The organism is Bradyrhizobium sp. AZCC 1721 (genome assembly GCF_036924715.1).
In the GTDB taxonomy this organism is placed as follows: Bacteria; Pseudomonadota; Alphaproteobacteria; order Rhizobiales; family Xanthobacteraceae; genus Bradyrhizobium.
Window position 1 is genome coordinate 3315761 of the sequence record NZ_JAZHSB010000001.1, and the last position, 55677, is coordinate 3371437.

A 55677-nucleotide genomic window follows, 5' to 3' on the forward strand; every position below is an offset into this window, starting at 1 on the left:
ATGGAAGTTACCGACGAATTCGCAAAATCCGCTGTACGTCATTCACGTCTGCGCCGACAAATCCAGATAGGGCGGAAGACCGCAGCGCTATTTCGGGCGCTGCAATCCAGGCGACGTCAGCCAGCGTTCGATGACCGCTGCCGACTCGGTCGCGACCGCCGCCCGTATCAAACGATCACGCTCCTGTCCTGGCGGTGAGCTCTCGGCCTTTTCTCGGGCGCGAACTGCAATTTGTTTGAGGCGCTCCTGGAGCGAGAGTGCCGGGCGGCTGCGATTGCGCTTTTTTTTCATGGACGGATCTCCTCATTGGCTTCGACCCTTCCACGTTTCGGCAACCGCATCCTTAACCTTTGTTTGGAACCGGCATCGGGCAGGTTTCGTTTCACCCAGAGGCAGAAGATCATTCAATCGAACAGGACAGGCGCGTGAATCGGGATTCGGTGTTGGCAAGCTTGTTGCGGCGGCTCGATACCGTCTCGAAACTCGATCCGGCTGATACTGCCGCGATCCGTTCGCTTCCGATCGCGGTTCGCCACTGGGAAGGCGCAAGAGCCATCGTATCTGACGGCGAACGTCCGTCGGAATGCTGTCTGATTATCGAGGGCTTCTGTATCCGTTCCAAAACGACAGAGGCCGGCCAGCGGCAAATTCTCTCGATTCACATCCCTGGCGAGATTCCCGACCTTCAGAGTTTGCACCTGCGCAGGATGGATCATGATCTCGCCACGCTGGTCCCCTCGACGCTAGGGTTCATCAGTCATGCCTCGCTGCTAGACCTGACGCATGCGAGACCGAATGTTGCGGACGTGCTCTGGCGCGACACCTTGATCGATGCCGCGATATTTCGGGAGTGGATCGTCAATGTTGGACAGCGGCCGGCGCCGGCCCGGCTTGTCCATATCGCGCTCGAACTTCGCAGGCGTCTTCTTGCAGTCAGGGGAGGCACGGAGCCTGCCACGTTCGAATTCCCGCTTACCCAGGAGCAGATCGGCGAGGCGCTGGGCATCACGCCGGTGCATGCGAACCGCATCATCAGGCAACTGCGCGAGGACGGGATCGTCGACGTCAGCAGAGGGCAAGTGCGCGTGCTCGACGAAACAAGGCTCGCGGAACTGGCGCAGTTTGACGACCGTTACCTGCATCAGGATCCGGCCGTCTGAAGCGTCCGATCGTGCGGTGGCGGCGATCCAGCCGCTGGTCCAGCCGCACTTGGGTCGATCGGACGCAGCGATTCTGTTTGCGTTACTGGAACGATTCAAGCTCGGGAAAATTATGCAATCTGTGTCAGGGATAGACACATGAACTCGAGCGGCTGCCGATGCAGTGCCGTTTACATGGCGCATCGGCGACCGCTTTCTTTTAGCCGCCGGCCATGAAGGATTTTGCAAACGCGTCGTTCCCGCCCGAGGTCATCTCGGTGATGGAGCAGGCGCTTGACGCCGCCGTCGCGACGCTCCCGGAGCCCGTCCATTACCACCACGTTCAAGTGATCGCGGAAGCGATCCTGCGCGCCGCTCACAGCGGAGAGCGTGACCCGGTTGTCCTGCAACGGCTCGCATTGCTGGAGCTGCAGCTTCATCCTCGGTGATGGCTATAGCGTTTTCCAGCGAAGTGGACACCGATTCGCGTCAGAACAATAATCTAGAGCCCGGTTCTGATTCAATCAGAACCAAAGGCTCTAGCCTTCGTTTGCTCAAGCGCTCTTTGATTTCTTCCGAGCGCTGGCGGGTCGTGCGGCCGCTCGCTTCGACGTGTTCAGTGCCACAGCCTCGCGAATGAGCGCCTTCAATGCCTTTTCGTCGATCTTGTCGCCATCATGGAAATCGATGGCGCGCCGGGTGTTGCCCTCCAAGCTGGAGTTGAAGAGGCCTGACGGGTCTTCCAGCGAGGCGCCCCTGGCGAAGGTCATCTTCACGACCGCCTTGTAGGTCTCTCCGGTGCAGATGATGCCGTCGTGCTCCCACACCGGAACGCCGCGCCACTTCCACTCCTCGACCACTTCGGGATCGGCCTGCTTGATGATGCTTCGAATCCGCGCGAGCATCTCGCCGCGCCAATCGCCCAGCTCCTTGATTCGCGCATCGATGTGCCGAGAGGGAGAGCTTCCGCCTTTTCCTTCGCTCGCGCCGCTCTTCTTCATTGTTGCTTTCTTCATGGCTGTTGTCATTCGCTCACAATCGTTCGCCGGGCAATTGGCTCGCTTGCTTCACCCAAGCAACAAGCTGCGCTTCGTCAAGGCCGTCCTCATGGATGTCGAGATAGCGCACTTCCTTGTGCTTGGACTCGCCGGGCGGGAGAGGGTGGAGCGATGTGCCGCGGAAGAAGGTCACTTTGACGTACTTCGTGAAGCAGTGAAAGGCGAGGAACCAGCCGCCCTGGTCCTCGACGCCATAAAAGGGCGTATTCCATTTGACCCCCTTGTGCACGCCGGGGACAGTGCGGACGATCAGCGCGTCGAGGTGGCGCCCGACGTCGCGTTTCCAGCCCGGCATGGCCGCGATGTAGGCCTGCACGGGGGCATCGCCGTATCCCTTTGCGATCTGAGGATTGCCGCCTGAGAGCAGGACGGGCTTTGCGGTAGCCTGCTTGGCGGTGGTCTTCTTTGCGATCTTCGCCGGCCTTCTCGACGTCGTTTGCGCCATTGTGTTCGCTCCTGTCGCCGGTACGTCAGCCACTGCGCCATTTGGCGGCGTAGGGCAGCACGAACATGTACAGGCCGGTGAACATCAGTAAAAAGAGCGGCGGCAATGGGGAGTATACCACCCACGGGGAAGGCTCCCCCAGTCCCATGGCAATGAAATTGGCGACGACGGTCACCATGAAGGCAATCGACAGCCAGCGGTGGATCTGCCGAATCCACGTGTTCCAGTTCAATGAGCCCTCCTTTTGCAGACTTTTGCAGACGAGCCGGAGCGTGACGCGGCGGTTCAATCCGTCCGCGCCACGAGCTCTTCCAGCTTGGCGAAGAATTGCTGCCATCCAGCGAGGGCGCCGCCGTAGGCCTGCTTCTGATCCGGCCGGAAACCGGTCTGCTCCATGCGCAGGAGGGTGCCTGTGGGCGTTGGCGTCAGCGTGAAAGTCACGACACTTTCTAGATTGAAAGCCGCATCGTCGTGCTTGAAATTCCAGGTGTACGACAGCGCCTTGTTCGGCTCGATGGCAAGGACCTCGCAGTCCAGCACGCCACCCCAATCGCCGCGAAGATTGAAATGGTGACCCACGACGGGCTTGAAGTCGTTCTTCATCAGCCACTCCTCCATCAAGTGGGGTTGCGTGAGCGCGCGCCAGAGCTTTTCCGGCGGATGCGACATTTCGCGTTCGACGACGACGGTGCGCGTTTCGGGGGCGGTATTTGTCATTGGTCCATCCGTTTGAGCAGGTCTTCCAGGTTATCGAACCGGTTCTGCCAGAAGCCGTGCATCTGGCTCGCCCAGTCGATCAGCGGGGCCAGCGCACCGAGTTGCGCGCTGTAGTGCGTCTGGCGGCCTTCGTGGCGGTCGCGCACCAACCCCGCCTGTTTCAAAACGCCAAGATGCTTCGAGACGGCCGGCTGCGAGATCCCGGCCCGGGCCGTCAGCGCCCCGACCGTTTGCTCTCCTTCGCGGCACAGCCGCTCGAAGATCGCCCGACGGCTTGGGTCGGCGAGTGTTCTGAACAGCACGTCATGAGCGTTGGGCATTCGAAATCAATAACTCTCTGGTTATTGATTGATACATACCCGCCGAGATATGGATTAGTCAAGCGGGAACACCGAAAGGCCAAATTTTTTGTCCAATTTGCGACCAACATGCAGGTTGACGTCAGTCGGCCACCCGCTCAACGTATGCCGTGTTGGTTATGTATTGGTCCTGCGCTCTCCGTTGCGAAGCAAGAGCTGCGGACGCGAGCGCCGACGGCATGGTCGCCCCTCGTTGTCGAGGACGAGAGGGATGACCACATATTCAGCGTCGCATACAGCGAGGGGGAGGTCCTATGGGAGATGCCGGCCGTCAGGCCCATTGGGAGAACGTCTACACGACAAAGGGCGAGAACGAGGTTAGCTGGTTTCAGCAAATCCCGGCTCCCTCGCTCGACCTGATCGTGCAGGCGGGGGTGACGCACAAGTCGGCCATCATAGACATCGGCGGCGGCGCCTCGCGGCTGGTCGACAGTCTCGTCGAGCAGGGATTTGAGGATGTCACCGTGCTCGATCTTTCCGCCGCGGCGTTGGCCGCTGCCAAGCGCCGCCTGGAGAGCCACCTTGGCGCCAGCGCCGAGCGGGTTGGCTGGATCGTCGCAGATGCGACGACCTGGGAGCCGGCCAAGCCCTACGACATCTGGCACGATCGGGCAGCGTTCCACTTTCTCATCGACGCAGGCGATCGCGCCGCCTACATTGCGCGCCTCAAGCGGGGCTTGAAGATCGGCGGGCACGCCATCATCGCGACTTTTGCGCTCGACGGCCCTGAAAAGTGCAGCGGCCTGCCGGTCGCGCGCTACGACAGCGAGAGTCTCGGACGGACGCTCGGCACAGCGTTCAAGCTGGTCCACACGCAGCGGCACGATCACGCTACGCCGTGGGGGTCCCGGCAGGCTTTTCAGTTCAGCGTGTTCCGGCACGAGGGCTGATCGCCGCGCGCTAATGCGCCATGCTGCGCGAGACCTCCTGGCAAGCTTCCATGCAGCGGCGGCAGCTTTCCGCGCAGATGCGGCAATGTTCGTGCGTGGCTGCGTGCCGCTGGCATTCCTCCGCGCAAAGCCGGCAGGCGGCGGCGCAGACGCTGAGCATGCGGCGCATCACCTCGTCGTCGAAACCCGTTCGGCGGGTCATGATGCGGCCGGTGATATTGCAGATATCGGCGCAATCCAGGTCAAGCCGGATGCACTGGGTCAGCTCCTGAACCATGCGCTCTGACAGGCAGGCGTCGGCGCAGGAGGTGCAGGTCTGGGCGCTGGAGTAGCATTCCTCGATGCAACGGATCAGGGCGTCACTGATCTGGCCTTGGACGGCCGGGTGGGTGCCAATCATTTCGCGGGCGTGCATGGCTGGGCTCCTTGCTGAGGACAGACCACCGCCGGGGGGGGCGGCCGCTAGCTCAAGTCGCGGCCTTGAAAAACGTTCTGGGCAGCCGGCCAATCTGAATTGGGGTCAGGGGTGGGCTTTGATTCATCGCAAATGCGGTCTTCGTCCGCTGGCTTACGTTAACGAAACCCGCGGTTTCGTGATGGAACTCTGCTTCCCATCATGGGCCGAGATGTGCGAAACTGAACGCGTGAAATACTCGATTCACCTTTGCCGGCTGCTGGCGATTTTTGTGATCGTCGGCCTCGTCATCGCCCCGCTCACGGCGCGGGCGAATACGGGCGCCATGGCACCAATGGCCATGACGGCGATGTCCGATGACGCGGCCATGTCCGACGACATGCCGTGCTGCCCGGAGAAATCGGCGCCGGTCGATTGCGACCAGTGCCCGTTGATGGCGCTTTGCGTATCGACGACGTTGCAGGCGCCGCTGCCGGCCGGCATTGCCGAAATCCAGCCCGTGACCCTTCGCACGCTGCTGCCCGGCAGCGATCCGGAAGTGGAAAGCCTCGGGTACTCACCTCCGCCAAAACCTCCCCGGTCCCTGGTCCTTTCGGCGTAACGCCGGAATCTCGCGGCGCTTCGTGGCGTCCGCGCCCATGCCGCCAATGGCGGCTGACCAGTAGATCGAGGATACCATGATGAAGGCAATTCAGTTTTCGCGCGGCCTGCGGGTCGCGCTGAGCGCCGCTGTCCTGACATGCGCCGCAACCGTCGCACTCGCTGATATCAAGAATTACGAGTTCAAGCTCGTCGAACCGACTGTGAAGACCGGTCGCGACAAGATCATTGCGGTCAAGCTCATCGATAAGACGACGGGCAAGGCCGTTCCGGACGCGGTGATCTTTGCAACGCGTCTCGATATGGCACCGGATGCGATGCAAGAGATGGTGACCGAGCTTACGCCCCTGCCGGGATCCGAACCCGGTACCTACCGCTTCAAGGCCGATTTCAGCATGGCCGGCCGGTGGCAATTGTCGCTCGGCGCAAAAGTGCAGGGCGAAACCGGCACAGTCGACAACAAGCTCGTTATTCAGGCCGACAAATGAACCGGTCCGTTCAGGTTGCGATCGCTGCCGCCGTTACAGTTGCCGTGGTCGCCGGCGTCCTCGCGCGTCCCTATCTCTGGCCGCGCGGAGAGACCACGCATGCCCACGTCATGGCCCAGGCGAGCGAACCGGCGGGCGCCGCGATCTACTATCAGGATCCGAACGGCAAGCCGTTCTACTCGCTGACGCCAAAGAAGACGCCGGATGGCCGCGACTACCGGGCCGTCCTCCGGGGCGCCGACATCAGTTTTGACGATCCGCCGCAGGAAAGCGCGGCGGCTCCGCCCACCGACCGCAAGGTCAAGTATTACCGCAACCCGATGGGGCTGCCGGATGTTTCGCCGACGCCCAAGAAGGACTCGATGGGGATGGACTACATCCCCGTCTATGAGGGCGAGGACAGCGACGACGGATCGGTCAAGGTCTCGCCGGGAAAGATTCAGCGCACCGGTGTCAAATCGGAGCCGGCGGCCACTCGCCCGATCCGGACGGTCGTGCGGGCGCCAGGCACGATCCAACTCGACGAGCGTCGAGTCTCAGTCATCGCGATGCGTGCGGAAACCTACCTGCAAACAGTTGCCGACGTCACGACTGGTACCTTTGTCAAGAAGGGGCAGCCGCTGATGCAGGTCTACAGTCCGGCGGTTTCCAGTGCTGCCGCCGAGTATGTGACGACATTGACGTCCAAGACTACGGCGGGCGAACCGTCCTACGGACGCGGTTCACGGCAGCGGTTGATAAACCTTGACGTGCCCGACGCGGTAATCACCGAGGTCGAAAGAACGCGGGTCGTCCCGGTGACCGTCGCCTGGACGGCCCCACGGGACGGCATCGTGTTGGAACGCAACGCCGTCGAGGGTATGCGAGCTCAACCGGGCGACGTGCTCTTCCGCGTTGCGGATACGTCGGTGGTCTGGGCGATAATTGACATCGCCGAGCGCGATCTCGGCTCGCTTGCGGTCGGACAAGGCGTAACCGTGCGCGCGCGCAGCTTCCGGGAGCGGGACTTCTCCGGAAAGATCTCTGTCATTTATCCCCAGGTCAACCGCGAGACACGGACAGCCCGCGTTCGGATCGAACTTGCAAATCCCGACCTCGCATTGCTGCCGGACATGTATGTGGACGCCGATGTCGAGATTGGCGGCGCGGAGCCTGTTTTGGCCGTTCCCGACAGCTCGGTGCTCGATACGGGGGCGCGCCAGGTCGTTCTGGTTGACAAGGGTGAGGGACGATTCGAGCCCCGCGACGTCAAGATCGGCCGTCGGGGAGACGGACTGGTCGAAATCCGCAGCGGGCTGAAAGACGGCGAGCCCGTCGTCATCTCGGCCAATTTTCTAATCGATGCGGAAAGCAACCTGAAGGCGGCACTCAAGGGCTTCGCCGAGGGAGCTCAGCCATGATTGCCCGCTTGATCGCTTGGTCGGCTCGCAACCTCCTGCTGGTGCTATTCGGCAGCGGCTTTGCCGCTGCGGCTGGCATCTACGCGCTGGTCCATCTGCCGCTAGACGCTATCCCCGACCTCTCCGACACGCAGGTCATCGTTTACACGGAGTACCCCGGTCAGGCGCCGCAGGTCATCGAGGACCAGGTCACCTATCCGCTCACCACCGCGATGTTGACGGTGCCGAAATCGAAGGTGGTGCGCGGCTTTTCCTTCTTCGGCGTCTCCTTCGTCTACGTCATCTTCGAGGATGGCACGGACATTTATTGGGCGCGCTCGCGGGTGCTCGAATTCCTAAACGCCGCGACCTCGCGCATTCCCGCCGGCGTGACGCCGACCATCGGCCCGGATGCGACCGGCGTCGGCTGGGTTTACCAATATGCTATCGTGTCGAAGGAGCTGAACCTTTCCGACACGCGCACGATCCAGGACTGGAATCTGAAGTTCGCGCTCGCCAAGGCCGAAGGTGTCGCCGAAGTGGCGAGCGTCGGCGGCTTCGTCAAGCAGTACAATGTGATCCTCGATCCGCAGCGCATGCGCGATCGCGGCATCACCATGCAGAAGATGCGCGAGGCGATTCGTGCCAGCAACGCCGACGTCGGCGGCCGCACCGTCGAACTGTCCGAGTTCGAATATGTCATCCGCGGCAAGGGCTACCTGAAGAGCATCAACGACCTCGGCAACGTCGTGCTGAAGGTGAGCAATGGCACGCCGGTGCTCCTTCGCGACGTGGCCCGGGTGGAGCTCGGCCCCGACGAGCGGCGCGGCATCACCGAACTGAACGGGGAGGGCGAGGTCGCAAGCGGCATCGTGCTGCAGCGCTTCGGCGTCAACGCGCTCAATGTGATCCAGAACGTCAAGAAGCGCTTCCAGGAAATCGCCAGCAGCCTGCCGAAATCGGTCGAGATCGTGCCGGTTTACGACCGCTCGAACCTGATCTACGCGGCCATCGACACGCTCAAGCACACGCTGTTCGAGGAAAGTGTCGTCGTTGCGCTGGTCTGCATCGTGTTCCTGCTGCACGTCCGCAGTGCGCTGGTTGCGATTCTGATGCTGCCGGTCGGCATATTAATGGCGTTCGGCGCCATGAAGCTGCTGGGGCTCGGCTCCAACATCATGAGCCTTGGCGGCATCGCGATCGCGATCGGCGCCATGGTGGATGCAGCAATCGTCATGATCGAGAATGCCCACAAGCACCTCGAACGAGCGGAGCCCGGAAAGTCCCGGGTGGCCATCCTGATCGAGGCGGCCGCGCAGGTCGGTCCGGCGCTGTTCTTCAGCCTCTTGATCATCACCGTGTCGTTCATGCCGATCTTCACGCTGGAGCAGCAGGAGGGGCGGCTGTTCAGCCCGCTGGCGTTCACCAAGACATTCGCCATGGCCGCTGCTGCGCTGCTTTCGGTGACGCTGGTGCCGGCGCTGATGGTGATCTTCATCCGCGGCAGAATCATTCCCGAGCACAGGAATCCGATCAACCGTTTCCTGATCTGGATCTACCGTCCTGTTATCAACGGTGTGTTGCGCGCCAAAACGTTGGTCGTCCTGCTCGCACTCGCGATTCTGGCCGTGAGCGTCTGGCCGGCCCGTCAGCTCGGCACCGAGTTCATGCCGAACCTGAACGAGGGCACGCTGCTCTACATGCCGACGACATTGCCGGGCATCTCGATCACCAAATCCGCTGAACTGATGCAGACTCAGGATCGGATCATCCGGTCGTTTCCGGAAGTCGAATCCGTCTACGGCAAGGCAGGCCGCGCCGCGACCGCAACCGATCCGGCGCCATCGGAAATGTACGAGACCGTCGTCAATCTCAAGCCGAAGCAGGAGTGGCGGGCAGGCGTGACGATCGACAGCCTGATCGCGGAAATGGACAAGGCCCTGCAATTTCCCGGCGTCTCCAACGCCTGGACCATGCCGATCAAGGCCCGTATCGACATGCTGTCGACCGGCATCCGCACCCCGATCGGCGTCAAGGTGATCGGCACCGATCTGGTCGAGATCGACAAGCTCGCGAAACAGATCGAGCAGGTCCTGAAAGCGGTGCCCGGCACCTCGTCCGCCTACGCCGAGCGTGGCATCGGCGGCTACTATCTGGAGATCACGCCGGACCGCGAAGCGATGCCGCGGTACGGCATCATGATTCAGGATGTCCAGGACACCATCGCTACTGCGCTTGGCGGACAGACGGTCACGACGACAGTCGAGGGCCGCCAGCGCTTTTCCGTCAACATGCGCTACCCGCGGGATTTGCGCGACAATCCGAAGGCGATTGCAAGTGACGTGCTGGTGCCCATGCCGGCCGGCGGCGCCGTCCCGCTCGGCGAAGTCGCAAAGGTCGTGCCGGCGCGTGGGCCGTCCTCGATTCGCACCGAGAACGGCCAGTTGGCGACTTACATCTACGTCGACATCCGCGACCGCGATCTCGGCGGCTACGTCGCCGAGGCGCAGCGCGCCGTGCAAGCCAGCATTCAGTTTCCTCCGGGCTACTATGTGATGTGGAGCGGCCAGTACGAGTACCTCGAGCGCGCCACCGCAAGGCTCAAAATTGTCGTTCCCGCGACGCTGCTCATCATCTTCCTGCTGCTGTATCTCAACTTCCGCTCCGTCACCGAGACGATGATCGTGATGCTGTCGCTGCCGTTTGCGCTGGTCGGCGGGCTCTGGCTGATGTGGTGGCTCGGCTTCAACCTGTCCGTCGCGGTCGCGGTCGGCTTTATCGCGCTCGCCGGCGTTGCTGCCGAGACCGGCGTGGTGATGCTGATCTATCTGAACCAGGCGCTGGCCGAATTCAGCGCCCGTCGTGCCGCCGAGAACCGGCCGCTGACGAAGCGTGATCTCTACGACGCCATCATGGAGGGTGCGGTGGAGCGGGTGCGTCCGAAGATGATGACCGTGGTCGCCATCATGGCCGGGCTGCTCCCGATCATGTGGAGCAGCGGCACAGGCTCGGAGATCATGCAGCGTATTGCGGTGCCGATGATCGGCGGCATGATCTCCTCGACATTGCTGACGCTGATCGTGATCCCGGCGATCTTCGGCCTGGTGAAGGGATTTGGGCTGAAGGATATGGACGATTCCGCCGAGCCTCCGCGGTCGATTGCGTCTCCTGTCGCACCGCGAAAAGTTCCCGAGCCTGTCGAGTGATCAAACCTGCTGTAACCAAATCCGGCGGACCATCGAACTAACGAGATAGCAGGCATGACGACCCTCGAAATCGAACTCAAGGCCCTCATGCTTGCGAGCCTCGAGGGTGACGCGGCGGCACACCGCTCGCTCCTCGATCGGTTGAGCCGTCGCCTACGTGCCTATTACAAGGCCAAGCTCGTCGCCGTTGGAAGAGGGATGGCGCAGGCCGAAGATTTGGTCCAGGAGGCCATATTGGCAATCCACCTCAAGCGGCATACCTATGACCCGCGGGAGCCACTCACGCCTTGGGTGCACGCCATCGCGCGCTACAAACTGATCGATTTTCTGCGTCGGAATCGTGCATCGCTCGCCGAGGTGCCGATCGACGAGGCCGATGAGGTCATGGCACGTGATGACAATTCCGAGATCGAAAGCACGCATGATGTCCGGCGGCTCATGCAGCGGCTGCCAAAGGGCATGCAATGCGCGATCGAGGCCGTAAAACTTGACGGGCTGAGCGTGGCTGAAGCTGCGAATCGATGCGGGCTCTCAGAGCCGGGCGTAAAGGTAAATATTCATCGCGGGCTCAAAATGCTTGCTCGGTTGATTGCCCAGGAAACACGAACATGAAGACGGACGATCTGGTTGCGCTTCTGAGCACGAACCTTGAGCCTGTCGATCGCAAGGCGGTTGTCCGATCGCTTTATGTCGCAATTGCCACGGCGGCGATCGCGGCCCTCGGCATTGCTTTTGCCGGCCTGGGCCTCCGCCCCGACCTGACGACAACCCGCGCGCTGATCTATCTCACCATCAAGCTGGCGTTCGCGGTTGGGGTTGTCGGTCTCGCGATGACCTACTTGGTGCGCCTGGCGCGCCCTGGCAGTGAACGGAGGATGTCGCTTTTCCTTATCGTTATGCCGTTTCTCATCGTTTTGATTCTTGCCGCAGTCAGCCTTGGGTCCGCGCCCCCTGCACATTGGGGAAGGATGATCGTGGGCGATGAATGGCTGGAATGCCTTCTCTCCATTCCGGTCATTGCGATTGTTCCCTTCGCTGTTTCAATTTGGGCCGTGCGAAAAGGCGCTCCCACCAATCTTTCGCGAGCCGGCGCGTTCGCAGGCCTCATCGCAGGAGGCGTCAGCGCAACGGCTTATGCGCTCCATTGTACAGACGATTCGCTACCGTTTATTGCTGTCTGGTACGGCGGGACGATTGTGCTGTGCACCCTGGCTGGCGCGTTGTTGGGGCCGCGCCTTCTACGCTGGTGACCGTCGCAGTTCAGATCGCGTTCGTGATTGACCTCGTGCCCATTAGCCAGGCCGTGGCACCGAGATAGAGCCCGACGCCGAACCACGTATGTACGGAAATATTGAGGATACGAACGGCTGTGGGCTTTGGCATACGCGCCGCCATGAAGCCGAGACCGAGCGCCGGCTGCATGACAAACCAGGGCGCAATGAGAACGACCAATCCGAACGCCACAGCCGAAAGGAGACTTGGTTCCGAGCCGAGGCCCGATCTCAAGATCACAAGATAGAGTGCCGCATAGGCGATCCCGACCGCATAGTGGAATGTCCAGCCGATCGCAAGCTCGCCGCGGACCGCCGGTGTTGCTGTGATCGGGCGATGAACGAATACCCCGCGCGGGAATGCAGCCACCCAGCGTCCAACCAATCCCCAATTTGCCCGTGGGATGCCGACAACGGTCTGCAGCAGGCGAGACCAGAGATCCGCCACCAATGTCGCAATGCTGCCCACCACAATGCTCTCAATTGCCAACTGAGCATAAGAATTCGTTAGACCAATCATTGTCGCCTCCGAGACTACCGTGCATGGTCAACTCTCGTGGTATCTGCCGGACAGTGCGCCGGAGCGCCTCGGGCGAGCCAGTACCCCACGATGAGCAGTTCTGATCACTTTAAGTAGCTTGGCGGCGCTCTCGTGTGATCGCAAACCACAAGAAGGCGAGTCCGAGCAGGACGAACAGGGGTTCAAGGACGAGGTCCATTTGTGTATTCGTAAGGTGATGGAGGCCAAAGATCCAATGGACCCAGACGATATCGAAGCTCAAAACGAAGCCGGTGCCCGCAAGCACGCCCAAAAAGAATGAAGCCGAGGTCGCTCGCTTGGTCCAAAGCAGAAACCCAATAAGCGCGGCGACCGCGACAGTGAGCACTGCCATTTGTCCGGCCGACGTAGTGACCGGATACAACGTGAACGCAAGGACCAGATCGGATTGGGTGTCGTTGAGTTGGCGGAGCCCAGCGGAGGACAAGCAGAGGCTCAAGGACGAGGTCCACCATTTGTGTATTTGTACGGTCAGTCCCGCACCGGCCAGCAGACCAAGGAGGAATGAGCCCGACGAAATTCGCTCGCTCCACAGCGTCCGGATTGCGGTTACCACGACAGCAGCAGTGCGTCGTGCAGCACCGTCAATTGCAAACATGTCGTTCATCCTGCGGCGCACGCGAGCGATTTCTGCGATCCCGAACGTCAGGTAGCCTGACAAATCAGGAGCGCAGATATTTGATCGACGCCGCGATTCCAAGCACAGCGAAGGTGAAAATGGCGAGGTGATAAACCCCCATTGCCAGCAACGCGCCCGAGCCCATCGTGGTCATGTCCATGGTCATGAATTGCCTCCAACATCCTACTGTTCGAAGGGGACGACAATCGAAGGATAGCCAGGATAAAGCGGTCCTTCGTCGATCGCATCGAATCTATCGGGTGGCGGCAAGACCCAGCTTGAAAAGGCGATGAAATTGTTATGAGAATTGAATGAGAGCCATGGGAGATCGATACCGGCGGTGCAGGTCATTCGATTCATTCGGGACGCAAACGGAGCCCGGATCGCCTATGCCACGGTCGGCGAAGGGCCGCTCATCCTCTGCCCCGCGTGGTGGGTCAGTCACGTCGAGCGCGATTGGGAGCATCCGGGATTTCGGCGTTTCTTCAGTCGCCTGGCGGAGGGCTTTCGCGTCGTCCGCTACGACCGACCGGGCACCGGTCTGAGCGATCGCGACGTTCCACCGCGAACGCAAGCGGACGAAGTGCAACTGCTCGCAACACTCGCCGATGAACTCGGCGATAGCCAGTTCTCATTGTTCGCGGTGTCTTGCGCGGGACCGGTTGCGCTCACGTATGCGGCTGCGCACCAGGAACGCGTCCGCCGCTTGTGTTTTTATGGTTCGTATGCGAGGGGGGCCGATATAGCGACGCCCGATCTGCGCGATGCGCTCACTGACCTCGTGAAGGCGCACTGGGGCCTTGGATCGGTCGCGCTTACGGCGCTATTCCTGCCCGGTGCAGCGCCGCAGGATTCGGAAGATTTTTCCCGAAACCAGTGTGACTGGGCGAATGCACCGCAGGCGGCGCAATTACTGCGCCTGAGCTGTGAGATGAATGCCGCAGATGTCCTTTCACGCGTCCGTGCAGAGGCGCTGGTCATACATCGGCGCAAGGACCGCGCGATCCCCCTTGAAGCTGGCCAAAAGCTCGCTGCCGAATTACCTCGCGCGCGGCTCATAACACTGGACGGCGACATACACCTGCCATGGATCGATGGCGACGCGATTGCCGACGCGGTCCATTCGTTCCTTGCCGGCGATGAGGTACGCGCGGCTGCCTCAGCACCGTTATCCGGATGCCGACTCGACGAGGCCAATCGTGAGATCGTCCTGGACGGTCAACGTCGCCCAACGACGCGGCTGGAGTACGCTGTGATACTCGCCCTGATCCAGGCAAGTGGACGCGTCATCACCCGAGACGAGATGCTCGCCGAAATCTGGAACACCCCCTTCGCGGGCTCGAACAAGGTGGACGCCGTTGTCGGATCACTGCGGAAGAAGCTCGGCCCCTTCGCAGCTTCCATCGAAACCGTGACGGGCCATGGTTACCGCTTCCGAGGATGGAAGAAGGCGATCAACGACGTGCATTGATCGTGCCTGTTCGGTTGACCTCGGGAGTGGCCAGAGTGCGCAATTATGCTTCGCACCTTCGCGGGCGCAGCATTGAGCCCAAGACTTGTTGCGGCGCTGGCGGTTTTCACGTCGGCGTGAGCCTGTAACCGGCTGGCATTTAGCTCCGAACTCATGGTTAGAGGCGCATATGACGGCGCTTCCACAATCATGGAGCCGGAACATGTCAACCAAACACCTTCTCACGATGTCCCTCTTGTTGCCGCTCGTGGCGATCTCCGCGACTGCGCAGGCAGGATCGACCATTACCGATAGAAGCTATTGGCCGAATGAAGCCAGGAAGAGCACCCCGATCAGGTCTGCCTCGCAAACCGATCCGTATTCTGCATTCGCCTACGATCGGGCAACGTTCCGTCAGGAGCCCACGACCGCCGGCGGCGCATCGGGATTCCGCTACCAGGGTGGTCCGAAGGGTCGTTGATACTCACGGGCGCTATACCGCCGCATGAAGGGCGCCGGCCGAGATGCATTGGCGCGATCTGAGGCAAGAGGGTTGCGGTAAATCGTCTACTCCCGCAACCCGTCACATTCCCTTTCATCGCAGCAAGAGGCGTTCCAATGACCTTAAGTCGGGACAACGGCACACCTATGGGCGGGACCTCACTAATCACCACTTTGGGCAGTTATTTCACTCGCTATTGGATAGCGCTGTATCTTGTCTTTGCAACGGCGGTTTCCTTGAGCGTCGCCTGGAACTGGAATTGGCTGACAGGCGCCGAGATATTTCGCATCATGGCGTCTCTGCCGTGCACCTTCATGATGCTCATGTGCATGAAGCGAGCGGCTTGCAGATAACCCTCCAACAGTTGGACTCGGCGAGATGTTTGAGGTGAGCCAATGATGGACAATATGATGCCTGGAATGATGTGGGGCATGGGGTTCGTCTGGTTGTTGGTCGTGATCGTCTTGATCCTGGCGGCCGCGGCACTGATCAAGTACCTTCGCACGGGGAGCAAGGACGGTCGGCAATGAACAAACTCATTGTCATCGGGCTCTCGACGATTGCACTTTCGTCTCCCTCGTTGGCCCAGCACGGCGACGCCGCGCGGGGTCAGCAGAATTTCCGCATGTGCGCACCATGCCATTCGCTTGAGCCGGATCAAAACATGACAGGACCGAGTCTTGCCGGTTTGTGGGGACGGAAGGCCGGAGCGTTACCGAGCTTCGAACGCTACTCCGACGCGCTCAAATCGTCAGGCATCATCTGGGATGACCGTTCGCTGGACGCCTGGTTGGCCGATCCCAATGGTATGGTGCCGGACAACGAAATGCCATTCAACGGCATCAAGGACCCGCAGCACCGTGCAGACCTGCTCGCCTTTCTGAGGGAAGCAACCAAACCGGGAGCCGCGCCGGAGCGGTACGCTCAAGGGCAAATGGGAGGCATGGGCGGAATGATGGGTGGGATGATGGGCGGCGGCCGCGTTCCCAATTTGAAAAGTTTGGCGTCGAACATGCAGGTGAAGGCAATCACCTATTGTCGCGACACCTATCGGGTGACCACGGCTGATGGCAAGACCCGCGCCTTTTGGGAGCGCAATCTGCGCCTGAAAACTGATTCCGGCAAAGATGGTCCGCAAGGTGGCGCACCAGCCCTTGTGCCTGCGGGAATGATGGGTGACCGGGCAGACGTGATTTTTGCCGCACCCGAAGAGATCAGCGGGATGATCGAGGCTCGATGCTGAGAGGTCTGGTATTGGCGGCTGGCGGCCTCCACATCTCACCAATGGCGTAAATCGATTTATGCCGGCACGGCCTTCAATTCACCGGCCGATTGGCGCACCACCACGAATGCGCCTTGAAGCGCAAGTCCGGCCATGCAGGAAGCGACAATCACATCCGGCCAACCGGTACCGGTGCCAAACACGCCGAGTGCAGCCAGCAGTACCGCGAGATTGCCCAGAACGTCGTTACGCGTACAAATCCAGGCCGAGCGCATGTTGGCGTCGCCGTTGCGATAGGCCCATAAGAGTCCGAATGACGCAACATTGGCGGCAAGGGCCATGACGCCGACCGCACCCATGGTGAATGCACTCGGCAGCGTCCCCTGTGCGGCGTGCCAGATGGCGATGGCAATTACCCAGAGGCCGAAGGCTCCCATGGTGGCGCCCTTGGCAAGCGCCGCTGACGCGCGATAGCGCAGTGCCATCCCAACCACAAAGAGGCTGATCGCATAGTTTCCCGCGTCGCCGAGAAAATCGAGCGCGTCGGCTTGGAGCGAAGCCGATCCCGCCGCCAAGCCTGCGCCGATCTCGGTGAGGAACATGGCGGCATTGATGCCAAGGACCACCCAAAGAACCCGGCGATAAGCCGGATTACCGCGGTTCCGGTCCAAGTTCAGGGGCGGAGGTGTACAACAAGCATCGGCCATCCACGGAAGGTAGTACGCAAGTTCGTGTTACACAATTGCGCCACCAGGAGAGCGACAGTCGGCCCTGGAGCAGTGCGAGAGTTGCGTTGCATATTCATTGGCCAATCACGATCCTGACAAGCTCCGTGAAATCCATCATCGGGGTTACGCGCCGGCCTGATGGGACTCGCGAGCAGAACTGATGGAGACGAGTTATGGGCTTCTACAACGACGTCATCCTGCCGCGGGTTTGCGACCTTGCGATGCGCAACAAGCAGCTTCGGCCGTATCGCGAGCGGGTGATCGGCGCGGCCGAAGGTCGCGTGCTCGAGATCGGGATCGGTTCGGGCCGCAACTTGCCGTTCTATCGGCCGCCGGTGAGCGAGCTCTTGGCGCTGGAGCCGGCCCCGAAGCTCATCGCAATGGCCCGCGATGCTCTGTATCCGGGTACGCCGGTCAACTTCATCGAGGCTTCGGCGGAAGCCATTCCGCTCGATGACCGCAGCGTCGATACGGTGGTGACGACCTGGACCTTGTGCAGCATTCCGGATGCCGCCATGGCGCTCACCGAAATGCGACGCGTGCTTCGCCCTGGCGGCAAGCTCTTGTTCGTGGAACACGGCATGGCGCCGGACAAGAATGTGAGGCGATGGCAGGACTGGCTGACGCCGGCCTGGAAATGTATCAGCGGCGGCTGTCACCTCAATCGACCGATCAGCACGATGATCGAAGCGGCAGGCTTCAGGATTGATCGGGTGGAGACCGGCTATATGCCAGGACCGAAGGCGATGACGTTCATGTATGAAGGCAGCGCCCGGCCGAACTAGCCAGGCTATGCCGCGCGCACCTGACCAAGAAACGCGTCGACCTGCTCGCGCAATTGCTGCGACTGCCGCGACAGATTGCCGGCGGCGGTCTCGACCTGGCTTGCCGCTGCGCCAGTGGCTGCCGCGCCCTCGGTGACGCCGCCGACATTGGCGGACACTTCCTGGGTGCCGGCCGCAGCCTGTTGCACATTGCGAGCGATCTCCTGGGTCGCCGCGCCCTGTTGCTCGATCGCAGAGGCGATGGTTGTTGCGATCTCGCTGATCTCGCCGATGGTCTTGCCGATCGCCTCGATCGAGACGACGGATTTCTGCGTGGCTCCCTGGATCGCCGATATCTGGGAGGCGATCTCCTCGGTGGCTTTTGACGTCTGCTCGGCGAGGCTCTTGACCTCGGCCGCGACGACGGCAAAGCCCCTGCCGCTGTCGCCGGCACGCGCCGCTTCGATGGTGGCATTGAGCGCCAGCAGATTGGTCTGCGAGGCGATGTTGTTGATCAGCTTGACGATGTCGCCGATCCGCTGCGCCATCGCCGCGAGGCCCTGAATTTCGGCGTTGGTTCCCTGCGCTTCCTGCACGGCCTTTGCCGCGATCGCCGCCGACTGGCTGACCTGCCGGCTGATCTCGGTGACGGACGCGGACAGCTCTTCCGTGGCGGTGGCCACCGTCTGGACGTTGCTCGACGTTTCCTGCGCACCCGATGCCACGGCCGAGGCCTTGTTGGTATTTTCGGTTGCGACCGCTGCCATCCTTTCGGCGGTGGCGCGCATTTCGACGATCGATGTCGCGACGGCATCGAGCACGCGGCTGGCGCTCTGGTCGAAGCCTGAAGTCAGCGTCTCCATCACCTGTTGACGTTGCTCTTTCTTCTGTTGTTCCGCTCGCTGCTCGGCAGCCAGTGCGTTCGCCCTGACGGCATTGTCGCGGAAGACCGCGACCGATCGCGCCATCTCGCCAACCTCATCAGCCCGCGCCAGGGCAGGAATGTCGATCGACAGATCGCCGCTGGCAAGGCGCTGCATGGCGGCCGTCATGGCGGTCAAGGGACGGATCACGCGCCGGGACAGCACCCAGATCGACCCCATGCCGACAACGATACCGAGCAGCGTGACGAGGGCGACGAGAATGAGTTGGGTTCTTGCCGCCGCAGCTTTGGCGGCTGCGTGGACATTGGTGACTTCGACCGCGGCATCCTTGATCCGGACGATGGATTCCAGCGCAGGGTTCGACGCGTCGTACCATTGCTGGACCGTCATCGGATAGCCGGCGCCCGCGATGCCTGCCTTGTAGATCGTATCGGTTTGAGCCTTGAAATTGCCGAGGAAGTTTTGCTCGGCGGCGGCAACGGCAGAGACTAGCGGCGAAGCCGCACCGGCGGTTAGATCGCGTATCGTCTGCCAATTCGACTGCACCTGCCCGCGCCAATTGGCGATGTCACGCTGCTGCTCGGTCGATAGCGCGCGGCCGGCCGAGATGTTGCCGGCGTGAACGGCGCGTTCGCGGCCGGCATACTCGCGCATCAGGAAAGCGCTCTGCTTGACCATCGTGAGCTCGCCGACAATGGCGTCTTCCCTGCTGATTTCGCGCGAGGCAATGGTCCAGAGCGATTGAATCCGGGTCAGGAGGTCGGAGACGGCCGGGTACCAGGATTTGAGCAGTTCGGCATCGCGCTGCTCCTTCGGAGACTGAAGGGCGGAATCGGCGCTGCGGCGGAGCTGCTTGACGCGTTCATAGGCCTGCTCGACATCGGCAATCAGCTTCTTGCCTTCCGGCGTCGCGGTGGCGGCAATTTGCCGGAGCGCCGGGGCCAACACGGCATCGCCCTGCGAACGGCGCTTCTGGATCACTTCGCCGGTCTGGGCATTCGCCGGAGCAGGCGCCTGCAGGGCCGTATTGGTCTGACCGCGTTCAAGCTGAATGTTCTCCAATCCCTTGAGCAGGTGATCGGCGTTTGCATTCACCTCGGCAACGCGGACGGCGGCCGTGTAGCTGCGCCAGGCATCTGCGCCGGTAATGGCGCAGGAGATCAGGACCAGTACCGCGAGCACCCCGACGATCACAGCGAGGGTGGTCTTGACGGTGAGCGTGCCCGAAAGCGCCTCGCGCTTCGAATGCATGGGGATACCTTCCGACTGGCGGCCCCTTGATGACGGCCTCTTTCGTTACTACCAGCCCGCCGTTACCAAGCCGCTAATCGTCGAGCGCTGGGTTGTAGTGCCAAAGTACAGTCTTGAAAGTCTTTTCGACATTTTCTGATATTCGTTCGGACGAGCCGCGTCCCTCAAGTTGCAGGCGCGGCCAGGGTCGGCGGCATGCTGCGAGGACGAAGCTACGACGATCGATCCGGCGCGTCCGACGAGATCAGATTCGACGCGCGGAAGGCGACTGGGCTCCCACCCCAAACCTGTGACGCCTTTCACTATTGCCCCAAAAAAGATCAGATAAGCTTGGTCGGTCCGAGCAACTGCGTCGGGCGTACGTGACCTTTTGAATTTTTTCCGATCATATTTGACATACTCCCTTCTACAGGAGGAGCACGTGCCAGATTTTGCAAGAAGTCATGCCGTGGTCATTGGCGCGGGCATGGCCGGCCTTACGGCCGCTCAGGCGATCTCAAGGCATTTCAGGAAAGTCACGGTCATCGAGCGGGACGTACTTCCGGCGGAGGCGGCGCCGCGAAGAGGGACGCCGCAATGCCAGCATGCCCACATGCTGCTCGCGGGCGGGCTGAAGGCTCTGGAAACGCTGTTTCCGGGATTTGAGAACGATCTGGCGGAAGCGGGCGCCGTTAAGGTCCGTACGGGGAAGGACATCCGGTTCGAGCGCCCCGGGTTCGACCCATTCCCCATTCGCGATCTCGGCTTCGATATTTTCAGCATGTCGCGCCCACTGCTCGAAGCCGTCACGAGAGAACGCGTTCTCCAAACCCCGAATATCGGCATTTGCATGCGCTCCCGCGTGATCAAGCTTGTCGCATCGCGCGATACGATGCGGGTCGAGGCGGTCCTTTATGAAAGCGATGATGGTCAGGCAGTCGCGGTGGAAGCCGATCTGGTTGTAGAAGCCTCTGGCCGCGGCGGCCTGACGTTGCAACTGCTCGAAGAGCTTTCTTTGCAGAAGCCCGAAGAAACCGAGATCGGCATTGATCAGGCCTATGCGAGCACCATTGTCGAGCGGCTCGATCACAATGCCGACTGGCTGGGCAATATCATGCTGCCGTCTGCACCCGCCAGCAGCCGCGGTGCGTTCCTGTTTCCGATCGAAAAGCAGCGCTGGCTGCTTTCCATCGGAGGCAATCATGGCGATACGCCTCCGGGCGACCGCGCGGGATTTATGGATTTCGTCAGGAGCCTGCGTACCCCGACGATCTATGACGCGGTCAGGGACGCGCGCCCGCTAACTGATATCGTCCGCCACCAGTTGCCTTGCAGCACGCGGCGACATTTCGAGCGCCTTGAGTCGTTTCCGGCGGGGCTGCTTGCGACGGGCGATGCCCTCTGCCGCTTCAATCCAGTGTTCGGCCAGGGTATGAGCGTGGCAGCGCAGGAAGCCGTGATCCTGGACCGGTTGTTGACGGAAGATGCCGCCATGGAGCGCCTGGCGCGTGACTTCTTCGCTGCCATCCAGGACACCATCGCGACGCCATGGGGCGTTGCCGTCAACGATTTTGTCTATCCCGCCACGCGAGGCGTGCGGCCCGCCGATCTCGCGCAGCGCCTGCAATATGGTATGGCTTTGACTAAGCTCGCCGCGCAGGATCCCGAGGTGCACCGGTTGACCGTAGAAGTCTCGCAGCTCCTCAAGCCGCAGGCCGCGCTGCGTGAGCCAGCGCTCGCGGCGCGCGTGATGTCGCTAGTATGACGGTTAATGTGGGGGACCGTGATAGACTTTGTCACCGTGACGAACGGAGCGATCAAGCTCAACGTGGCCGTCAGCGGCTCGGGCCCGCTGATTGTCTGCGTCCATGGATTCCCGGAGCTCGGGTACTCCTGGCGGCACCAGATCGCGCACAGACACTCGACTTTGCCGAGCTGGCCGAATTGAGCGGACGCAGTATTGCGCAGCCATCGGCCTTCATCGCCGGCGAGCGCGATCCCGTGCGCGCCTTCGTCCCGGGCGTCGATCTTTACGCCGACCCCGGAGTTGCTTGCTCCGATTTCCGCAGCTCCACCATCATCCCCGGTATCGGACATTGGGTGCAGCAGGAGGCGCCAGAGGAGACTAACGCAGCGCTCGAGGCGTTCGTGCGGGGGCTGTAGCGCGATCGTGCGGTGCAACAAGCACCGGTAAATCCATCGGCACGATTCCGCGCAAGAGTACAGCTACGGTGCAGCAGTCTGCCGGCCCTTGCTGCGGTCAGAAAGCAAGATGACAACTTGGCGCGATGGTGGCAGGATGGTGGCAGACGTGGTTTCAAGCTTGGCGACTGAGAAGAAACGAAGAAAAGCGATCGCCAAGGTCACGTTGTCCAAGGGAGGAGAGGACTCATGAAACGCTTGTTTCTGGGATTAATCGCCGTTGCCTTGTTCGCATCGGCGTTTGTCGGATCCACCACTACAGTCGTGGCGCAGACGAAGGTGCTGAAGATGCAGGCCACATGGCCGGCGTCGCTTACGCTCTATGACAACTTCACCTACTTCGCCGAGCGGGTGAACAAACTATCGGCCGGCGCACTGAAGATCGAAGCGATGCCCGCCGGCCAGGTCGTGCCGGCGTTCGAGGTGCTGGATGCGACCCACAAGAAGGTGCTCGACGGAGCGCATGCGTGGGCCGGCTACTGGACCGGCAAGAACAAGACCGCGATCCTGTTCACCGGCGGTCCCGGCGGCACGTTCGGCATGGACTACATGGACGTGATGGGCTGGCTCTATCACGGCGGCGGCCTCGAGCTGTACAACGACTTCTATCAGAAGGAGCTCAAGCTCAATCTGGTCGTGTTCCCCATCCTGCCCGCAGGGCCGCAGGCGTTCGGCTGGTTCAAGAAGCCGATCCAGACGGTCGAGGATATGAAGGGCATGAAATGCCGCCAGACCGGCATGGCCGGCGAAGTGTGGCAGGCACTAGGCTTCACGGTGGTCAACATGCCGGGCGGCGAAATCATTCCCTCCGCGCAGCGCGGCGTGATCGATTGCGCTGAATGGGTCGGCGGCATCGAGGACATGCAGCTCGGCTTCCACAACGTCTGGAAGTATCACTATTCGCCCGGCTTGCATGAGAACGTGACTGTCGGCGAAATCGTGATCAACGGCGATGTGTGGAAGGAGCTCAGCGCGCAGCATCAGGAGATCATCAAGTCGGCGGCCAACGAGACATTCCTCGTCTGGTGGACCAAGTGGCAGCGCCAGAACGCCGATGCGCTGATTGAAATGCAGCAGAAGCACGGCGTACAGATCCTGCGCACGCCAACCGAGATCCTGCTGACCTTCATCAAGAAATGGGACGAGATCGCGGCGGCCGAGAGCGCCAAGAACCCGTTCTTCAAGAAGGTGCACGACTCGCAGAAGGCCTATGCCAGCGCCGTGGTGCCGTACAAGCGGTCCTATTTCCCGCCATACTCCTTCATGGCGAACTACTACTTCCCCGTCGAGAAATAGGACTTCGTCCGAGGGCGGCCGGTTTCGGCCGCCCCATTCACGCGCAGCCGGCCTGCGTCGCGCCGCAAGGCGCGCCGCGCCGACGTCGACGGTAGGGGGAGGAATGGCTGAGGTAACTGACAGACAATCGCCGGCGCTGCTGGCAGCAATCCGGGTCATCGACGGCTTCACTGACCGGACCGGCACGATCATCTCGTGGCTGTCGGTGCCGCTTGTTCTGGCCGTCGCCTACGAGGTTACAGCGCGCTATTTGTTCAACGCGCCGACCATTTGGGCCTACGACGCAACCTACATGCTCTACGGCTCGCTGTTCATGCTGGGCGCTGCTTACGCGCTGCACAAGGGCGCTCATATACGCACCGACTTCTTCTGGGAGAAGTTCTCCGTCCGCAGGAAGGGCTGGATTGATACGATCTCCTATATCGTCTTCTTCTTCCCGAGCCTGATCATGCTGTTGCTGATTAGCTGGAACGAATTTCACTACGCCTTTCAGATCAACGAGACCTCGGACCAGACACCATGGCGACCCGTGCTGTGGCCGTTCAAGTTCGTCGTGCCGCTCGCCTGCTTCCTGCTGCTCATCCAGGGCGTGTCCGAGTTGATCAAGAGCATCTACATGATGCGCACCGGTGTCGAGCTCGAGCACAAGGAGAAGGTCGAGATATGACCGCAGAAGCGCTCATCGGCCTCATCATGCTTCTGGTCCTGCTTGGAGCGATCTTCATCGGCGTGCCGATCTCGTTCACACTGCTGTTTCTCGCCTTTTCGTTCGGCTACTGGGGCATGGGCTCAACGGTCTTCGAACTAGGCTACTTCCAGACCATCGGCATGATGAAGGAGGAACTGCTGGCCGCCGTGCCGCTGTTCATCTTCATGGGCTTCATCACCGAGCAGGCGGGCCTCATGGAGCGCCTTTTTACGGCGTTCCGCATGCTGCTTGCGCCGGTGCGCGGCGCGCTCTTCCTCGTCGTCATCCTGACCTCGACCGTGTTCGCGATGGCGACTGGTATCGTCGGAGCAGCCGTCACCGTTCTTGGCATCATGGCCTCGCCGATCATGACGAAGGCGGGTTACGACGCCAAGCTTTCAGCGGGCACTATCACAGCGGGCGGCACGCTCGGCATTCTCATTCCACCGTCGGTGATGCTGATCGTGATGGGCCCGGTGCTCGGGGTGTCGGTCGCCGATCTCTATGCCGCAGCCTTCGGGCCGGGCTTCCTGCTGGCCGGCCTCTACATCAGCTATCTGATGGTGCGCGCCTTCATGAATCCCAAGCTCGGGCCGCCGGTGCCGATGGACGAGCGGATCTACTCGGCGGCGTACATTGCGCGCGAGGTGATCATCGGCACGCTGCCCCTGCTCGGGCTCATCACGGCGACGCTTGGCTCGATCATCGGGGGGCTTGCGACACCGACGGAGGCCGCCGGCATCGGCAGCGTCGGTGCGCTGATCCTGTCCATCGCATATGGCAGGTTCTCACTCAGCGGACTGCAGCGCGCGCTGATCTCGACGATGGCGACGTCGAGCATGGTGCTGCTGCTCGCGGTCACGTCGAATATTTTCGGTGCGGTGTTCGCTCGTCTCGGCTCGGCGAACTGGATCACCGAGACGATGCTCGGCCTCCAGTTGCCGCCAAGCCTCATGCTGATTGTCGTGCTCTTTCTCATTTTCCTGCTGGGTTGGCCGTTCGAATGGCCAGCCATCATCCTGGTGTTCCTGCCGATCTTCTATCCCGTTGTGAAGGGCATGGGCATCGACCTGATATGGTTCGGAGCGTTGGTTGCGGTGGTGCTGCAGACCGCCTTTCTGTCGCCGCCGGTCGCCATGTCGGCGTACTATCTCAAGCAGGTGGTCAAGGGCTGGAGTCTCGCGACGATTTACGCCGGCATGTTCCAGTTCATGATCCTGCAGGTGATCTGCGTTGGGCTGATGGTTGCCTTCCCCGGCATTGCGACCTGGTTCCCGCACACGCTGCACGAGGCGTCACGCAGTCAGGTGATTCCCGAGGAGTACAAGAAAATCCTGGAGCAGCAGAAGCGGGCCCCGTCCCTGGAAGATGAAGACTGGCTGACACCAAAAAAGAAGTAGCCGGGTGTTGTGCGTGCCGGCTCCAAAAAGCAGGCTGTGGCGGAAAGGACGACAAACGGAAGGCGCGTTGTGAACGCCGCCTTTCCGTCTTACTTCCGCACGATCGAGCCGGCGCGCCCGACGAGCCGCGCCAGTTGCTTGAAGCGGCTGCCAACGCGGTCGGCGACGAGATCGACCATGCGATGCTCAAACACCAGCATCAGCTTGCGGCCGTTGGTGCGGAAATGCGTCGCGGGCAACACGCCGGTGCGCGCGGCCGTTATCAGGTGTGCGACGCGGAACGCCGCGCCGAGGAGGCGCGCACGCTCATCCATCGCCGGCGGCACCAGCCCGCGGACGCGCTCCGGCGGCTCGTTCTCTTCGCTCAAGCCCGCATAGCGGTAGAACACCGACAGCGCGACAAAGGCGCGGCCTTGATGGCTGATCGAGCCGAAATTGCCGTTGGTGATCAGGCTCAGCGTTTCCTCGCCGCGGTGGTCGGGGTGCACGCGCCATCCGATATCGGAAAGCAGGCAGGCGGCGTGGCGCAGGCGGCGGTCCTCCTCGGTCTCGCGCAGCTTCACGACCCGCACCAGCCGATCGGTCCATGCGACCAGTTCCTCGGCGTGGCGTGCGGAGCGCGACAACAGCCCGTTCAAGGTTTGGGCTGCGCAGATGAAGCCGTCCTTGGCGCGCTCCTGCGGCGGCAGCATCTCGTAGAGCAGGCCCTCGCGGACCCCGAAGGTCGAGAACACGATCGTCTTCGGCTGGCCGACGCGGATGATGTATTCGAGCACCAGCGCCGCATAGGTGAGCAGCGGACGCCGTGCATCCGCGACGACTTCGATGTCCGCGAGCATGTTGGCGGCCGCCAGCCGGCGCAGGCGCCGGGCGAAATCGAGCGCGTCGGCGGCAGGTAACGAATAGCCGTGCATCACGCGTAACGGATAGCCGCTTTGGACGATGTGAATACGTGCGAGCGCGCGCCAGGTGCCGCCGACCGCATAGAATGCGCGGCCATGGCCGGCCTTGAGCTGGGCGACGCCGGACAGATCGTCGCGAACGATGCGCTCGGCGCGTTTCAAGGATTTCTCCGAGAGATCCTGTAGCGCCAGGCTTCCCAGCGGCAGCGTGACGCCGCTGTGGACCCGGTTTTTCTCCACATCGATCAGTTCGAGCGAACCGCCGCCGAGATCGCCGACGATGCCGTCGGGATTGTGGATGCCGGAGATGACGCCGAGCGCGGACAGTTTTGCCTCGCGCGGACCGGACAGGATCTGAATCGGTGCGCCGCAGATGCGCTCGGCTTTGGCGATGAAGTCGGAACCGTTCTTGGCGTCGCGGCAGGCGGCCGTGGCGATGGCGAAGACGCGCTCCACCTGCTGGATGCGGCACAGCGCGCGAAATCGCCGTAGCGCCGTCAGCGCCTTGGTAACCGCATCCTCAGCCAACAGGCCGGTGCTCTGCACTTCGCGGCCGAGCCCGCACAGCGCCTTTTCGTTGAAGATGGTGACGAGGCTGCGCGCCATCGTCTCATAGACGACGAGACGAACCGAGTTCGAACCGATGTCGATGACGGCGACGCTGGAAGCGCGCTTGCGCGGCCGCTTCACAGCGGCTCTCCTTTATGACGATTGCTGACGTTCGGTACGGCGCGTGAGGCGGCGCGGCGAAGATTCCTTGAGAGACTTTCCACGTCCAGACAGGCTCGGATTCGTCATGAAATAGTTATGCAGGTTGAACGGCTCTTCGCCTTTCGCGGCCTTCATACGCGTTGAAGACCCATCCGGCAACAATTGCCAGCTCTGCTCGGTATCCTTCAGATTCGCGACCATGATTTGTTCGAGAACTTGCTGATGTACCGTGGGATTTTGCAATGGACAGAGGACTTCGACGCGGCGGTCGAGGTTCCGCGGCATCATGTCGGCGGACGAGATATACACAGCCGCCTTCGGCCCGGGCAGCCCTTGCCCCATACCAAAGCAGTAGATTCGGCCGTGCTCCAGGAAACGGCCGATCACCGATTTGACGCGGATATTGTCCGATAGCCCGGGCAGGCCGGGCCGCAGACAGCAGATGCCGCGCACCACCAGTTCGATCGACACGCCGGCCTGTGAGGCCTCGTAGAGCGCGTCGATGATGTCGGGGTCGACCAGCGAATTCATCTTCATCCAGATCGCGCCCGGCTTGCCGTGCCTTGCGTGATTGGTCTCGCCCTTGATGTGTTCGATGATGCGCTTGCGTAGCGTCAAAGGCGACACCGCCATCCGCTCGATGTCGCTCGGCTCCGCATAGCCGGTGATGTAGTTGAATACCCGCGCCGCGTCGCGGCCGATGATCGGGTCCGACGTGAAATAGGAAAGGTCGGTATAGATGCGCGCGGTGACCGGATGATAATTGCCGGTGCCGGTATGGACGTAGGTCGTCAGGTTACCGCCCTCGCGCCGCACCACCATCGACAGCTTGGCGTGCGTCTTCAGTTCGAGAAAGCCGTACACGACCTGCACGCCGGCGCGTTCGAGGTCGCGCGCCCAGCGGATATTGGCCTCCTCATCGAACCGCGCTTTCAGCTCGATCAGCGCGGTCACCGACTTGCCGGCTTCCGCGGCCTCGGCGAGCGCCCGCACAATCGGAGAATTGCTCGAGGTGCGGTAGAGCGTCTGCTTGATGGCAACGACGTCGGGGTCGCGGAGGGCTTGCTGCAGGAATTGCACGACGACGTCGAAGGATTCGTAAGGATGATGGACGATGAGGTCCTTTTGCCGGATCGCCGCGAAGATGTCCCCGGCGTGGTCGCGCACTCGCTCGGGATGGCGCGGCACATAAGGCACGAATTCGAGATCGGGACGGTCGAGCCGGGTGAGCTGCGACAGCTCGTTCATCGCCAGCACGCCGTCGACCAGAAACACCTCGTCGTCGGCGGCGGAAAGCGCCTGCTGCACGAAGGTGCGCAGCGCTTCCGGCATCTTGGCTTCTATCTCCAGCCGGATCACCGAACCGCGCCGCCGCCGCTTCAGCGCAGTCTCGAACACGCGGACCAGATCCTCGGCCTCTTCCTCAATTTCGAGTTCGGAGTCGCGGATGATGCGAAACGCGCCCTGGCCCTTGACGGTGTAACCGGGGAACAGGCGGCCGATGAACAGGCCGGTGGCCTGCTCCAGCGGGATCAGGTGCACTGCGCCGTCCTTGGGCATGCGGATGAAGCGGTCGATCTTGCCGGGCATGCGGATCAGCGCGTTCATCGCCTTGCCGTCGGAAGTCCGCAACAATTGCAGCGCGATGGTGAAGCCGAGGCTCGGGATGAACGGGAACGGGTGAGCGGGATCGATCGCCAGCGGCGTCAGCAGCGGGAAGATGCTGCGGAGGAAGTGATCCTCGAGCCAGCCGCGCTCCGCCTTGGTGAAGTCGTGGCCGTCGACCAGCATGATGCCGGCGTCCGACAGGGTGGTGCGCAGATCGCGCCAGATCGCCTGCTGATCGGAAGCCAGTTCCGAAACCGTCTTGTTGATGAGAGTGAGCTGCTCGGACGGCGTCAAGCCATCGGGGCTGCGCTCGGCGATGCCTTCACGGACCTGCGCCTTGATGCCGGCGACGCGAACCATGAAGAATTCATCAAGGTTATTGGCCGAAATCGACAGGAATCGCACCCGTTCCAGCAACGGATGGCCGGGATTGACCGATTCCTCGAGCACCCGGCGGTTGAAATGCAGCCAAGATAGCTCCCGATTGATGAATCGCTCCGGGCTCGTGACGATCGCGGACGGAGCTTCGGCAATCGGCTCTTTTTCTTTTATTTCAACGGCTTGTACCAATTCCATAAGGCTTTGATCCATCGCGAGCAAGGCAGGGCCGACTTTAGTGGCAGGGCCGACTTTAAGGGAAAGCGGCCCACAGCATGTGATACGCCGATGACGTTTCAATGACATTGATGTTCCGCGTACGGCCGGCGTCAAGGTGGCAGGACGCAGCAGGAGCTACCCGATCAGGCGTTGCGCAAGAGTTCGGCGGCCAGCGCCCGGGTGACCGGCCGGCCGAGCCGCAGCGCCTCGGTATCCAGGAGCTCGATCGCCTGGCGAGCAGCGGCATAGGACCGTTCGATTCGGGTGGCGAGGTAGCTCACCACCGTCTCGTCGATGCTCAATTGGCGGTCCGCGCAGAATTTGACGATCAGGCCACGAAACAACAGGTCATCCGGCGGCAATAGCGACACGAGGGGGGCGGCGCGCAGCCGCGACCGGAGATCGCGCAGCTCGATCTCGAACGCCGCCGGTGGAACGCGTCCCGTGATCAGGACGAACGCCCCGTCCTCGCGTGCCAGGTTCAGCAGATGAAACAAGGCGCGTTCGTCGAAGTCGGCAGGCCTCAGATCCTCGACCACCAGTGCCCCGGTGGCGAGTGCGCCGGGGACGGCAGCGGCGTTGAGCGCGTGGGCTGAGATCGAGCGCGCGCCCGCCTGTTCGGCCCAGATCGCGGCGAGATGGCTCTTGCCGGATCCCTCCGGCCCCGCCAGCAGCATGATGCGGTTCGGCCAGTCCGGCCAGCTTTCGATCAGCGAGAGTGCGGCTTCATTGGCCGGACCCTCGAGGAAATTGTCGCGCGTCAGGCTCTCCGCATGCGGCAGCGCAAAGGCAAGCTGACGAGGTTGAACGCGAACTACCACGCAAATCTCCAGGCCGGGATCTTCAGGCCTTCATAGCGCTTTCGAGCGAAAGCCTGTCCCGGACTTGATCCGGGCGGGCACGGCTTGCGAGAAAAAACGCGCAAAAACAAAAGAACAACCTAGCGCGCTTCGATCGTGCTCATGTGCCGCACCCATTCGACGAGATAGAGCGAGACGGAAACCAAAGTAAAGACCGTAACAAAACCCATCAGGATCACGTCATAGGGCGCCGGCTTGAAGTTGAAACCGAGCGACGCCAGCACCAGCGCCGCGAACGCCACCTGCGCCACCGTGTTGAGCTTCGACACCATCAGGGGCTTCATCGGGATCGGCTTGTCGAACAGCCATGACACGATCACGGCCGTCACGATCATGATGTCGCGCGACACCACGAGGATGACGAGCCAGCGCGGCACCGCACCCCAGATGCCGAGCGCCACGAAGATGGAAACCAGAAGTGCCTTGTCGGCAAGCGGGTCGAGCAGGGCGCCCAGTTCACTCGACATGTTGAAGCGCTTGGCGAGAAAGCCATCGACGGCGTCGCTGACCCCTGCAATGACGAAAATCGCAAACGCGATTTCCATCTGGCTGGAAACGATCGCCCAGACGATGACCGGCACCAGAATGATGCGCCCCAGCGTAATGATATTTGGAATGCTCAACTCGGTCGCTTCCCGGCTCCCGGCCTAAATCCGGCCCCTGGCGGGTACAGCCGGCTCTTATCTACATAGTATATGCGCCAAGCGCTTGCGAGCCATTGCAGGATCGCGGAATTCCTCGTAACCAGCCGTCATCATACTGGAATTTGGGCATGAACGACCGCAAAAACGGGCTGACTTACGCGGATTCGGGCGTCGATATCGATGCGGGCAACCGCCTGGTCGATCTCATCAAGCCGATGGTGCGCGCCACCGCCCGGGCTGGCGCCGATGCCGAAATCGGCGGTTTTGGCGGCTTGTTCGACCTCAAGGCGGCGGGTTTCAAGGATCCGGTGCTGGTGGCGGCGACCGACGGCGTCGGCACCAAGGTCAAGATCGCGATCGAGACCGGCCTGCATGGCGGTATCGGCATCGACCTGGTGGCAATGTCGGTCAACGACCTCGTCGTGCAGGGCGCGGAACCGTTGTTCTTCCTCGACTATTTCGCCTGTGGCAAGTTGGACCCCGACGCCGCGGCGGCCATCGTGGCAGGCGTCGCCGAGGGCTGCCGGGAGTCCGGCTGCGCCCTGATCGGCGGCGAGACCGCCGAGATGCCGGGGCTCTACAAGGACGGCGATTACGACCTCGCAGGCTTTGCGGTGGGGGCTGCCGAGCGCGGCACGCTGTTGCCGACCGCGGACATTGCCGTGGGCGACGCCGTGATCGGATTGGCCTCATCCGGTGTTCATTCCAACGGCTTTTCGCTAGTCCGCAAAATCGTCGCACAATCCCGCGTGGCTTTCGATGCGCCGGCGCCGTTCTCGCCGGTCATGACGCTGGGCGGCGCGCTGCTGACGCCGACGCGGCTCTATGTGAAATCCTGCCTGCGCGCGATCCGCGAAACCGGCGCGATCAAGGGGCTTGCCCATATCACCGGCGGCGGCTTCACCGACAACATCCCACGCGTGCTGCCAAAGCACCTCGGCGTCGGCATCGATCTGGCGCGGCTGCCGGTGCTGCCCGTGTTCAAATGGCTGGCGGAGCAGGGCGGCATCGCCGAACTCGAAATGCTGCGCACCTTCAACTGCGGCATCGGCATGGTCGCCATCGTCAAGCCGGATGCGGTCGAGAAGGTGACGGAGATCCTGACTGAAAGCGGCGAGACCGTCGCCTTGCTCGGCGAAGTGATCCCGGCTGCGAGCGAACATCGCGTGGCCTACAACGGCCATCTCGATCTCGCGCAATGAAGCGCCGGGTCGCCATCCTGATCTCGGGGCGTGGGTCGAACATGGCCGCGCTGATCGATGCGGCGAAGGCTGCGGATTTTCCGGCCGAGATCGTCGCCGTCATTTCCAACCGGGCCGATGCGCCTGGGCTCGCGAAGGCAGCTGCGAGCGGCATCCCGACACTGGTTGTCGAGAGCAAGCCGTTCGGCAAGGACCGCGCGGGCTTTGAGGCCGTCCTGCAGCGGGCGCTGGATGAAAAGCAGGTCGAACTGATCTGCCTCGGCGGATTCATGCGGCTGTTCACCGCCGAATTCGTGCAGCGCTGGTACGGAAAAATGCTCAACATCCATCCCTCGCTGCTACCATCCTTTCCGGGTCTCGATCCGCACGGTCAGGCGCTGCAGGCCGGGGTCAAGATCTCGGGCGCGACCGTGCACTTCGTGATTCCCGAAACCGACGCCGGCCCGATCGTGATGCAAGGCGCGGTGACGGTGGCCGACGACGATACGGCAGAGACGTTGTCGCAGCGCATTCTCGGCATCGAGCATCGCATCTACCCCGAGGCACTGCGCTTGCTTGCCAGCGGAAAGCTCCGCCTCGAAGGCGAGATCTGCAAGGTCGCCGACGGAGCCGACCGCGACGGCACCCTGATTTCGCCGCGGACGATCTGATATTATCCGCAAGGTGTGCGCGAACGAGCGCGGCGACCGCGCTCCGCTAAATCTATCGAGGTTTCCATGATCACGCTCTATGGCTCCGGGCCCAATTTCGGCCTTCCCGACGCAAGCCCGTTCGTGACCAAGGCCGAGACCTTGCTACGGATGTCGAAACTGCCGTTCAGAAAAGCGCCGATGAGCTTTTCGAAGGCGCCCAAAGGCAAAATTTCCTACATCGAGGACGACGGCCAATTGCTCGGCGATTCCACGCTGATCCGCTGGCATCTCGAAAAGAAATACGGCATCGATTTCGACCAGGGCCTCAGCGCTGAGCAGCTCGCCATCTCCTGGGCCTTCGAGAAGATGGCGGAGGATAATCTCTACTGGGCCAGCGTCTACTTCCGCTGGATGATCGAGGACAATTTCCGCAAAGGTCCGGTCAATTTCTTCAGGGGCGTGCCGGCGCCGGTCCGGCCGGTCGTGGTTTCGATGGTCCGCCGCCGCCTGCGCAAGACGCTGCACGGCCAGGGAATCGGCCGTCACTCCAAAGACGAGATCACCGCGATCGGGATCCGCTCGATCGACGCGATGGCGGCCTATCTCGGCGACAAGCCGTTTTTCATGGGTAGAGAGCCCGCCGGCATCGACGCCACGATGTTCGCCTTCGCGGTCTGTGCGATTTGTCCGCTGTTCGAGTCGGATTTGCAGCGGGCGGCCGCAAGCCATGCCAACCTGCGGCGCTATGTCGGCCGGATGACCGCGCGATTTTATCCGGAACTCAGCGAGATCGCCGGCTGCGGGGCGGCGGCCTGAATTCCAGGGCTGGGCGCAAACAAAATCCCCCGGCGAGGCCGGGGGCAATTTGCGTCGATGAAGTCTACGTGACCTTGAGGTTTTCCGCGGACGTCTTGCCGCGGTTTTCGACAAGGTCGTACTCGACGTGCTGGTTCTCGTTGAGAGTGGTGAGCCCCGCACGCTCGACGGCCGAGATGTGGACGAACACGTCCTTCTCGCCGACCGCCGGCTTGATGAACCCATACCCCTTGGTGGGGTTGAACCACTTGACGCTGCCCTTGTGCATCGCCATCGCCTGTCTCCAAGTTTGGTCTAGATACAAAAAAGACGCGGCCACGTTTTCCACGTGCCACGCCACAAACGGGCTTCCCGGTAGCTGCTAGATTTCCTGCTCGCGAAACGCACAGTCGAACGGCCTGAATCCGATTGCGCTTGGGATTGCAACACGAAATTTGGGCGTTCGCAAGGTTCTGGCGGGCTCCGGTAAATCGTCCTGGTGTCGCGGGCTGTGGCAGCCGAACCACAATCGCGCCTATTCGGCAGTGCGCCGATTGACCGTTTGCGCGAACTAGGGGCAAATCGTTACGGTTTATCGGCATTTGCGCATTTTTTCGGGCTGGCGCCTTCGCCCTCTGGAATGGACTACATGCGCGGCTCACGGCGGCCTTCGCGAGCATGGAGAATCGGAACCGGGCGCGCGCTTGCATGTCTGGCCGCGATTGCGTTCGCGCTCATCACCGCCATGTCCGCCGCCCACGCGCAATCGCCGACGTCCACGCCAACCCCGACACCCACGCCTTCGCCGACGCCTAGCCCGACTCTGACCATGATCAATTCGACGGTCTCATCAAGCGCGACACTGACCAATCTCGGCAGCAATTTCCTGGAACGGCTGGGCAGCCAGTCGAGCAATGGTTTCAACCGTCTGCAGCGGACCAATCCGGGCGGGGGCGGCGCCTCCGAGAGCACGGAAGCGCCGCGCTACCGGACCTGGTTCGAAGGCTACGGGAACTGGACCAAGAACGGCGCGGTCGGCGATTTCGTCGGCGACAGCAGAAAGACCTGGGGCGGCGTGGCCGGCATTGGCGCGCGCGTGATGTCGGGCGTCAATATCGGCTTCTCGGTCGACCAGAGCCGCTCGGCGATCGATATTCCGCTGGCGCTGCAATCGGCCACCATCGACCTGACTCAGCTCGGTTTCACGGCCTCCGTCGACAGCGGGCCGTGGACCTGGGCCAGCGCAGTCGTGCACGGCTTTGGCAACATCAATTCGCGCCGAGACACGGGGCTCGGGATTGCGACCGCCGGATACAATGCGCGGCTCGACGGCGTGTTGAGCGAGATCAGCTATTACTGGTCCAAGGACCAGGGACGCGTCGTGCCCAAGGCCGCGTTCGAATATGTCCGCGCGCGGACCGGATCGCTGCAGGAGATCGGCGGCCTCGATCCCGTGGCGGCAACGGGCGCCACCGTGGAGCGCGCGCGGCTGCTGATCGGCGCGGAGATCGGCCACTACTGGATCTTCGATGGCAAGATTTTCGACCTTTCAGGTTACGGCAAGTTCGTCGACAATGTCGTGCAGAATTTCTCCGACATCACGGTCACCCTTGGCGCCCAAAGCCTCACGCTGCAGGGCATCGGCGAGAGCCGGTATGGCGCCGACGCCGGCGCCTCGGCCTCGCTGAGCCTGACCAACACCGCGCGCCTCTACGTCAATTACGACGGAAAATTCCGCGCCGCGATGCAGTCGCACCAAGGCACGCTCGGGCTGGAATTGAAATGGTAGCGAGCTGTACTAGTTCGGCCCACCGCGCCATGCACGGCCGGGCCCGCCACTCGGGCGGCGGCTCGGATATTTCGCGCTCGTTCAAGTGATGACGATTACGATTGTCACATGTCAGGCTCTATCGGCTTATCGATCGCCTCGCCGCTCTCGGCCCAGTCCTTGAAGGCGCCGAGATTGTAGACATTGGGGTACCCCATATCCTTGAGCACCTTGCCGCCAAGCGCGGATCGTCCGCCGGACGCGCAATAGAGGATGACCGTCTTGTCCTTGGCAAAACTCTTGTCGTGGTAGGGCGTCTCGGGATCGGCGCGGAACTCCAGCATGCCGCGGGAGACATGGATGGCTCCTGCGACCTTGCCGCTCTTCTCCACTTCCGGCGCGTCACGCACATCGACGACGAGGGTGTTTCCTTTCGCAATCATTTCCTTGGCCTGCGCGGGCGTGATGCGCGGCACCGCTGCGTTGGCGGCTTCCATCATCTGTTTGACGCTGGTGGTCATAGTCATCTCCTCTTATGCTCGGTTGAAAGTCCTGGGTTGAAAAAATCTCTTCATCAGATTGCTCGACCGACCGTCATCGCCTTGCGAAAATCGGCGTCTGCGTCGATGAAGGCCGGCTCCGGGCCGGCGCCGACCGCATCGAAAAACCGCGCGACGAAACAGCGGAACGCGGCGCAGAGCGCGATGTCGCAGATCTGGACGTCGGTGAAGCCCACCGCCCGCAGCCGCTCGATGTCTTTCGCCGTCACGCGGGACGCGTCGCTTGCGATCGTCTCGGCATAGCGCAGCATTTCGACGTCCCGTTCGCTTAGTCGCGCCGAGGCGAAGTTGCGTCGCACGGCCATAACCGCTTCCTTCGAGCCGAGGTCAGCGAGAAGCTGCTTGCCGTACACGTGCGAGCAGTAGGTGGACGGCACCTGCTTTGCTGCGACGAATGTGATCAGCCGCCAGTCGCGCGGACTTAGCGAGAAGCCGGTGCGGATCTTGTCGGCGAACTCCTGGTAGATCGGCAGAAGATCCGGCCGCGCGGTCCAGCAGCGCGTCGCGGACATTACGAAGCCGCTCTGGGCTTTCTGCGCCGTGTAGAGCTCGGCGATGCGGCCTGTCGCCTCAGTTTCGTCAACCGTCTTGAGAAACATCCAAAATCTCCGTTCGTGAAACAATTTCCGCGGCCAGTGTCGCATAAAATCCGGCCGGTTCTGCCACGACGGACCGGCTATGGCCCGATCGACCGCATCGGGCGGGCCGGGAAAGCTCGCTTCAACCGAACCGGACGGTGAACTAAGGCCGGGCCAGCGTTGACACAATGATCGGGGCGCTCAGATTCTTTGCCGAGACGCCACGCACCGTTTAGTGATCCAGCCCTGGAGGCCAAATGGACGTTTTGTCCGAGGTTCTGCGCGTCATCCGTGTGTCGGGCGCCATTCATTTCAATGCCGAGTTTACGCGGCCATGGTCGGTCGTGACCTCCCCACCGGACTTGCTGGCTTCGCGGTTGATGCCGGGCGCGGAAGCGATCACGCTGTTTCATCTGGCAATGAACGCCGGCTGCTGGATCACATGCGGCAAGCTCGAACCGATCAGGATTGAGGCCGGCGACGTTCTGGTGTTTCCGCGCGGCGATCAGCACGTCATGACCAGCGACCCGGGGCTTGCTCCCGTCACGATTGCCAGCATCTTCCCCAAGGCGTCGGCCGAGCAGATCACCTGGGTGAAGCATGGCGGGGGCGGGGAGGAGACGCGCTTTGTTTGCGGCTACCTGCATTCCGACCAACGGTTCGGGCCGCTGCTCGATGCGATGCCGGCATTCATTTGCGTCCGCCTGCGCAATGGCAAGGTCATCCTCGACGCATTTTCTGATACCGCGCGCTATGCGGAGCCGGTCACGCTCGATCAGGAGGCCGGCTGGTGGCAGGCTGCGACCGGTCAGCTCATCGCCGAAGCGATGCGGCCAGGTCCCGGAAACCGCGCCATGCTCGCGCGCTTGTCCGAGCTGCTCTTCATGGAGGTGGTGCGCTGGCAGCTGATCCATGTCGCCGAGGGGCGTCGCGGCTGGCTGGCGGGCCTCAACGATCCCCATGTCGGCCGGGCGCTGACGCTGCTTCACGCCGAGCCGGCGCGGCCCTGGACCGTCGAGGAACTGGCAGACCGCGCGGCGATCTCGCGCGCCGCGCTGGGCAAGCGCTTCGTCGAGCTGGTCGGCGAGGCGCCGATGACGTATCTGGCCGGATGGCGGATGCACCTCGCCAGGCGACTGCTTCGCGATAGCAGCCTCAGCCTTGCCGAGATCGCTTCCCGTGTCGGCTACGAATCCGAAGCCGCCTTCAATCGCGCCTTCAGCCGCCTCGTCGGCGCGCCTCCCGGCACATGGCGGCAGAGCAAGGGGCTGTCGCAGGTCGGTGCATGAGGCGGCTGTGCCGCGATTCGATCGAAGGATGGCGCGGTGCGCAGCCGCAGAAGTGCGGTCTCGGAATCTCGATGCCGATCGTGACGCCGGTCGACGCTTCGGATCGGGAAGCCGCCCACCCGGCGGCCTACTTGAGCAGCATCCGGGAAACGTTCTCGGAAGTTGTTACTCACGTCCGATCGACCCGGACGACCCTGCCTTTTTCGATCGCAAGCGCCAGTCTGCCGTGCTTCAGTGCCAGCGCCGCTTCGCCGAACAATTCGCGGCGCCAGCCGTGGAGGGCAGCGACGTCGGCGTGGTCGTCGGCGGCGATCTGGTCGAGATCGTCGACGGTCGCGATCACCTTGCTGGCGACGGCGTGGCGCTCCGACGTCATCCGCAGCAGCACTTTCAGGAGCTCGACGGTCGCGGCGCCATTCGAACCGCCGCGCGGTTTTTCGATCTTCGGCAAGGTGGCGTGATCGCGGGCGAGGCCGCGCTGCACGGCGGCGATGATGTCGCTGCCCCATTTGGAGCGGTCAAAGCCCTTCGGCAACGAGCGCAGGCCGGCAAGGCGCTCGAGCGAGGTCGGGGCGTGGGTGGCGATGTCGCCGACTGCATCGTCCTTCAGCACGCGTGAGCGCGGCACGTCGCGGCTTTGCGCTTCCTGCTCGCGCCAGGCCGCGACTTCCATCAGCACGGCAAGCTCTTTCGGCTTCCGCACCCGTGTCTTCAGCCGCTCCCAGGCGCGCTCGGGGTGGAAATCGTAGGTCCTTGGCGAGGTCAGGACTTCCATCTCCTCGCTGACCCAGTCGCTGCGGCCGCGCTTCTTCAGGTCGGCATCGAGGGCGGCAAAGACGTCGCGCAAATGAGTGACGTCGGAGATCGCGTAATGCATCTGCTCCGGCGTCAGCGGCCGGCGCGACCAGTCGGTGAAGCGATGGGTCTTGTCCGGCCGGTGACCGGTGACGCGCTCGACGAGCTGGTCATAGGCGATGCTGTCGCCATAGCCCAGCACCATCGCCGCGACCTGCGTATCGAAGATCGGGTGCGGAATGGTGCCGGACTGGTGCCAGACGATCTCGATGTCCTGGCGGGCGGCGTGAAACACCTTCAGCACCGCCTCGTTGCCCATCAGGTCGAAGAACGGCTTGAGGTCGATGCCGGGCGCCAGCGTGTCGATCACGACGGCTTCGTCCGCGCTTGCCATCTGCACGACGCAGAGCAGGGGGTAGTACGTCGTTTCCCGCAGGAACTCGGTATCGACTGTGATGACCTTGTGTTGGGCGAGCCGGGAGCAGGCGGCGGCGAGGTCGGAAGTGGTGGTAATCAGATCCATGAACAATCCATGACGCGTCGGACAGGCGTTCTGCCGAAAACGCTGATATGTCAAGGGTGTCGCGGAGGATTTGAGCCTTGCATTTGAGCCTGAGCACGGCTTTTTTGCGTCGGCTTGAGGGCCGGACCCAGAACGTCATCGCCTGGCTTGACCGGGCGACCCAGTATCCCAGAGACGCTGGTGATTAATCGAGAGGCCGCGGCGTCCTGGATACCCGCCTTCGCGGTATGACGGTGCTGAAGTCGATCACTCGTAGCGCACGTGCCGCGGCCAGCGCCGGCCGGACGGGATCGCGAGCACGATGAGGCAGAGCGCAATCAGCACCATTCCCATGAATTCGAAAGCAAAGGCGTCCACGGCAATTCTCCCCTGATAAACCGATAGAATTGTGGGGAGCGCGTTGACCGTTTCTTAATTTTTGGAACCGGGAGTGGCCGCGCGTGCGCGGATGGTGGATGGGCGCTTAAGGATCGCGGTTAACGGGCGGGTGCGGCGCGAGGGGTACACGCTTCCAACTCCCACCAACGTTACATCTTCTCAACCTCTCGGCGCGCAGATTGCCGACCGCACGCTGGTGGACCAAGAGAACCTAACATGAAATGGCTTGGAATTGCCTTTGCCCTGATTCTCGGCGCTCTGGTGCTGTACGACATATCGTACCCCAGCCTGACGCTGCGATACCGTTTGGTGCTTGAGGCCGAGGTTGATGGCGAACCCAAGATTGGATCGAGCGTCGTCGAAGTCACCTACAGCAAGCAATCCAGATTCGCTGGTCAGAGTGATCTTGCAGGCAGTTACCGAGGGGAGGCCGTCGTCCTCGATCTCGGATCGCGCGGGACGCTGTTTGCGCTGCTGAACGCCGGCTCCGACAGTCGGTCGATGCCGGAGTCGATCATTCTGCGCGCGTTCAATTTCGACGGTGGCGCATTTCCCGGCCCCACGGTGGACGAGGGACTCAAAAAGCTTCGGCAATTGCCCGGCAAGCGCGAACTGCCGTTGACAAGCCTTCCGATGCTGGTTCGCTTTCGCGATCTCAACGATCCGATGACGGTAGAAAAAGTCGATCCGCTCGACATCAGCAAGAGCTTCGGCGGTGGCGCAAGGCTGGTGCGTGCCACACTCGAAATCGTGCCTGTAGGAATTTGGCCGCTCAATTCGTTCGGCATGACCGGCGAGCCGATAACGACGGGAGTCGAGAAGAGGCTCCCTTGGTTGATCGGGATGACGAGCAACATCGACGGGACGTCATCTACCTCGAGCACTGTCTTATCGAACGTGCTGCATGTGGGTGACTTCAAAGGGAGGTAGATCACCTATCGCGACGTCACGTCCCGCAAAACGTCCGCAGCACGCGCTGGTCGGGGAGCGGCGGCTCTGTGTAGGCCGCGAACTCCGGCTGATCCTCATACGGCTTCGACAGCACCGTCAGCAATTCCTCGAACGGCGCGTAGTCGTTGTTCACGGCCGCTGCGATCACGGCTTCGACGCGGTGGTTGCGTGCGATGAAAGCCGGATTCACCGCGCGCATCGCGGCCTGCCGTTCGGCGGCGGATTGCGGTTCGTCGGCGAGGCGCTGGCGCCAGCGTGCGGCCCACTCGTCGTAAGCGGCGGGATCGGTGAACTGATCGCGAACCTTGTTCTCGGCGGGATCGCCGGCGGCATCGGTGAGGCGTCGGAAGGTGAGGGTGAAATCGGCCGTGTTCTTCGCCATGGCGTCGAGCAGATCCTGGATCAAAGCTTCGTCGCCGTCGCGTTCGGTGAACAGGCCGATCTTTTTGCGCAGTCCGGCCTGATAGGTGGCAGTGAATTTCTCTGCGAATTCGCCGAGGATGAACTGCGCCTGTTCGATCGCCTTGTCCTGGTCGTCGGAGAACAGCCGCAGCAGGCATTCGGCGAGCCGCGTCAGATTCCACAGCGCGATGCGCGGCTGGTTGGCATAGGCGTAGCGACCCATCTCGTCGATCGACGAGAACACCTGCGCGGGGTTGTATTCGTCCATGAAGGCGCAGGGGCCGTAGTCGATGGTCTCGCCGGAGATCGAAGTGTTATCGGTGTTCATCACGCCATGGATGAAGCCGACCAGAAGCCAGCGCGCGACGAGATCGGCCTGGCGGGCGACGACGGCTTCGAGCAACGCATGATAGGGACGCTCGGCCTTCGCGACATCGGGATAGTGCCGCGCGATGACGTGGTCGGCGAGCGCCCGCACGCCCTCAGTGTCGCCGCGCGCAGCGAAAAACTGGAAGGTGCCGACACGGACATGGCTTGCGGCGACACGCGTGAGCACCGCGCCGGGCAGCATGGTCTCGCGCATCACGCCCTCGCCAGTGACGACGGCGGCGAGCGAACGGGTGGTGGGGATGCCGAGCGCAAACATCGCCTCACTGACGATGTATTCGCGCAAGACCGGCCCAAGCGCGGCGCGGCCGTCACCCCGGCGCGAAAATGGCGTAGGCCCGCTGCCCTTGAGCTGGATGTCGCGGCGGACGCCGTCCTTGTCGATGACCTCGCCGAGCAGGATGGCGCGGCCATCGCCGAGCTGGGGCACGAACTGGCCGAACTGGTGGCCGGCATAGACCATCGCGATCGGATCGGCGCCCTCAGGCACGCGCTTTCCGGCGAGGATTTCCGCGCCTTCCGAGCTCTCCAGCACATCTGGATCGAGGCCGAGCTGGATAGCCAACGCCCGGTTCAGCTTGATCAGCCTCGGGGCGGCGACCGGGGTAGGGGCCACACGGGCGAAAAAATTCGCCGGCAACGCCGAATAGGTGTTCTGGAACGGGAAATGAATGGTCATGACCTAAAGATAGGCGCAGCCCCGGAATAGGCAAACGGCCCGGATGCCGGCCTGCGAAATGGCCGTTTTTCAGCCGAAAACCGCCCCGCCATTGGTTGCCGCCCCCGGCTGCGTCGGGTAAACCCTCCGCAACTTCGGACTGGCTTTGGCCCCCGATTCTCAACCTCCGACATCTGTTTTTGGGACTTCCATGCATCGCTACCGGTCACATACATGCGGCGCGCTCCGTGAGAGCGACATCGGGCAGATCGCCCGTCTTTCCGGCTGGTGCCATCGCATCCGCGACCATGGCGGCGTGCTGTTCATCGATTTGCGCGACCATTACGGCATCACCCAATGCGTCGCCGACCCGGACTCGCCGGCGTTCAAGGAAGTGGAAAAGTTCCGCTCGGAATGGGTGGTGCGGATCGACGGTAAGGTGCGCCGCCGTCCCGAGGGGACCGACAATCCGGAACTGCCGACCGGCAGGGTCGAGGTTTACGTCAGCGAGATCGAGGTGCTGGGACCTGCCGGCGAGCTGCCGCTGCCGGTGTTCGGCGAGCAGGAATATCCCGAAGATATCAGGCTCAGGTACCGCTTCCTCGACCTCCGTCGCGAGAAGCTGCACCAGAACATCATGACCCGCGGCGCGATCGTCGATTCCATGCGCCGGCGGATGAAGGAGCAGGGCTTCTTCGAGTTCCAGACCCCGATCCTGACTGCGTCCTCGCCGGAAGGCGCGCGCGACTTTTTGGTGCCGTCGCGAATCCATCCGGGAAAATTCTACGCGCTGCCGCAGGCGCCGCAGCAGTACAAGCAGCTCCTGATGATGTCGGGCTTCGACCGCTACTTCCAGATCGCGCCGTGCTTCCGCGACGAGGATCCGCGCGCCGACCGCCTGCCGGGCGAGTTTTACCAGCTCGATGTCGAGATGAGCTTCGTCACGCAAGAAGATATTTTTGCGGCGATGGAGCCGGTTGTCACCGGTGTGTTCGAGGAGTTTGCCAAGGGCAAGCCGGTCACCAAAGGCTGGCCGCGGATTCCGTTTGCGGAAGCTCTGCGCAAATACGGCACCGACAAGCCGGACCTGCGCAACCCGATCGTGATGCAGGACGTCTCCGAGCATTTCCGCGGCTCCGGCTTCAAGGTGTTCGCGCGAATGCTGGAAGACCCGAAGAACCAGGTCTGGGCGATCCCCGGCACCGGCGGCGGCAGCCGCGCGTTCTGCGATCGCATGAATTCCTGGGCGCAAGGTGAAGGCCAGCCCGGCCTCGGTTACATCATGTGGCGCGAGGGCGGCGAGGGCGCGGGTCCGCTCGCCAACAACATCGGCGTGGAGCGGACGGCTGCGATCCGCGACCAGCTCGGCATGAAGGAGGGCGATGCCGCCTTCTTCGTCGCGGGCGATCCGGAAAAATTCTGGAAGTTTTCGGGCCTCGCTCGCACCAAGGTGGCCGAGGAGTTGAACCTGATCGACAAGGATCGGTTCGAACTCGCCTGGATCGTCGACTTCCCGATGTACGAGTACAACGAGGAAGACAAGAAGGTCGACTTCTCGCACAACCCGTTCTCGATGCCGCAAGGTGGACTGGACGCGCTCAACGGGCAGGACCCGCTGACCATCAAGGCGTTCCAGTACGACATCACCTGCAACGGCTACGAGATCGCCTCCGGCGGCATCCGCAACCACAAGCCGGAAGCGATGGTGAAGGCGTTCGAGATCGCGGGCTATGGCGAGAAGGACGTCGTCGAGCGCTTCGGCGGCATGTATCGCGCATTCCAGTACGGCGCCCCGCCGCATGGCGGCATGGCGGCCGGCGTCGACCGCATCGTGATGCTGCTGTGCGGAACCACGAACCTGCGCGAAATCTCGCTGTTCCCGATGAATCAGCAGGCCGTGGACCTCCTGATGGGCGCGCCATCGGAGGTCACGACCAAGCAGCTCCGCGAGCTCCACATCCGGCTCAACCTGCCGGATAAGGGATAGAGCACGCGACGGCTCAGAGCGCCGTCGTTGTCTCTAGCCGGAACTGCGCTAAGGCAAGGAGCGGATCGGTCTGAAGTAGCTCGAATAGCTGCATCACCGGCACCTTGCCGAGTGGTGTGAGCTTGATCGTGAGCGTTGTTCCCGGCGTCTCGATAAAGCGCGCCAGCGAGTCCACAACCGCCTCGGCGTCGGGATTGCTGGTCGCCGTTGTGGCGCCGCTGTCCCTAACGTCCTTGACGATCGCCTGCCGCGCCGCGTCGCGGCTGATGTTCTGCATCCGGGCATAATGGGCGACCGCGCGATCAACGGCACCGAGATCGCGCACCGTGAGCTCGATTCCGCCGGCCTCGATTTGCGTCGCCATGGCGGCTGCCTGAAGCGGATTGATCGAGAAAACCTCGCGCGGCACGTTGGCGAGCGAAATTCTTGCCGACGCTTTCAGCATGCCGCCAAGCTCGACCGTTGCCGCCTCCAGCACGAATGAGCGTGATGCTTCGGTCCACACCGTGCCGAGATCGAGATCGAGCGCCAACTTGTCGAGGCCCGTGGCAATCAGCATTCGCTGGCCGGGATCCGTCGTGTCGAGGGGACCGGACATCTTCGCGATCAGCCGTGCCTTGCTCGGAACAGGTCCGACCAACTGTCCCCAATCGAGGCTGATGAGGTCGACGTTGATCGGCCGGCCGGTGTTCTTGTAGGGCGCTGTGAAGCCTTTGAGCTCGGCGCCCTCGAGCAGAGCGATCATGCCGAGCGCTAGGTCGGGCGATGGCGGTTGCGCCGGGTTCGAGAACTGCGCGCTCATGCGCAACAAGCCGGCGATATCCACGCTTTTGAGGGCGAAGCGGCTGAGCTTGACGGGGCCCTGGGGCGTGCGGCCGTCAAAACCCTCGACCGCAAACTCGCCCGTCTTTCCGTTCTCCAGACTGAAGCGCATCGACGCGAGCTTGAAGCCGCCCTCTGGCATATCCATCGAAAGGCCGCGTATCTCGCCGTTTCCGATGCGCACGCCCTCGTAGATTTTGGCCGCCCGTTCCATCATTTCGCGCGCCTGCGCCGGCGTGGGCTGGGCCGTGCCGGACGGTATCGTTGCCAGCAGCGCAGCCAACTGCAGCCGCGAGGGCCGCGCCCCGATATCGTCGGCCGTCAGTCCCTCGATACGCACCGCCGGACCTTGTCCTGAGGTGATCGTATAGGCGCCGGTGCTAATCTGCTGGTAGACGCGGTAGTATTGGTCGTCATTGGCGCGCTGTGGATCGAGGATGGCTGCGGCGGCTAGCGTATCGACGTCCTGCGCAGCGAGATTGGCCAGGTCCCCGGTCACCTTCTCGGGCTTGCCCTTCGGTTGCGTGGTCGCTGTGAATGTCATTCGGTCGATAGTAACAGCGGCGATCCTGCCGGCCTTCATGTCGCGCAGCGTAAGGTTGGAATAGGCGAATTCTCCCTTCCCCAGCGCCGGGTTTCCGGAGTTCATGGTGCCGGCAACACTGGGTGCCGTGATCGAGGAGGCGGTGAGTGCACCAAACTGTTCGATAAGCAATCGATACAGGTCTATCGTCGACGAGGACGCCGGTGGCCGCGGCAGGCCTGCCGGACCGGAAAAATCCTTCGCCGCGATCCGCGGCACCTTGTAGGTGACTTGCCAATCTGCCCCTGCCGGCATGCTGGCATTGATTTCGAGGTCGATCGCCTCGATCGCATCGGCCGAGAAGCGTGCCGTATCCGGCTGACCGACGCCGGAGGCTGTGATGCTGGCAACCTTCACGCGCACCGGCGGCTGCGTTGCCGATTCAGTCGCGATATCGTCAATTCGGAGCGTGCGGCTCTTCAGGTCGAACGATACCTGGCCGTGACTGGCCTTGCCGCCGCTGGCTCTGATCTGCTCGAACGCGGCCTCGACCTCGCCCTTGATTCGATGCTGGGTGTAGTACTCGAAGCCGAAGAAGCCTCCCACCGCGATCACGACCGCGGCGACCAGACCCAGCAATATCTTTACCATTAGTTGTGCTCCGGACGCCGACGTTGCAGGAGGCAAATTTGCCATATTGTCGGCCAGGGGGATGGGGTAGGGAGACAAATATGCTACCGGATTTGCCGCGCTTCGTCGATGAGCCCCTGTTGACGGCGGCGTTCTCGGATGTTGCATCCAAGTGGTCGCCCGTGCTTCACATCCCCCTCATTTTGCCGGAAAACTGACCCTGATCTGGAAGTATCAATAAGAGCAAGAGTTCGGGACCGGAAACGCGGGAGCCTACATGTCGTCCTATTCTGAAGATCTGCGTTCTGCGGCGCTTGCGTATCACCAGTTGCCGCGGCCCGGTAAACTCGAGATCCAGGCGACCAAGCCGCTTGCCAACCAGCGCGACCTCGCGCTGGCCTATTCGCCGGGCGTGGCGGCGGCCTGCACCGAAATCGCCAACAATCCGGCCGAAGCGGCGTCGCTGACCTCCCGCGCCAATCTGGTCGCCGTGGTCTCCAACGGTACCGCGGTGTTGGGGCTCGGCAACATCGGTCCCTTGGCATCCAAGCCCGTGATGGAAGGCAAGGCGGTCCTGTTCAAGAAGTTCGCCGGGATCGATGTGTTCGACATCGAGATTGCCGCCGATACCATCGAGCGCGTGGTCGAGACGGTCGCGGCGCTGGAGCCGACTTTCGGCGGCATCAATCTCGAGGACATCAAGGGACCGGAATGTTTTGAGATCGAGGCGCAGCTCAAGGAGCGCATGAAGATCCCGGTGTTCCACGACGACCAGCACGGCACGGCCATCATTGTGGGAGCCGCCATCGTCAACGGGTTGTTGTTGAACGGCAAGAAATTGCCCGATGTGAAGATCGTCTGCTCCGGCGCCGGCGCCGCGGCGATCGCGTGCCTCAATCTGCTGGTGTCGATGGGCGCACAGCGCAAGAACATCTGGGTCTGCGACATCGACGGCGTCGTGCATGAGGGGCGCAACACACTGATGGACCGCTGGAAGGCGGTCTATGCGCAGAAAACGAGTGCGCGGGTGCTGGCGGACGTGATCGGCGGCGCGGATATTTTCTTAGGTTTGTCCGCGCCCAACGTGCTGACATCAGACATGGTCAAGTCGATGGCGGACCAGCCGCTTGTGATGGCGCTGGCCAATCCGACCCCGGAGATCATGCCGGACGAAGCCCGGAAGGCGCGCCCCGACGCGATGATCTGCACCGGGCGTTCCGACTTCCCGAACCAGGTGAACAACGTCCTCTGCTTTCCGTTCATCTTCCGCGGGGCACTCGACGTCGGCGCCACCGGAATCAACGAGGAAATGAAACATGCCGCCGTCGACGCCATCGCGCAGCTCGCGCGCGATCCGCCGTCGGATGCGGTGGCGCAGGGCTTTGACAGCGGCGAGACGCAAGGTTTTGGGCCGGGCTCGCTGATCCCGAGCCCGTTCGATCCGCGGCTGATCCTGCGCATCGCGCCGGCAGTGGCGCGAGCCGCGATGGAATCCGGCGTGGCGACGCGCCCGATCACGAATTTCGAGGAATATACCGCGCTCTTGGAACGCTTCGCCTTCCGCTCCGGTCTCGTCATGAAGCCGGTGTTCGCCAAGGCCAAGACCCAGCCGGTTCGCGTGATCTATGCCGAGGGCGAGGACCAGCGCGTGCTGCGCGCGACGCAGGTCGTGCTGGAAGAAAATCTGGCGCGGCCGATCCTAGTCGGGCGGCCTTCCGTGGTCGAAGCCAGGATCAAGCGGTTCGGCCTCTCGATCAAGGCCGGGCAGGATTTTGACCTCGTCAACCCGGAAGACGATCCGCGCTACCGCTCCTACGTGCAGACCTATATCGACGTGGCTGGCAGGCGCGGCGTCACGCCCGAAGCTGCGCGCACGGTGGTTCGTACCAACAACACCGTGATTGCCGCGCTGGCAGTGGTGCGCGGCGAGGCTGACGCCATGATCTGCGGCGTCGAAGGCCGCTATATGAGCCATCTGCGCCATGTTCGCGAGATCATCGGCTTCCTGCCCGGCGTCAGCGATTTCGCGGCGCTGGCGATGATGATCACCAGCAAGGGGTCCTATTTCATTGCCGATACCCAGGTGCGTCCGAATCCGAGCGCCGAGGAGCTAGCGGAGGTGGCGTCGCTGGCGGCAACCCACGTCCAGCGGTTTAACATGAAGCCACGCGTCGCCTTCGTGTCACATTCCGACTTCGGCAGCTATGATACGGAATCCTCGCGCAAGATGCGCCGTGCCACCTCGCTGTTGAAGGAAAAGCATCCGGAGCTCGAGGCCGACGGCGAGATGCAGGGCGATACCGCGCTCTCGGCTGCCGCGCGAAAACTCGTGCTGCCGCATTCCAACCTGGAAGGCGATGCCAACATCCTGATCATGCCGAACCTCGACACCGCCAACGTCGCCTACCAGATGATCAAGACGCTGGCGGATGCGCTTCCCGTTGGTCCGATCCTGATCGGCCCGGCCCGCCCGGCGCACATCCTCACCCCGGGGGTGACGGCGCGCGGCATCCTCAACATGACGGCGGTCGCCGCCGTCGAGGCCCAAGAGCGCGCCGGCCGCCAGCAGCCAACCTTGTTCGGGTAGAGCCCGATTCAGATTGAATCAAAATCGGGATTTAGCCTTTTGTTCTGACGCGCTTTCTTCGCGTGAACCGAAGCCGGCTCTGGACCAAGTCCGGGGGCCGGCTTTTGCGCAAAGCCACGATGATCAAGAAAGCGCCTTGGTTCTGCTTCTATAGGAATGTCTGGTTGAGGGCACCGCGCAGGCTGCTGCGCGGATGGCTTCGATTTGAGCGTTTGAAAAGCGGAGACGAAACGCCCATAATCGTTTCGCGCCGCCTGCTATCTTTGCATGCCATTCAGTGAGGCCGATCCCATGCCAGCGTTAGTTACCTTCGGGCGAGTCCTGTTCGCCGTGCTCTTCATGTACACGGGAGCGACCAAGCTTTTCGCGATACAGCAGACGGCAGACTTCATCGCATCCAAGGTAACGATTCCGGCGCTGCTTGCGCCCTATACCTCGCAGCTCGAAACCATGGCGGGCATGCCGATGCCGCAATTACTGGCGGTCGGCGTCGGCGGTTTTGAGATCCTCGCCGGCCTGATGATCGCGGTCAATTTCGCCGCGCGCTTCTTCGCGATCCTCCTGATCTTCTTCGTGCTCGCCACGACCTTCTATTTCCACGATTTCTGGAATCAGCCGGCGCCCGAAAATGCCAAGACGTTGATCGAGGCTCTGAAGAACCTGTCGATCATCGGCGCGCTGTTCATGATCGCGGGCTACGGCAAGGGTCCGCGGCCGAACGAGCCGGCCTACGGGGACATCTAAACCGCGGTCAGAAATTCCGGACCACAACGCGTGAACCGTCCAGCAGCGTCGCGCTCTGCGGCGGCGCGACGTGTTCGATCTGCGCGGTGCGCGCCGCTACTCTGCGCGCCTGCAGCCATTGCGGGAACCACATCGCGATGGCCGGGAAGATCAGCACCAGTGCCACGCAAGCGACCTGCAGCACCATGAAGTCGGCCATGCCGCGGTAGATCAGCCGCAGGTTCCATTCCTTGACGACCTGCTTGAGATAGTAGGCCGACATGGCAACGGGGGGAGAGAGGAACGCCGTCTGCAACACGACCGCGACGATGCAGCCGAACCAGACCATGTCGTAGCCGAGGCCCTTGGCCACCGGCGCGAGCATCGGCATGAAGATGAAGACGATAGCCGGCCATTCGAACGGCCAGCCGAGCAGGAATATCAGGGTCAGGAGCAGGGACATCGTGCCCCAAGGCGGCAGCGGCGAAGCGAGCAGGGCGTTGGTCATCCAGGTCGCCGTGCCGAGCCATGCGAAGACGGCGCCGAATACGTTGGAGGCGACGGCAAGCAACAGCACCATGCTGGTCGTCGCCAGCGTGGCATAGCAGGCATCCACCAGCCCGCGCCATGTGAACCGGCCGTAGGCAATGACGAGGAGGATCGCCCCCAGCGCGCCGAACGCCGCTGCTTCCGCGGCGGTCGTGATACCGGCGAGGATGGCGCCGAGGGTCAGGATCGTCAGGATGGTCACCGGCACCAGACCGACCAGGCACTCCCATAGCACGATCCGCACCGAATCGGGCCGCTCCTCGATCGGCACCGGCGGGCCGAGCTTCGGATTGAAGTAACAGCGGATCAAGGTATAGGCGATGAACATCGCGGACAGCAGGAAGCCGGGACCGAACGCCGCCGCATAGAGATCGATGATCGAGATATCGAGTACGGGCGCCATCACAACCAGCATCACCGACGGCGGGATCAAGATGCCGAGCGTGCCGCCGGCGGCAATGGAGCCGGCCGACATGCGCACATCGTAGCCCGCGCGGATCATCATCGGCCCAGCCATGATGCCGAGCAGCGCGACGGTTGCGCCGACAGTCCCCGCGGCGATCCCGAACAGCGTCGCCGTGAGAATGACGACCACGTAGAGCGCGCCATTGAGCGGCGCAAACAGGTCGCGGAACGCTTTGAACAGCCGTTCCATCAGTCCGGCCTGGTCGCAGACGAACCCCATCAGGATGAACATCGGCACCGCAACGAGTTCGTCCTGCTTCATCAGGCCGATGGTCTGCAGGTAGGCGAGGTTGAAGACGCGCTCGCCCATGCCGACGTAGCCGAACGACAGCGCCAGGAACAGCAGCGTGAAGCTGATCGGCAAGCCGATGAAGATCGCCCCCAGCATCACCACGAGCATGACAATTCCGAGGAGTTCGAGTCCCGTCATATTTCGATCTTTTCCTTGTGCTCGAACTCGCGCCCGAACTGGACCTGGTACCAGCACTTCAGGACCTCGGACACGCCCTGGATCATGAGAAGAAGGGCCGCCAGCGGGATCGTGGCCCGGAAGGGCCACATGATCGCGCGCCACACGCTTTCCTGCGACCGTTCGCCAGTGTCATAGGAGTGCAAGGCATCGTCATAGCTGATCAGCATGAACGTGATCATGGCCGGATAGAAAAACAACAGATAAGAGATCAGGTCGACGATGCCCTTCTTCCGCTCCGAGTAATTCTCCCAATAGATGTCGGTACGAACATGCGCGCCCTTCAGCAGCGCGTATCCCGATCCGAGCATGAAGGCCGCGCCGTTGACCATGAAGCTGGATTCGTAGACCCAAACGGTTGGCGCGCCGAACCCGTAGCGCATGACGACCTCGTAGGAGATCGTCACCACCAGAAACAACATCGACATGGCGATGAGTTTGCCGGTCACGTCGGTGAAGCGGTCAATCGCCCGTATGATCGAGTAAAAAGCATGCGGGAATTCGCCGCCCGGATTGCTGGCGACCGAAGCACTGCTGGGGTCCGCGGACATGATCGCTCCTCTTCAGGCAATGCTGGCGTCCGGCGGTTCGGACGCCAGCAGCTCCGCTACTACGGAGAGATCACTTCTTGGTCAGGTAGATCTTGCTCTTCCAGTAGTACTCGCCGGCGAAATTGTACGGCGGGAACCACGACAGCTTGAACGGCACGATCTGTTCGGCATAGGCCTTCTGGCTATCGATGACCTTCCTGTAGAAGGGGTTCTTTGCCGCGTGCTCCGCCTGGATCTTCTCCCACTCGTCGAGGAAGTTCTTCAAGACATCGTCGGGCGTGCGATGCATCTGAACGCCCGCCTTGATCAGGTCCTGGCAAGCATGCGCCGTCTCGCGATTGAAGGCGAAGTTACGTTGCGTCGTGGCATAGACGCTCGCCACCTTGATGATCTCCTGCAGGTCAGGCGTGAGCTTTTTCCAGACGTCACCGTTGATCATCAACTGGCCGCCGGTGACGGGCTCGTGCATGCCCGGCGTGTAGTAGTGCTTGGCCACCTGATGCAGGCCGAGCTTCTTGTCTTCCTCGCAGTTGATCCACTCGGCGCCCTCGATCACGCCGCGCTCCATGGCGGGCACGATTTCGCCGCCGGGAATGGTGACGACCGACACGCCGAGCCTGCCGTAGGTTTCCGCACCGATGCCGTAGATCCGGTACTTCAGGCCCTTGAGATCGCTGAGGCTGTTGATCTCCTTCTTGAACCAGCCCATTCCCTGCGGGTAATCGGTCGGGATCGGGAAGCCGACGACGTTGAGCTTGAGGACGTCGCGATAGAACTCGTCGAGCAGCTTCATGCCGCCGCCGTCATAGTACCAGGCCCAGTAGTCCGAGCCGTCCATACCGAACAGCGGACCATGCGACATCGGTATCGTCGCGGTGTTGCGGCCGAGGATGTAGCCGAACGGCCCCATGCCTACATCGAGAACGTTCTTGGACGTGGCGTCGAATACCTCGAACGGCGGCACGATCGCTCCCGCCGGCAGCGTCTCGATCTTGAGGCGTCCGGCCGTCATCTTTTCGACGGTCTCGGCCCAAAGCTTGAAGATGAGATGGAAGTTCGAGGATGCAGGGTGGGTCGATTGACCCTTCAGCACTAACGGCTTTTCGGTGGTTTGGGCCTGAACCGGCCCGGTCAAAGCAGTGACGAACCCAAGAGTCACCGCTGCAAGCATGGTTGAAGCGCGCCTCAACATGTCGTGGTCCTCCCGATGATGACGTGTGTTTTTCTTTTTTCTTTTCAGGTTGGAACCGCGCCCGCGCGCTGTCAAGCGATCTCTGGCCACGGGTTGGCTTGCGGCGAGATTGATTGGACGAAAGGATGACGCCCTATGCGCCGCGCCGCCACGGCGTGACGGTCACCTCGTGCGCTGCATCGAGCATCTGCGGCTCGCCGGCGCGCAGTCCTTGCGCGGCGAGGATTTCCTGCGGCGAACGGGCGGGGACTCCGGGGAAGCAGGGTTCGCCACCGGGTAGCCGGACATGCGGCGCTTGCGAGAGCCAGAACACGTCGTAGCGGTCCATGAACATGCCGAACACGCCGGGGCCGCCGATCACGGCAACGGTGCCGGTATCCACGCCTGCATGATGGCAGGCGGCTTCGAACGAAGCGCCCGCGGGATTCCACAGCGTAGCTTTCGGATTGGACGGGTCGGGCGCGATGGCATCGACTTTGCGCGTCAGGATGATCCGCTTGCGCCGCGGCGAGTTCGGCTGGTCCTCATAGGAATTGCGGCCGTGCAGGATCAGGTCGGAGCGGTCGAGGGCGGCGGTAAAAAACGCCTTGTCGCCCTCGAACTTCAATTCGTCCGGCATGACGTTGCGCGCGTCCGCCAGCATGCCGTCCGCGGAAACGATGACATAGCCTTCGATGCGCAGCGCCGGCACGGGCCCGCGTCGCGCCGCTACTATTCCGAGATCGTCTGGACGACGCTGGAAACCGGGCGCGAGCTCACGGTCGGCAGCTTCAGATCCTTGACGATGTCCTCGTCATACTGGGCGATGGTCTGCACCGGCGTCTTGGCGCGCATCGCCACCACCTTGTAACCGCCAGCCTTCAGCTTCTTCAGTAGCTCGGGCAGGGCTTCGGCGGTGTGCTTCTGGAAGTCGTGCATCAGGATGATGCCTTTGCCGTTCTTCTCGACCTTGCGCATCACGGTGTCGATGATGGTCTGCGCCTTGCTCGCCTTGAAGTCGAAGGAATCGAGGTCGCAGGAGAAGATCCCGATGTTGCGTTCGCCAAGATAGGTGACCATCTCCGGCGGGTGCTGCAGCGCGGGGAAGCGGAAGAACGGCGCTGGCGCCTTGCCGCCGAGTGCCCATTTCACGGCGCTGAAGCCTTTTTCGATTTCGTCCTTGCGCTGCTGCTCGTTCAGCTTCTTGTTGACGAGGGCGGCATGCGACCAAGTGTGCGATCCGATCGAATGGCCGGCCGCCATCACCTGCCTGAGGATTTCGGGATAGTAGGTGGCGTGCTTGCCGATCGGGAAGAAGATGCCGGTGGTGCATTCCTCCGCGAGCGTCTTCAGGACCGCAGGCGTATTCACCGGCCACGGGCCGTCGTCGAAGGTCAGCACCACTTCCTTGTCGCGAAGGAAGTCGAGCTCCTTGAAATGCTCGAAGCCGAAGCCGGGACCGCCGGTCGTGTCGATCTCGACCGTGCGGCCGATGCCGAGCGCGTTCGGATTGTTGCAAGGCGGACGGGTCGAGACGGGCGCTGGTGGCGGAGCGGGAACTGGTGCCGTTGCTGCCTGAGGCGCGGCCACGCCTTTGGCGGGTGGAACCTGCGACCACGCCGCGTTTGATGCCAACAGCGAAACCGCGCCTGCAAAGATCACCCCCGCCCCAATACGCATCCTGTTTTCCCCAAATTAGAATCCCGCACCCGGTCGGTGGCGCTGCCGTCGTCCGGTCTGCCTCCATCCCCCGACGCACAGTAGCCTAGTTGGAGCACGCGCGCCAATGCAACCGTTGCGACGCAGCGGATTTGTCCCCGAGCCGGTTAATTCAGGAAGCGGCCAATGCCCGAGCGATCGCAGTTTTGACCCGTGTATCTACGGGTTCGATGGATTCCGGAAAGACATCGGCGATATAGCCGTCGCGGCCGATCAGGTATTTGTGGAAGTTCCATCGTGGAACATCCTTCGGTCGCGCCTCTGCCGCCCACCTGTAGAATGGATGCGCGTTCGGTCCCTTGACGACGGCCTTCGCGGCGATCGGAAACGTGACATGGTGGTTCTGCGCCGTCGCAGTGATTTCGGTCGCGCCGCCCGGCTCCTGGCCGCCGAAATCATTGGAGGGAACGCCGACGATCATCAGGCCGCGGCCACCGAACTCGGTCCACAATTCCTGCAGGCCGCCATATTGCGGGGTGAAGCCGCAGAGCGAAGCGGTGTTGACGATCAGGATCGGCCGGCCGGCAAATTCGGAAAGTCTGATGTCGCCGCCGGCCAATCCCGGAAACGAAAACGCGTAAGCCGTGATTCGACTCATGGCGGCCTGCGCCAGAGATTTCCTGCTCGAGGCCAGGCCTGCGATCGCGACTAGCGCCGCGGTCATCACGCTCCTGCGGTCCATCATGAAAAGCCTCGGGCTGCGGTTTAGCGACCGAAGCATAGCGCGATGCGCAGGCCTCCGCCCCTCAACAAGCCGTTATGGCTGGACCATGCGCAGCGGGACGATGAAGTCGGTGCCTTCGCCGGTTTCGCCGCCCGTGTTGATGCCGTGATCGGACACCACGATCGAGCTGCCGGTGGTCAGCATCTCGGCGATCCGCGCAATCGCCTCGGGAGCGACGGCGATGCGGTCCAGCGCCTCGGCCGGACTGTTCGCCGCCAGCAGCAGCTTTGCCTCGGCGGGCGCTGCGCCGGGCATCCTGCCGCGCCGCGCAGCAGGGTCGGTGTTATCGATCCGCGCAGCGTTGCGGGCCGCGACCGGCAGCGAGACCACCGACCAGCGCAACAGGTTGGGATCGTTCTTGTCAGCCGCGACGGTGAACACATGGGTGCCAAGCGGCCGGTCGCTCGGCGCAATCGTCACCGGCAAATCGAACTGCGGCTTGAAGCTCTCGCGGACGTACAGCTTGGAATCTTTGCGGCTGACAAACACCGCGATCTGGCCCGGACGCCTGGGCGGTTCGGCCCTGGGACTCTTGTCCGCGCCGGGCAGACGCGCGGTATCCTTCTTGACCTCAGGCGCAACAACCGACGCAGCCGGTGTATCAGCGATCGCCTTCGTGGGCTCACCGGCTGCCGAGATAGCTGGCTCGGATTTCGGCGCGTCCGCCTTTGCCTCCGCGCTCGATGTATCACTGACAGGCGTTGCGTCGGACATGGTCACGACCGCGCTCGTCGGCAGAGCGCTGCCGGCATCCGCCGTGTGGGTCTGTTCGCGCAGCGGCGCCGCGTGGCCGACGGTCGATCGGAGTTCGAGGCTTGGCTCCGCATGGCCTGCGTCCGCGCCCTTGTCGCCCTTCACCGCGGGCGCATCTGTCGTGGGATCGTCGGCGATGAGCGGCTGCGGGACGACTTTCTGCGCCACCAGCAACGGGTGCGAGAAACTGGCAGGCGTGATCTGGCCGGGCGTGATGATGACGCGCGCGCCCATCCGGGTCCAGTTCCACATC

The 55677-nt window shown here is 62.4% G+C and carries 57 protein-coding genes (1 of these 57 running past the window's edge); 27 read left to right on the forward strand and 30 right to left on the reverse strand.

The annotated features are described in order from the left end of the window. Window positions 1-87 precede the first annotated feature (87 nt). Window positions 88-291, reverse strand: coding sequence for a hypothetical protein (locus V1273_RS15690; protein WP_028346450.1), 204 nt, complete (start codon window positions 289-291; stop codon window positions 88-90). Window positions 292-425: 134 nt separating this feature from the next. Here V1273_RS15690 and V1273_RS15695 point away from each other — a divergent pair, with 134 nt between their 5' ends. Next, the gene (locus tag V1273_RS15695) at window positions 426-1160 is read left to right on the forward strand and encodes a Crp/Fnr family transcriptional regulator (protein ID WP_334368507.1); all 735 of its coding nucleotides are present in this window, start codon (window positions 426-428) and stop codon (window positions 1158-1160) included. 212 nt (window positions 1161-1372) lie between these two features. Next, a complete protein-coding gene (locus V1273_RS15700; protein ID WP_334410156.1) occupies window positions 1373-1588 on the forward strand; it encodes a hypothetical protein in 216 nt (71 codons plus the stop codon). 105 nt (window positions 1589-1693) lie between these two features. Here V1273_RS15700 and V1273_RS15705 read toward each other — a convergent pair whose 3' ends face one another. The 5 genes from V1273_RS15705 to V1273_RS15725 are packed head-to-tail and all read right to left on the reverse strand — an operon-like array spanning window position 1694 to window position 3679. Next, window positions 1694-2155 carry a DUF1801 domain-containing protein gene (locus V1273_RS15705; RefSeq protein WP_334410158.1) on the reverse strand — a complete coding sequence of 154 codons (462 nt, stop codon included), beginning with the start codon at window positions 2153-2155 and terminating at the stop codon, window positions 1694-1696. A gap of 16 nt (window positions 2156-2171) precedes the next feature. Continuing rightward, entirely contained in the window at window positions 2172-2642 is a 471-nt protein-coding gene (locus V1273_RS15710; RefSeq protein WP_334410159.1) for a DUF1801 domain-containing protein, read from the reverse strand. A 25-nt stretch (window positions 2643-2667) separates the two neighbouring features. Next, window positions 2668-2874 (reverse strand): hypothetical protein, encoded by a 207-nt coding sequence (locus V1273_RS15715; RefSeq protein ID WP_334368511.1) that lies wholly within the window; start codon window positions 2872-2874, stop codon window positions 2668-2670. A 53-nt stretch (window positions 2875-2927) separates the two neighbouring features. Beyond that, a complete protein-coding gene (locus tag V1273_RS15720) occupies window positions 2928-3359 on the reverse strand; it encodes an SRPBCC family protein (protein WP_334368512.1) in 432 nt (143 codons plus the stop codon). Continuing rightward, window positions 3356-3679 (reverse strand): ArsR/SmtB family transcription factor, encoded by a 324-nt coding sequence (locus tag V1273_RS15725; RefSeq protein ID WP_213247700.1) that lies wholly within the window; start codon window positions 3677-3679, stop codon window positions 3356-3358. Before V1273_RS15725 ends, V1273_RS15720 begins: the two co-directional genes overlap by 4 nt. 293 nt (window positions 3680-3972) lie before the next feature. On the opposite strand from V1273_RS15725, the gene V1273_RS15730 reads away from it, so the two are divergent. Beyond that, complete coding sequence (locus V1273_RS15730) at window positions 3973-4608, forward strand: class I SAM-dependent methyltransferase (protein ID WP_334410161.1); 636 nt, start codon at window positions 3973-3975, stop codon at window positions 4606-4608. Between the two features lie 10 nt (window positions 4609-4618). On the opposite strand, the gene V1273_RS15735 is transcribed toward V1273_RS15730, so the two are convergent. Then, window positions 4619-5023, reverse strand: a complete 405-nt coding sequence (locus V1273_RS15735; RefSeq protein WP_334410162.1) for a four-helix bundle copper-binding protein — start codon at window positions 5021-5023, stop codon at window positions 4619-4621. Window positions 5024-5252: 229 nt separating this feature from the next. On the opposite strand from V1273_RS15735, the gene V1273_RS15740 reads away from it, so the two are divergent. The 6 genes from V1273_RS15740 (at window position 5253) to V1273_RS15765 (ending at window position 11946) form a co-directional block, all read left to right on the forward strand. Continuing rightward, complete coding sequence (locus V1273_RS15740; RefSeq protein WP_334410163.1) at window positions 5253-5624, forward strand: hypothetical protein; 372 nt, start codon at window positions 5253-5255, stop codon at window positions 5622-5624. A gap of 79 nt (window positions 5625-5703) precedes the next feature. Beyond that, window positions 5704-6111, forward strand: coding sequence for a FixH family protein (locus V1273_RS15745; protein WP_334369266.1), 408 nt, complete (start codon window positions 5704-5706; stop codon window positions 6109-6111). Beyond that, entirely contained in the window at window positions 6108-7511 is a 1404-nt protein-coding gene (locus V1273_RS15750; RefSeq protein WP_334412217.1) for an efflux RND transporter periplasmic adaptor subunit, read from the forward strand. The genes V1273_RS15745 and V1273_RS15750 overlap by 4 nt, the downstream gene beginning before the upstream one ends. Then, complete coding sequence (locus V1273_RS15755) at window positions 7508-10696, forward strand: efflux RND transporter permease subunit (RefSeq protein WP_334410164.1); 3189 nt, start codon at window positions 7508-7510, stop codon at window positions 10694-10696. The genes V1273_RS15750 and V1273_RS15755 overlap by 4 nt, the downstream gene beginning before the upstream one ends. 54 nt (window positions 10697-10750) lie before the next feature. Continuing rightward, window positions 10751-11308, forward strand: coding sequence for a sigma-70 family RNA polymerase sigma factor (locus V1273_RS15760; protein WP_334368518.1), 558 nt, complete (start codon window positions 10751-10753; stop codon window positions 11306-11308). Beyond that, complete coding sequence (locus V1273_RS15765; protein ID WP_334368519.1) at window positions 11305-11946, forward strand: DUF1109 domain-containing protein; 642 nt, start codon at window positions 11305-11307, stop codon at window positions 11944-11946. Before V1273_RS15760 ends, V1273_RS15765 begins: the two co-directional genes overlap by 4 nt. A gap of 10 nt (window positions 11947-11956) precedes the next feature. Here the strand turns inward: V1273_RS15765 and V1273_RS15770 are convergent, their stop codons facing one another. The 3 genes from V1273_RS15770 to V1273_RS15780 all read right to left on the reverse strand — a co-directional run bounded on the left by V1273_RS15770 (window position 11957) and on the right by V1273_RS15780 (window position 13311). Next, the gene (locus V1273_RS15770; RefSeq protein ID WP_334368520.1) at window positions 11957-12487 is read right to left on the reverse strand and encodes a DUF2938 family protein; all 531 of its coding nucleotides are present in this window, start codon (window positions 12485-12487) and stop codon (window positions 11957-11959) included. Window positions 12488-12596: 109 nt separating this feature from the next. Next, the gene (locus tag V1273_RS15775; RefSeq protein WP_334368521.1) at window positions 12597-13124 is read right to left on the reverse strand and encodes a hypothetical protein; all 528 of its coding nucleotides are present in this window, start codon (window positions 13122-13124) and stop codon (window positions 12597-12599) included. Between the two features lie 64 nt (window positions 13125-13188). Further along, the gene (locus tag V1273_RS15780; RefSeq protein WP_334368522.1) at window positions 13189-13311 is read right to left on the reverse strand and encodes a hypothetical protein; all 123 of its coding nucleotides are present in this window, start codon (window positions 13309-13311) and stop codon (window positions 13189-13191) included. Between the two features lie 174 nt (window positions 13312-13485). Here V1273_RS15780 and V1273_RS15785 point away from each other — a divergent pair, with 174 nt between their 5' ends. Further along, on the forward strand, window positions 13486-14616 hold the full coding sequence (locus V1273_RS15785) for an alpha/beta fold hydrolase (RefSeq protein ID WP_334382438.1): 1131 nt from the start codon (window positions 13486-13488) through the stop codon (window positions 14614-14616). Between the two features lie 202 nt (window positions 14617-14818). After that, window positions 14819-15076: a hypothetical protein gene (locus tag V1273_RS15790; protein WP_334368525.1), complete on the forward strand. Its 258-nt coding sequence runs from the start codon at window positions 14819-14821 to the stop codon at window positions 15074-15076. A 214-nt stretch (window positions 15077-15290) separates the two neighbouring features. On the opposite strand, the gene V1273_RS15795 is transcribed toward V1273_RS15790, so the two are convergent. Beyond that, complete coding sequence (locus V1273_RS15795) at window positions 15291-15590, reverse strand: hypothetical protein (RefSeq protein ID WP_334369299.1); 300 nt, start codon at window positions 15588-15590, stop codon at window positions 15291-15293. 33 nt (window positions 15591-15623) lie between these two features. On the opposite strand from V1273_RS15795, the gene V1273_RS15800 reads away from it, so the two are divergent. Continuing rightward, window positions 15624-16340 carry a c-type cytochrome gene (locus V1273_RS15800; RefSeq protein WP_334368526.1) on the forward strand — a complete coding sequence of 239 codons (717 nt, stop codon included), beginning with the start codon at window positions 15624-15626 and terminating at the stop codon, window positions 16338-16340. A 56-nt stretch (window positions 16341-16396) separates the two neighbouring features. Here V1273_RS15800 and V1273_RS15805 read toward each other — a convergent pair whose 3' ends face one another. After that, entirely contained in the window at window positions 16397-17026 is a 630-nt protein-coding gene (locus tag V1273_RS15805) for a cation transporter (RefSeq protein WP_334410165.1), read from the reverse strand. 194 nt (window positions 17027-17220) lie between these two features. Here V1273_RS15805 and V1273_RS15810 point away from each other — a divergent pair, with 194 nt between their 5' ends. Continuing rightward, window positions 17221-17832, forward strand: coding sequence for a class I SAM-dependent methyltransferase (locus tag V1273_RS15810; RefSeq protein ID WP_334410166.1), 612 nt, complete (start codon window positions 17221-17223; stop codon window positions 17830-17832). A gap of 5 nt (window positions 17833-17837) precedes the next feature. Here the strand turns inward: V1273_RS15810 and V1273_RS15815 are convergent, their stop codons facing one another. Continuing rightward, window positions 17838-19946, reverse strand: coding sequence for a methyl-accepting chemotaxis protein (locus V1273_RS15815; protein ID WP_334410167.1), 2109 nt, complete (start codon window positions 19944-19946; stop codon window positions 17838-17840). Between the two features lie 448 nt (window positions 19947-20394). Here V1273_RS15815 and V1273_RS15820 point away from each other — a divergent pair, with 448 nt between their 5' ends. From V1273_RS15820 to V1273_RS15840, 5 genes are all read left to right on the forward strand, one after another. Further along, entirely contained in the window at window positions 20395-21690 is a 1296-nt protein-coding gene (locus V1273_RS15820; RefSeq protein ID WP_334412218.1) for an FAD-dependent oxidoreductase, read from the forward strand. 179 nt (window positions 21691-21869) lie between these two features. Next, window positions 21870-22088 (forward strand): alpha/beta fold hydrolase, encoded by a 219-nt coding sequence (locus tag V1273_RS15825; protein ID WP_334410168.1) that lies wholly within the window; start codon window positions 21870-21872, stop codon window positions 22086-22088. Window positions 22089-22316: 228 nt separating this feature from the next. Beyond that, complete coding sequence (locus tag V1273_RS15830; protein WP_334382432.1) at window positions 22317-23423, forward strand: TRAP transporter substrate-binding protein; 1107 nt, start codon at window positions 22317-22319, stop codon at window positions 23421-23423. Window positions 23424-23526: 103 nt separating this feature from the next. Further along, a complete protein-coding gene (locus tag V1273_RS15835; RefSeq protein ID WP_334382431.1) occupies window positions 23527-24090 on the forward strand; it encodes a TRAP transporter small permease subunit in 564 nt (187 codons plus the stop codon). Beyond that, window positions 24087-25511 (forward strand): TRAP transporter large permease, encoded by a 1425-nt coding sequence (locus V1273_RS15840; protein ID WP_334382430.1) that lies wholly within the window; start codon window positions 24087-24089, stop codon window positions 25509-25511. The genes V1273_RS15835 and V1273_RS15840 overlap by 4 nt, the downstream gene beginning before the upstream one ends. An 89-nt stretch (window positions 25512-25600) precedes the next feature. On the opposite strand, the gene ppx is transcribed toward V1273_RS15840, so the two are convergent. The 4 genes from ppx to V1273_RS15860 all read right to left on the reverse strand — a co-directional run bounded on the left by ppx (window position 25601) and on the right by V1273_RS15860 (window position 30812). Beyond that, a complete protein-coding gene (gene ppx, locus V1273_RS15845) occupies window positions 25601-27103 on the reverse strand; it encodes an exopolyphosphatase (protein WP_334410169.1) in 1503 nt (500 codons plus the stop codon). Window positions 27104-27115: 12 nt separating this feature from the next. Continuing rightward, on the reverse strand, window positions 27116-29308 hold the full coding sequence (locus tag V1273_RS15850) for an RNA degradosome polyphosphate kinase (RefSeq protein ID WP_334410170.1): 2193 nt from the start codon (window positions 29306-29308) through the stop codon (window positions 27116-27118). Between the two features lie 164 nt (window positions 29309-29472). After that, on the reverse strand, window positions 29473-30150 hold the full coding sequence (locus V1273_RS15855; protein WP_334368544.1) for a chromosomal replication initiator DnaA: 678 nt from the start codon (window positions 30148-30150) through the stop codon (window positions 29473-29475). Window positions 30151-30269: 119 nt separating this feature from the next. Further along, entirely contained in the window at window positions 30270-30812 is a 543-nt protein-coding gene (locus V1273_RS15860) for a CDP-alcohol phosphatidyltransferase family protein (RefSeq protein WP_028346428.1), read from the reverse strand. Between the two features lie 149 nt (window positions 30813-30961). Here V1273_RS15860 and purM point away from each other — a divergent pair, with 149 nt between their 5' ends. The 3 genes from purM (at window position 30962) to V1273_RS15875 (ending at window position 33483) form a co-directional block, all read left to right on the forward strand. Further along, on the forward strand, window positions 30962-32035 hold the full coding sequence (gene purM / locus V1273_RS15865; protein ID WP_334410171.1) for a phosphoribosylformylglycinamidine cyclo-ligase: 1074 nt from the start codon (window positions 30962-30964) through the stop codon (window positions 32033-32035). Continuing rightward, window positions 32032-32685, forward strand: coding sequence for a phosphoribosylglycinamide formyltransferase (gene purN / locus V1273_RS15870; RefSeq protein ID WP_334368546.1), 654 nt, complete (start codon window positions 32032-32034; stop codon window positions 32683-32685). Before purM ends, purN begins: the two co-directional genes overlap by 4 nt. A gap of 66 nt (window positions 32686-32751) precedes the next feature. After that, on the forward strand, window positions 32752-33483 hold the full coding sequence (locus V1273_RS15875; RefSeq protein ID WP_334410172.1) for a glutathione S-transferase family protein: 732 nt from the start codon (window positions 32752-32754) through the stop codon (window positions 33481-33483). Between the two features lie 64 nt (window positions 33484-33547). Here V1273_RS15875 and V1273_RS15880 read toward each other — a convergent pair whose 3' ends face one another. Then, complete coding sequence (locus tag V1273_RS15880; protein WP_028346424.1) at window positions 33548-33751, reverse strand: cold-shock protein; 204 nt, start codon at window positions 33749-33751, stop codon at window positions 33548-33550. 360 nt (window positions 33752-34111) lie between these two features. On the opposite strand from V1273_RS15880, the gene V1273_RS15885 reads away from it, so the two are divergent. Then, on the forward strand, window positions 34112-35251 hold the full coding sequence (locus tag V1273_RS15885; RefSeq protein WP_334410173.1) for an autotransporter outer membrane beta-barrel domain-containing protein: 1140 nt from the start codon (window positions 34112-34114) through the stop codon (window positions 35249-35251). Window positions 35252-35355: 104 nt separating this feature from the next. Here the strand turns inward: V1273_RS15885 and V1273_RS15890 are convergent, their stop codons facing one another. Together V1273_RS15890 and V1273_RS15895 are read right to left on the reverse strand one after the other, a co-directional pair. Beyond that, entirely contained in the window at window positions 35356-35751 is a 396-nt protein-coding gene (locus V1273_RS15890) for a rhodanese-like domain-containing protein (RefSeq protein WP_334410174.1), read from the reverse strand. Between the two features lie 53 nt (window positions 35752-35804). Next, window positions 35805-36389 (reverse strand): carboxymuconolactone decarboxylase family protein, encoded by a 585-nt coding sequence (locus tag V1273_RS15895; RefSeq protein ID WP_334410175.1) that lies wholly within the window; start codon window positions 36387-36389, stop codon window positions 35805-35807. A 236-nt stretch (window positions 36390-36625) separates the two neighbouring features. Between V1273_RS15895 and V1273_RS15900 the strand changes: the two genes are divergently transcribed. Next, on the forward strand, window positions 36626-37657 hold the full coding sequence (locus V1273_RS15900) for an AraC family transcriptional regulator (RefSeq protein WP_334410176.1): 1032 nt from the start codon (window positions 36626-36628) through the stop codon (window positions 37655-37657). A gap of 169 nt (window positions 37658-37826) precedes the next feature. On the opposite strand, the gene rnd is transcribed toward V1273_RS15900, so the two are convergent. Beyond that, window positions 37827-38975 (reverse strand): ribonuclease D, encoded by a 1149-nt coding sequence (gene rnd, locus V1273_RS15905; protein ID WP_334368552.1) that lies wholly within the window; start codon window positions 38973-38975, stop codon window positions 37827-37829. 687 nt (window positions 38976-39662) lie between these two features. Between rnd and V1273_RS15910 the strand changes: the two genes are divergently transcribed. Then, window positions 39663-40283 (forward strand): hypothetical protein, encoded by a 621-nt coding sequence (locus tag V1273_RS15910; protein ID WP_334368553.1) that lies wholly within the window; start codon window positions 39663-39665, stop codon window positions 40281-40283. 16 nt (window positions 40284-40299) lie between these two features. Here V1273_RS15910 and V1273_RS15915 read toward each other — a convergent pair whose 3' ends face one another. Continuing rightward, window positions 40300-41772 (reverse strand): protein adenylyltransferase SelO, encoded by a 1473-nt coding sequence (locus V1273_RS15915; protein ID WP_334368554.1) that lies wholly within the window; start codon window positions 41770-41772, stop codon window positions 40300-40302. A 190-nt stretch (window positions 41773-41962) separates the two neighbouring features. On the opposite strand from V1273_RS15915, the gene aspS reads away from it, so the two are divergent. Continuing rightward, on the forward strand, window positions 41963-43738 hold the full coding sequence (gene aspS, locus V1273_RS15920; protein WP_334368555.1) for an aspartate--tRNA ligase: 1776 nt from the start codon (window positions 41963-41965) through the stop codon (window positions 43736-43738). Between the two features lie 13 nt (window positions 43739-43751). Here aspS and V1273_RS15925 read toward each other — a convergent pair whose 3' ends face one another. Further along, window positions 43752-45734, reverse strand: a complete 1983-nt coding sequence (locus V1273_RS15925) for a hypothetical protein (protein WP_334410177.1) — start codon at window positions 45732-45734, stop codon at window positions 43752-43754. Window positions 45735-45990: 256 nt separating this feature from the next. Here V1273_RS15925 and V1273_RS15930 point away from each other — a divergent pair, with 256 nt between their 5' ends. Both V1273_RS15930 and V1273_RS15935 read left to right on the forward strand, forming a co-directional pair. Next, window positions 45991-48300, forward strand: a complete 2310-nt coding sequence (locus V1273_RS15930; protein ID WP_334410178.1) for an NADP-dependent malic enzyme — start codon at window positions 45991-45993, stop codon at window positions 48298-48300. A 291-nt stretch (window positions 48301-48591) separates the two neighbouring features. After that, window positions 48592-49044, forward strand: a complete 453-nt coding sequence (locus V1273_RS15935; RefSeq protein WP_334368560.1) for a DoxX family protein — start codon at window positions 48592-48594, stop codon at window positions 49042-49044. 7 nt (window positions 49045-49051) lie between these two features. On the opposite strand, the gene V1273_RS15940 is transcribed toward V1273_RS15935, so the two are convergent. The 7 genes from V1273_RS15940 to V1273_RS15970 form a co-directional block, all read right to left on the reverse strand. Then, window positions 49052-50467, reverse strand: a complete 1416-nt coding sequence (locus tag V1273_RS15940) for a TRAP transporter large permease (RefSeq protein WP_334410180.1) — start codon at window positions 50465-50467, stop codon at window positions 49052-49054. Next, complete coding sequence (locus V1273_RS15945) at window positions 50464-51057, reverse strand: TRAP transporter small permease subunit (protein ID WP_334368562.1); 594 nt, start codon at window positions 51055-51057, stop codon at window positions 50464-50466. The genes V1273_RS15940 and V1273_RS15945 overlap by 4 nt, the downstream gene beginning before the upstream one ends. A 70-nt stretch (window positions 51058-51127) precedes the next feature. After that, window positions 51128-52249, reverse strand: coding sequence for a TRAP transporter substrate-binding protein (locus tag V1273_RS15950; protein WP_334368563.1), 1122 nt, complete (start codon window positions 52247-52249; stop codon window positions 51128-51130). A 133-nt stretch (window positions 52250-52382) separates the two neighbouring features. Continuing rightward, a complete protein-coding gene (locus V1273_RS15955; RefSeq protein ID WP_334412219.1) occupies window positions 52383-52892 on the reverse strand; it encodes a dihydrofolate reductase in 510 nt (169 codons plus the stop codon). Between the two features lie 68 nt (window positions 52893-52960). Further along, complete coding sequence (locus V1273_RS15960) at window positions 52961-53908, reverse strand: polysaccharide deacetylase family protein (RefSeq protein ID WP_334410182.1); 948 nt, start codon at window positions 53906-53908, stop codon at window positions 52961-52963. 151 nt (window positions 53909-54059) lie between these two features. Further along, a complete protein-coding gene (locus tag V1273_RS15965; protein ID WP_334410184.1) occupies window positions 54060-54632 on the reverse strand; it encodes a glutathione peroxidase in 573 nt (190 codons plus the stop codon). A gap of 72 nt (window positions 54633-54704) precedes the next feature. Beyond that, window positions 54705-55677 carry the 3' portion of a L,D-transpeptidase gene (locus tag V1273_RS15970; protein ID WP_334410185.1) on the reverse strand. Its footprint extends 479 nt past the window's final position, so the window shows 973 of its 1452 coding nt (coding positions 480-1452); its start codon lies beyond the right edge, outside the window — the gene reads right to left on this strand; the stop codon is at window positions 54705-54707.

Bases quoted from the DNA above. Each gene is read 5' to 3' on its own strand.
- V1273_RS15690 (WP_028346450.1), bottom strand. From the start codon at position 291: ATGAAAAAAAAGCGCAATCGCAGCCGCCCGGCACTCTCGCTCCAGGAG.
- V1273_RS15700 (WP_334410156.1), top strand. From the start codon at position 1,373: ATGAAGGATTTTGCAAACGCGTCGTTCCCGCCCGAGGTCATCTCGGTG.
- V1273_RS15705 (WP_334410158.1), bottom strand. From the start codon at position 2,155: ATGAAGAAAGCAACAATGAAGAAGAGCGGCGCGAGCGAAGGAAAAGGC.
- V1273_RS15710 (WP_334410159.1), bottom strand. From the start codon at position 2,642: ATGGCGCAAACGACGTCGAGAAGGCCGGCGAAGATCGCAAAGAAGACC.
- V1273_RS15720 (WP_334368512.1), bottom strand. From the start codon at position 3,359: ATGACAAATACCGCCCCCGAAACGCGCACCGTCGTCGTCGAACGCGAA.
- V1273_RS15725 (WP_213247700.1), bottom strand. From the start codon at position 3,679: ATGCCCAACGCTCATGACGTGCTGTTCAGAACACTCGCCGACCCAAGC.
- V1273_RS15730 (WP_334410161.1), top strand. From the start codon at position 3,973: ATGGGAGATGCCGGCCGTCAGGCCCATTGGGAGAACGTCTACACGACA.
- V1273_RS15735 (WP_334410162.1), bottom strand. From the start codon at position 5,023: ATGCACGCCCGCGAAATGATTGGCACCCACCCGGCCGTCCAAGGCCAG.
- V1273_RS15745 (WP_334369266.1), top strand. From the start codon at position 5,704: ATGAAGGCAATTCAGTTTTCGCGCGGCCTGCGGGTCGCGCTGAGCGCC.
- V1273_RS15750 (WP_334412217.1), top strand. From the start codon at position 6,108: ATGAACCGGTCCGTTCAGGTTGCGATCGCTGCCGCCGTTACAGTTGCC.
- V1273_RS15755 (WP_334410164.1), top strand. From the start codon at position 7,508: ATGATTGCCCGCTTGATCGCTTGGTCGGCTCGCAACCTCCTGCTGGTG.
- V1273_RS15760 (WP_334368518.1), top strand. From the start codon at position 10,751: ATGACGACCCTCGAAATCGAACTCAAGGCCCTCATGCTTGCGAGCCTC.
- V1273_RS15765 (WP_334368519.1), top strand. From the start codon at position 11,305: ATGAAGACGGACGATCTGGTTGCGCTTCTGAGCACGAACCTTGAGCCT.
- V1273_RS15770 (WP_334368520.1), bottom strand. From the start codon at position 12,487: ATGATTGGTCTAACGAATTCTTATGCTCAGTTGGCAATTGAGAGCATT.
- V1273_RS15775 (WP_334368521.1), bottom strand. From the start codon at position 13,124: ATGTTTGCAATTGACGGTGCTGCACGACGCACTGCTGCTGTCGTGGTA.
- V1273_RS15780 (WP_334368522.1), bottom strand. From the start codon at position 13,311: ATGACCATGGACATGACCACGATGGGCTCGGGCGCGTTGCTGGCAATG.
- V1273_RS15790 (WP_334368525.1), top strand. From the start codon at position 14,819: ATGTCAACCAAACACCTTCTCACGATGTCCCTCTTGTTGCCGCTCGTG.
- V1273_RS15800 (WP_334368526.1), top strand. From the start codon at position 15,624: ATGAACAAACTCATTGTCATCGGGCTCTCGACGATTGCACTTTCGTCT.
- V1273_RS15805 (WP_334410165.1), bottom strand. From the start codon at position 17,026: ATGGCCGATGCTTGTTGTACACCTCCGCCCCTGAACTTGGACCGGAAC.
- V1273_RS15810 (WP_334410166.1), top strand. From the start codon at position 17,221: ATGGGCTTCTACAACGACGTCATCCTGCCGCGGGTTTGCGACCTTGCG.
- V1273_RS15815 (WP_334410167.1), bottom strand. From the start codon at position 19,946: ATGCATTCGAAGCGCGAGGCGCTTTCGGGCACGCTCACCGTCAAGACC.
- V1273_RS15830 (WP_334382432.1), top strand. From the start codon at position 22,317: ATGAAACGCTTGTTTCTGGGATTAATCGCCGTTGCCTTGTTCGCATCG.
- V1273_RS15835 (WP_334382431.1), top strand. From the start codon at position 23,527: ATGGCTGAGGTAACTGACAGACAATCGCCGGCGCTGCTGGCAGCAATC.
- V1273_RS15840 (WP_334382430.1), top strand. From the start codon at position 24,087: ATGACCGCAGAAGCGCTCATCGGCCTCATCATGCTTCTGGTCCTGCTT.
- V1273_RS15850 (WP_334410170.1), bottom strand. From the start codon at position 29,308: ATGGAATTGGTACAAGCCGTTGAAATAAAAGAAAAAGAGCCGATTGCC.
- purM (WP_334410171.1), top strand. From the start codon at position 30,962: ATGAACGACCGCAAAAACGGGCTGACTTACGCGGATTCGGGCGTCGAT.
- purN (WP_334368546.1), top strand. From the start codon at position 32,032: ATGAAGCGCCGGGTCGCCATCCTGATCTCGGGGCGTGGGTCGAACATG.
- V1273_RS15875 (WP_334410172.1), top strand. From the start codon at position 32,752: ATGATCACGCTCTATGGCTCCGGGCCCAATTTCGGCCTTCCCGACGCA.
- V1273_RS15880 (WP_028346424.1), bottom strand. From the start codon at position 33,751: ATGCACAAGGGCAGCGTCAAGTGGTTCAACCCCACCAAGGGGTATGGG.
- V1273_RS15885 (WP_334410173.1), top strand. From the start codon at position 34,112: ATGCGCGGCTCACGGCGGCCTTCGCGAGCATGGAGAATCGGAACCGGG.
- V1273_RS15890 (WP_334410174.1), bottom strand. From the start codon at position 35,751: ATGACCACCAGCGTCAAACAGATGATGGAAGCCGCCAACGCAGCGGTG.
- V1273_RS15895 (WP_334410175.1), bottom strand. From the start codon at position 36,389: ATGTTTCTCAAGACGGTTGACGAAACTGAGGCGACAGGCCGCATCGCC.
- V1273_RS15900 (WP_334410176.1), top strand. From the start codon at position 36,626: ATGGACGTTTTGTCCGAGGTTCTGCGCGTCATCCGTGTGTCGGGCGCC.
- rnd (WP_334368552.1), bottom strand. From the start codon at position 38,975: ATGGATCTGATTACCACCACTTCCGACCTCGCCGCCGCCTGCTCCCGG.
- V1273_RS15915 (WP_334368554.1), bottom strand. From the start codon at position 41,772: ATGACCATTCATTTCCCGTTCCAGAACACCTATTCGGCGTTGCCGGCG.
- aspS (WP_334368555.1), top strand. From the start codon at position 41,963: ATGCATCGCTACCGGTCACATACATGCGGCGCGCTCCGTGAGAGCGAC.
- V1273_RS15925 (WP_334410177.1), bottom strand. From the start codon at position 45,734: ATGGTAAAGATATTGCTGGGTCTGGTCGCCGCGGTCGTGATCGCGGTG.
- V1273_RS15930 (WP_334410178.1), top strand. From the start codon at position 45,991: ATGTCGTCCTATTCTGAAGATCTGCGTTCTGCGGCGCTTGCGTATCAC.
- V1273_RS15935 (WP_334368560.1), top strand. From the start codon at position 48,592: ATGCCAGCGTTAGTTACCTTCGGGCGAGTCCTGTTCGCCGTGCTCTTC.
- V1273_RS15940 (WP_334410180.1), bottom strand. From the start codon at position 50,467: ATGACGGGACTCGAACTCCTCGGAATTGTCATGCTCGTGGTGATGCTG.
- V1273_RS15945 (WP_334368562.1), bottom strand. From the start codon at position 51,057: ATGTCCGCGGACCCCAGCAGTGCTTCGGTCGCCAGCAATCCGGGCGGC.
- V1273_RS15950 (WP_334368563.1), bottom strand. From the start codon at position 52,249: ATGTTGAGGCGCGCTTCAACCATGCTTGCAGCGGTGACTCTTGGGTTC.
- V1273_RS15955 (WP_334412219.1), bottom strand. From the start codon at position 52,892: ATGCTGGCGGACGCGCGCAACGTCATGCCGGACGAATTGAAGTTCGAG.
- V1273_RS15960 (WP_334410182.1), bottom strand. From the start codon at position 53,908: ATGCGTATTGGGGCGGGGGTGATCTTTGCAGGCGCGGTTTCGCTGTTG.
- V1273_RS15965 (WP_334410184.1), bottom strand. From the start codon at position 54,632: ATGATGGACCGCAGGAGCGTGATGACCGCGGCGCTAGTCGCGATCGCA.